Genomic DNA, 55,919 nt, shown 5'->3' with positions numbered 1-55,919 from the left:
ATGAACAAAGTCGGCCTGCAGCAGGACTTTTTGATAACATGTTTTCCAGCTGGATTCCCAGCTGTTGGCCTGCCCATCAAAGGGAATCGCGCACAGAAGCCGAATGGGAAGGTGCTCGCGCTGCTGGAGCACAGCTTGGGCTGCCCAGAGATCAAAGCCGCGGCTCATGCCGGTCACGAACAGGCGGTAGCCATCCTGGAACGCACGAACAATGGCTTTTTCCAGTTTGGTTTGGAGCATAGAAGGGACATTCGGACCGGCTGCGGTCCAAGCGGGGATTTTTTCCGGGCGATAGCCGGAAAAGCAACAAGTCACGCGATGATCCAAAAGAATCCCTCCAAATCGAAAATTTGTTCGCATTTAGTATAGCAACATTTGTTCGAAAAATCAAGAGGAATTGCAATTTTTTTGCCGACGAATTTTGGTTGTCAAGACCTTGCAAAGCTGGTACAATGATAACAACAATTTCGGGAAAGGGGAGGATGATAACGGCAAGCAAAGACCATTTTTGGATTATTCGGCAACTTTTCAGCCGGTATTTTCGGGAAGGCATCCCGCAGGCGGCTGCCGAACTATCCTATTTTCTGCTGTTCTCCTTTTGTCCGATCCTGATGTTTCTCACGTCGGTTCTGGCGCAGATCCACCTGTCTGAGCAGGCAATCTATACGTTTACGCAGTTCCTGCCGCATTCGGTGCAGATCATGATTCAGAACTATATTGCTTATGTATATGCGCAGCCCAGTCTGCGTCCCATGCTTGTCGGTACCATTTTGACTATTTATTTTCTGTCGCGCGCCGTGCGCTCACTCATGCGCGCAGTCAATGAAATCTACCGCGTGCACGGGCGGCGGGGGACCGTCTATCAGATCGTCATGTCTTTGGTGTTTACCTGTGGCTTTTTGCTGGCCATTATTGGAACGCTGTCGCTTGTCGTCTTTGGCCGCACGGCCTTTCGGATGCTCCGTGAGTGGTTCCCGGTACCGGTGATGGTCACCGATGCTATCGAAGGAATCTCAATGCCGGTCGCGGTGTGCATCATCTTTTTCTTTGTGTTGCTCGTCAACAAATTGCTGCCCAATATGCGCCTGAAATGGCGGCAGGTTTTGCCGGGATCGTTGTTGTCCTTTGGGGCATGGTGGGCGATTTCGATGGCCTTTTCGTTTTACGTCGATAATCTGGGGCGATATTCTTTGCTGTATGGCTCGCTAGGCACCATTATTATTTTAATGCTGTGGCTCTATATGACCAGCATCACGCTTTTAATCGGTCCGATGCTCAATCATACGCTTTTGCTGCATCGGATGGATCGGAATCGGAGAAAAAAGACAACGTCTTGATGCGTTGTTCTAAATAAGGGAGGAACAAGATATGAAAATCGTAGCGATCAATGGCAGTCCGCGCAAGGGCGGTAACAATGCGCAATGTCTGGAACGGATGGGCAAAGTCTTTGCTGCCGAAGGCATCGACTTTGAAGTGGTGCAGCCCGGCGCACAGGTCAAGCCCTGTCTGGCATGCTATCATTGCCTCAATACCGGCTCGCTGCACTGCATCCAGAACGATGATATGGTCAATGAGATCATTGATAAGTGCATCGAAGCCGACGGCATCATCCTGGCATCGCCGGTTTATCATGGCGGTATTGCCGGCAATATGAAGTGCGTGATGGACCGTATCCTTTTGGCGGCCTGCTGCGGCCAGAATCAGTTCCATCATAAGGTTGGTGCTGCGCTGTGCACTTTGCGCCGGTCGGGCGGCATGGAAACCTATCAGCAGCTTCTGGGGCTGATGGATGCGATGGAAATGGTGATCGTGACCTCGGACTATTGGAATGCGGTCCACGGCGCCGAAATCGGGGAAGCCATGCAGGACATTGAAGGCGTGGAAGTAATCGAAAAACTGGCGCGCAACATGGCCTGGATGGTCAAGGTGATCGATGCGGCCAAGGGCAAGATCGATCCTCCGGAAACCCATCCGCGCACGATGATGAATTTCATTCGATAAAACAAAATGGACGGAACCCAAAGCGGGATTCCGTCCATTTTTTATGCCTGTTCCAGGACCGTTCGTGCGGCGCGGATAGCTTCGGCATCGGTTTGCCAGATTTGGTCTTCCGGGATGCCGGGAAGCCCCATAAACACATCGGGATTGCGGTAACGCATGCCGCTGTGGAGCACGGTCTTGCCCGACATATGGAAGCTGGAAAGCGGGGTGTCCTGTACCAGGCGGGCAATAGCCTGCGCGTTGATGCCCGCCCCGGCCAGGATTTCGATTTCACCGGCCTGAGCGTGAAGGTCGACTAAAAGCGCTTTGCCCTCCAAGGCACTGGCCTTAGCGCCCGATGTCAGGATGGTGGAAACGCCTAGCTGCTTGGCTTGTTCCAATGCCTTTTGCGGGTCGGAGCAGACATCAAATGCCCGGTGTAAGGTCACTGGAATACCAGCTGCGGCCTCCATCAAGCGGGACATGGCGGGCATGTCCAAATCGCCATCCGCGGTCAGGCAACCGATGACAACGCCATCTGCCCCAGCACTCCGAAACGCGCGCACTTCGTCCTCCAAAATGGTCAGTTCATCCGAGTCATACAGAAAATCGCCAAAGCGGGGGCGCAGCAGCACTCGAATCGGAATATCGACCGCTTCCCGCACCCGGGAAAAGAGCGCAAGGCTGGGCGAAGTGCCGCCAATGATCAGATTGGCGCACAGTTCCAAACGGGTCGCACCGCCGGTCTGGGCAGCCCGGGCGGAAGCGACACTGTCAACACAGCATTCTAAGGTAAAATGTTTCATCACAAATTCCTTTCCAGTCGTTTGGGGATATTATAGCATGAATCGCAAACGGTGCAACATGTGTTTCTCACATTTTGTGAAAAAACGTGCGGCACAGACGGCGGAAAATCCCTGCATTGCCACTTAAAATATAGCGTTCTTTGTGGTATACTTATTCTGTATCATGCTGAAAGAGGCCGATCAGAGCAAAGGCCGACCGGAAAAATACCGGCAGAGGCAAAGCCGTTTGCAAAACACGCGGCTGGCCGATTTCAGCCATTATTCGATGGATGCGCAGACTGCGTGCGCATCGGTCAAAGGAGATTCATTCAATGAGCAAAATTTCGAGTATTTACTGTTCGCGACAGGAGGAATGCAAGCGCCCCTATGGCGCGGTTCCAAGTGGAGAAACGGTAAAATTCTGCATCCATCCGCTGCGTTCTGCCGGAGTCCTGCGCGCCCAGCTGCTGCTTTGCGCGGATGGCGCGCAGCCGGAAAGTATCGATATGCACTGGGGTGGGTACTGCGGTGCGCGCGACTGCTACACCGTGTCGGTGACAGCGGGCGCGCCTGGCCTGTTCTGGTATTATTTTAAAATTCAGACCACAGAGGGTGAGCATTTTATCTGCCGCAGCATGGGCGGCGAAGGCACGGTGCGGGAAGAACTGGGCGACCAGTTCCAGATGACTGTCTTTGATGGTAATTATCAGGTGGCATCCTGGTTTGGCCGGGGCATCACCTATAACATTTTCCCAGACCGGTTCAACCGGACCCAGGTGCCGCCGGCCGATGGCTATCGTTCGGTGCGGCATGTGCATGAAAATTGGTCGGATACACCGGTCTATCTGCCGGATGCCCGCGGGGAAATTCTCAACAACGATTTCTTTGGCGGCAGCTTGCAGGGCGTTTTAGCCAAGCTGGATTATCTGGAAAGCCTGCATGTAAAGACCCTGTACTTTAACCCCATGTTTGAAGCGTTTTCCAATCACCGGTACGATACTGGCGATTATAAGACCATCGACCCCATGATGGGCGCCGAGGAGGACTTCAAACAGCTCTGTGCAGAAGCCGAAAAGCGCGGTATGCGCGTGATTTTGGACGGCGTTTTCAGCCACAACGGCTATGACAGCAAATATTTTAACGCGCGCGGACATTACGACAGTGTGGGCGCCTACCAGTCCAAGGAATCTCCCTATTACGACTGGTATGACTTTTCCCATTGGCCGGACCAGTATTCGTCCTGGTGGGGCATCTATACGCTGCCCCAGGTCAATGAGATGAACCCCAAATATCTGGATTATATCATCGAAGGGGAAGATAGCGTCATCCGGCACTGGCTCAAAGCCGGTGCATCCGGCTGGCGGCTGGATGTGGCCGACGAATTGCCGGACGCCTTTATTGCCAAGCTTAACCAAGCAGCGCGAGAGACCAAAGCCGATGCGCTGGTGGTTGGCGAAGTGTGGGAAGATGCGTCCAATAAGATTAGTTATGACGTGCGCCGCCGGTATTTTCAGGGCGGCGAACTGGACAGCGTGATGAACTATCCGCTGCGGGACGGCATCATGGCCTTTTTGACCGGCTCGTCGGCCGAAGATTTTACCGAAAAAATGGAATGCCTGCGCGAGAATTATCCGCGTGCGGTCTTCTATAACCTCATGAATATTATCGGCACGCACGATACGCCGCGTGCCATTACGGCGCTTGGCGCGGGCCCTGGTGACTGGAATGCCAGCCGGGAATTCCGGGCCGAGCATCGGCTCACAGGGGAGGCGCTGGTGCATGCCAAGCGGCTGCTCCAGATCGCGGCGGTCATCCAGTTCACCATGCCGGGCTCGCCAACCATTTACTATGGCGACGAAGCCGGGCAGCAAGGGTATGAGGACCCGTTTAACCGGCGCACCTATCCCTGGGGGCAGGAAGATACCGAACTGCTGGCCTTTTATCGCGCCCTGTGCGGCGCGCGCGATGGCAGCGCGGCTTTGGTCGATGGCGATTTGGAATTTCTCGAAACCGACGGCGCTGTGCTGCTCTATCAGCGTACGACGCCGGACGAGCGGGTTTTGGTGGCCGTCAACCGCGGCAATGAATCGGTACACTATGCCATCGGCGGCGCCGACCGTCTGCGGGAACTTTTGACAGGCGAAGAATATGAGCGGGAAGACGAGGAACTCATCCTTGCATTGCCGGCAATGAGCGCACAACTCTTCCAGATGGACTGAAAGAAGGGGTCAACATGGAATTCACCGAAAAGACATTGACACAGGAATATAAATTTAAGGGCAAGATCATGAGTGCCCGGGTGGACGATGTGGAACTGCCCAACGGCCGCACAGCATACCGCGAGGTCTGCGAGCATGTCGGCGGCGTGGGCATCCTGCCGATCGATGCGCAGGGCAATGTGGTCTTAGTGCGTCAGTTCCGTTATCCCTATGGCGAGGTCATCTATGAGATCCCGGCGGGCAAGATGGACCACGGCCCGGAAGATGCGGAAGCCTGCGGCGTGCGGGAACTGCGCGAAGAAACCGGCTTTACAGCAGGACGGATGGTCCCGCTCGGGGAAATTTATCCGTCGCCCGGCTTTTTGACCGAGGTAGTATATCTGTATGCAGCGCTCGATTTGGTTCCGGGCCCGTCCCAGCCGGACGAAGATGAGTTCGTTGAGCATGTGACCATGCCGTTTGCTGAACTGGAAAAGCGGATCATGGACAATGAGATCAAGGACGGAAAGACCGTTGTGGCGGCATACCGTGCCCGCCTGAAAGGCTTGATTGGTTAATCATCAACGCTTTTGGATGCCATGGGAGGAACGGAGAACATGGAAAAGACCATTCTTGTGGTAGAAGATGAAAAGGCGATTGCCGATATTTTGATTTTTAACTTGCAGCGCGAAGGGTATCAGACCCTGGAAGCAAATGATGGCCAGGAAGGGCTGCGGCTGGCGCTCGAAGGCGAACCGGACCTGATTTTGCTGGATGTCATGCTGCCGGGTATCGATGGGTTTGAAGTTTGCCGTCAGGTGCGGCAGGCGTCGCAGGTGCCGATTTTGATGCTGACCGCGCGGGAAGAGGAGGCCGATAAAGTCCTGGGCCTGGAACTGGGCGCAGACGATTATATCACCAAGCCGTTTTCCATGCGGGAACTGATGGCGCGGGTCAAAGCCAACATCCGTCGAGTGTCGGTGCAGCAGGCCGCCGAAGAGCCGCCCAAGGAGTCGGGCGGCAAACTGGTCATCGCAGCCGACCGCGGTGCTGTCTACAAAGACGGCAAGGCGCTCGACCTGTCAGTACGGGAATTTGATATTTTGACGTTTCTCGCGTCCGCACCCGGCAAGGTATTCTCCCGGGAGCAGCTGATGGAAAACGTCTGGGGCTATGATTATTATGGCGATTTGCGGGCCGTGGATGTTGCCATCCGCCGGCTGCGGGAAAAGCTGGAGGACGAACCGGCACAACCCAAATACATCATCACCAAACGCGGATTCGGCTATTATTTTTCCGACCTGGAAGCGGTCGAAAGCGCATAAGGCGCCGACAAGCTTGATTTTTATAGACAAAGGGGAACCACGAGTATGTTTCGCAGCCTCCATATGAAGCTCGTCCTGATCCTGATCCTTTTGATCGTGTCGGTCATGGCGGTGATGGGGACCTTCCTCATCAACAGCGTGGGCAATTATTATCTAAAAGACTTTCACGACCAGGTGACCGGACTGTTTACTTCGGAAATGCTGGTATCCCTCAATGAGGCCGCCCAAAACGATGACGATGGGCAGCAGCTTGCCGCCATCATCGCAGCGCGGACCGGCTCGCTGGGAATCGATAGCCACCGTCACTATTACATCCTGGACGCAGAGGGCAATTACCTGAGCGGTTCGCGGGTGCAAGCCAGCGCCGACCTGAGCACCACTCCCAACCTTCTGGCGGCGATGGCGGGCGAAGTGGGCATTGACAATTCGGTCATGGACAGCTATCTGGATGCTGCGTATCCGATTGACGGCGGTGACCGGGATTACATCGTTTACATCAAGGACGACAAGCAGGAGATGCAGGAACTGTCCTGGCGGTTCTTCAGCATCGTGATTGAAGCCATGCTCTTTGGGCTTCTGGTGGCCGTCCTGCTCAGCTTCCTGCTGAGCAAGACAATCACCACCCCGATCGAAAACATCAAAGAGCAAGCGCGTCTGGTCGCCAGCGGCGACTTCAGCCATCGCTTGCCCATCCAGTCGGGCGACGAAATCGGTAACCTCACCGAAACCTTTAACTACATGGCTGAAATGCTGCAAAATACGCTGGGCGAAGTGCAGGAGGAACGCGATAAGCTCAACACCGTGTTCCTGCACATGGCCGACGGCGTGGCCGCGTTCACTTCGGATGGCCACATCATCCATATGAACCCGGCGACCGAACGCCTGATGGGTGTGACCTTTAACGAAAATATGACCTTCAACGAGGTCTTTACCGGTCTGGCCCTTCCGGTGGCGACCGTGAGCAGCGAACGCAAGTTTATCAGCACCGAGATTGAACGCCTGGGCCGTACGCTGAATGTTCTGGTGGCTCCCTATGGCGCGGGCGAAAGCGAGCGCGGCGTTATCGTGATGATTCACGATATCACCGAGCAGCGCAAGCTGGATGATGCCCGTCGTGAATTTGTGGCCAACGTATCCCACGAATTGCGTACCCCGCTGACCAACATCAAGAGCTATACCGAAACCTTGATGGATGCTGCCGGTGAACTGCCGATGGAAACCGAAAAGCGTTTCCTGGGCGTCATTTCGGGCGAGGCCGACCGCATGACCCGCATCGTCAAGGATCTGCTGACCCTGTCCAAGCTCGATTATGGCCGCATGGAGCTGACTTTCCGGCGGTTCTCAATTCCGAAAATGCTGGAAAATGTCTATACGGCCATGAAGCTGGACGCCCAGAACAACGGCCATGTACTGACCCTCGACATGCAGGAGGATCTGCCCGAAATGGTCGGGGACAAGGAACGGCTGGAGCAAGTGGTGGTCAACATCATTTCCAATTCGATCAAATACACCTCTGCGGGCGGCCATATCCAGGTGAAAGCCGCTATGCGCGATCCGCACAGCCTGATGCTGCGCATTGCCGACGATGGGATCGGCATTCCAAAGGAAGATATCCCGCGCCTGTTTGAGCGATTTTACCGCGTGGATAAGGCCCGTTCGCGGGAAAAGGGCGGCACCGGTCTGGGACTGGCGATTGCCAAGGAGATGGTCGAGGCCCATCACGGAACCATCCATCTGGAAAGTGAATTAAACGTCGGCACAACGGTAACGATTATCCTGCCGGTCGATCTGCAAGTTGGGGATGCCTGAACATGGATGAAAAGCAGCAAAAAGTGAAAAATACAATCAAAAATGTGGTGCTGCTTGTTCTGTTTGTGGGCATGCTGGTTTTGACCTCCGTGACCTGGCTGGGCGATCTGAGTTTGGACAGCGTACCATCCGACTCCCTGATTGCCAAGGTCTATCAGCGGTTCACCTATGGGGTCAGCGGCTTTGAGATTCGCACCGGCGCCGACCCGGCCGCCCAGCCAACCCGCATTGCGGTCAGCTTGGACGGGGAACTGGTCGGTGCACAGTATCAATCGGCTTCGGTATCCACCTTGTACGCATCCCTGCGGGAGGATATGGGGCAGGCTCTGGCCGACTGCGGCAATTTTGAAGCCTGCACTGAAGAGGACTTCCGCAAGGCCCTGCAAGGGGAAGTGCTTTATTTCGGGTATGAAGGTTATCTTCCGATTTCGCTCCTGTCCAGCTGGATGGGGACCAAAGCAGAAGGCGAAGAAAAGGCCGATGCCTTGCTTCTGACAGCCGAGGGCAAACTGTATCTGCATCTGGCCGACGGATACCGCGTAGCGCGGACAACCGCCGACCCGGAAGATTGGGAAAAGGCGATGGAGAATTTTTCGGCTGCATCCTGCCAGTTCGCGGCACAGGACAAGTCCTTAACCGGTGTCCGGCCGGACACATTGCTGATCGAGCAGGAGGATATGCGTGCCGAACAGCTGACCGTACAGAATCCGCAGCTCCTGGATGCCCAAAGCGGCAGCAACTGGACTGCGCTGTTTGATGCGTTCCAGTATGATCCGCATGTGAGCACCTATCCAGAGGACCAGGGCAATACGCAGGTGTATGCGGAAAATTACAGCACTCTGCATATTTCGGTCGATGGGACCGTACAGTTCCGTGCGACTGCCATGGAAGGCGGCATGGAGGTTTACAACACGGCGGAAACCGCCCGGGAGGACACCTTGCGCCTGCAGGTCGACTTTGCTTATACCTTGCTAAAAAACGTGCAGGGAAGCATTTCAGACAGCACGCAGGCCATGCTCTACGACATTACGGAAGCGGAAGACAATGTCTGTGTTTTGACGTTTATTCAGTTGGTCAACGGCATCCCGGTGCAGACCGAAAGCACCAAGCCCTTTGCCCGTTTTGAGTTCCGGGAGAATAAACTGATGGCAGCGACCATCCATTTACAGCAATTCCAGACAACTGGCGTACAAACGCCGGTCTTGTCCAGCACACTGGCCGCCGTCGCCGCCCCTGAGGAAGGGGTACGGCTGGCCGTCGTATATCAAATCGAAGAACAGCAAGCGACTGCGCGTCGATGCTATGTCAAATGATGTTGAGAAAGGAAGACAAAAACCATGCAGTGGAGCCGCGTCAAATCGATTTTAATCATCCTGCTGCTGTTGGTGGATGGCTTCCTGGCCTGCATGCTGGGTGTAAAGGCCTTTTCAGCCTATCAGCGCAAACAGGAAAACCGGGAACACCTGAACATCGTGCTGGCCGATTGCGGCATGAAATTGGCAGATGGCGTATCGCTGCCCGACGATGCGCTGATGCCGCAGCTTAACATTGACCGCAACCGGGCCGACGAAGCGGCGGCAGCTGCCGCTCTGCTCGGCGGCTCGGCCGAACGCACCGAAGGAGAAAATGGTTCCCGGTTCACCAGCGAACAAGGTGAAGTGGTCTGGAGTGAAACTGGCGAACTGACCGCCCACTTGCAGCCCGAAGGCTACACCTGCCCGGAACTGACCGAGGTGCGCAATCGCGCCGAGCAGCTGATCGAGGAAGCTGGTATGCATGTGGCAGGCATGGAATGGACGGTCAACGGCCTGTCCGCCCACGTTAGTTTTAAAACAGCTGGCTATGAAGTTTTCAATCGGGGCATAACCATCACGTTTTTGGACGATGCTATGGATATCACCGGATTTTGGACGTTTGACACGCCCTATGCGACCAAGAGTGACCTGTATGCGTCCTACAATCCAATCGATGCGCTGCTGCAATTTGCCGGCACCGGTTTGGCACAGACGATCTATGGACTGGAACCGGGACTCATCTTGACAAATGCAGCAGGAAATCAGTTTCAGCTCAGTCCGGTTTGGCGGATTCGCACAGATACCGGAACGTATTTTATCGATCCGCTGAAAAAAGAGGTGGTATAGGGAGAAAAAATTAGAACAATATCCAATATAGAATTTTGTCATAAAATTGGGAAAAGCCTTTACTTTTGGAGGGGGATTGTGGTAAAATACTTGAAGTATTAGCCTGCGCGCTTGTCACAAGGCTGCGCGGCGTTGTTATAATGATAATATCAGGCGGTTTTGTTTGAATATCCGCTTTTTACCATATTAAGGAGACGGTTGAATTGACCAAATATGTCATCAATGGCGGCAAACGCCTTAACGGAGAGGTAACCATCAGCGGCGCGAAAAATGCGGCAGTCGCAATTATCCCGGCAGCTTTGCTGGTAGACGGCTCGTGCCGGATCGAAAACGTGCCCAAGATCATCGACGTAACATTACAGATGGAGATCCTGCGGGAACTCGGTGTATCGGTGCGTCTACTCAACGCAACGACCGTAGAATTGGATGGGGAATGCGTTCAGGACGCAAAGGTCCCCTATGAACTTATGCGTAAAATCCGCGCGTCCTATTATCTCATCGGGGCGCTGCTGGGCAAATATCATCATGCCGAAGTTGCCATGCCGGGCGGCTGTAATTTTGGCGGCATTCGCCCGATTGATCAGCATATCAAGGGCTTTGAAGCGCTCGGCGCAACGGTATCCATCCGCGAAGGTGGCTTTATCCACGCCGATGCTCCGAACGGCCTGACTGGTGCACACATCTACTTTGATGTGGTTTCGGTTGGTGCGACTATCAACATCATGCTGGCTGCTGTTTTGGCAAAGGGCATGACGATCATCGAAAATGCGGCAAAAGAGCCGCATATCGTCGATTTGGCGAACTTCCTCAATGCCATGGGTGCCGATGTCAAGGGCGCGGGCACCGATGTGATTAAAATTCGCGGGGTAGAGCGCCTGCATGGCGGCACATACTCTATTATTCCAGACCAGATCGAAGCCGGCACCTTTATGGCGGCGGTTGCGGCGTGCGGCGGACAGGCGCTGATTAAAAACGTCATTCCGAAGCATCTGGAATGTATTACCTGCAAGCTGGCAGAAATGGGCGTGGAGATCACCGAATTTGACGACGCCGTTCTGGTTAGCCGGATGGGCAAGCTGCTCAAAACCAACATCAAGACCCTGCCGTATCCGGGTTTCCCGACCGATATGCAGCCTCAGATGACCACGGCTCTTTGCCTGGCCGAGGGTACGAGCATCATCACAGAAGGCGTGTGGGATAACCGCTACCGCTACACCGAAGAGCTGGCTCGCATGGGGGCAAACATCCATGTAGACGGCAAAATTGCGGTGGTAGAAGGCGTTTCCGAGCTGACTGCGGCACCGGTGCGCGCTTATGACCTGCGTGCGGGCGCGGCCATGGTCATTGCCGGTCTGGCGGCCAAGGGTACCACACAGGTGGAACAGGTCACCAACATTGAGCGTGGCTATGAGAATTTGGTCGAAAAGTTTGTCGGTCTGGGGGCTGACATGTTCCGTGCAGAGATTCCGGACAGCGATTCGGCAACGATGCCGGTAGCGAAGTAAGAAATGTTATACATCGGGGCGGCCCAAACCGCCCCCATTCATCATGTGGAGAGATCAGAATTTTGGAGCAAACCTACTATTTCAGCATTGCAAGCGGTTCCAGTGGGAATTGTGGTTTATTGGTAGACGGAAATACCCGCATTTTGATTGATTTGGGCGTTTCGGTCCGGCGATTGACAGCAGCATTGCGGCGGGTCGGCCTGACGATCGACATGCTGGATGCGGTTTTGCTGACCCACGAGCATATTGACCATGTCAAGGGTCTCACAACCTTTGTCAAGCGGCATGATGTGCCGGTTTATGCCAGCAAGGGGACAACCCAAGCGTTGCTGGCCAAGAATCCAGATGCCCGGAAGCTGCTGCGCCCGTACTGGGCAGGGGACACCTTCACCGTAGGAACAATGGATGTGCAGTCCTTTCCCACCCCGCACGACGCCGCAGAAAGCGTAGGGTATCGCTTCCACATGCACGACTTCTCCTTCGGGTTTGCGACCGACTTGGGCTTCATGCCCGGAGAGATCAAAAGCAAACTACGCGGCTGCGATGCCGTTGTGCTGGAGTCCAACCACGATGTGGACATGCTGCGCAATGGCCCATATCCGTGGTCGCTCAAACAGCGCGTGGCAGGGAACCAGGGGCATTTGTCCAATCCGGATTGCGCACTGTGCGCCGTAGAGCTAGCACAAAGCGGGACAAGTACGATCGTGTTGGCCCATTTGAGCGAGCATAACAACACACCGATGCGGGCACTGCGAGAGACCCGGTTAGCACTGGATGCAGCTGGACAAGCCTGCGAATTGTTTGTGGCGCCCAAAGACGAGATGGAACATCCGCTTCATTTGCGTGCGGAGGGTGAACGATGCTTGGTATCCGGTTGATTTGTGTAGGCAAACTGGGAGAGCGTTTTTGGAAAGATGCTGTCCAGGAATATGAGAAACGTTTGGCCGGTTATTGTAAACTGGAAATTATCGAGCTGACCGAACAGCGTTTGCCCGATCGTCCCTCGGCTGGACAAATTGCCGCTGCTTTGCAAAAAGAGGCGGAGGCAATTCGAGCGAAGATTCCGCAGGGGGCTGCTGTGATTGCCATGTGCATCGAAGGGAAGACCATGTCCAGCGAGGCGTTGGCAGACACGTTGGCCGATATGGCCCTTTCGGGTACCAGCCGGATCGCAGTCCTGATTGGTGGGTCCTATGGTTTGGATGCCGCGCTCAAGAAGGAAGCACGGCTGCGGCTTTCCATGTCGCCCATGACGTTCCCGCATCATTTGGCCCGTATTATGGTTTTGGAGCAGATTTATCGCGCTCTGAATATCCAAGCGGGCGGGAAGTATCACAAATAAAAAAGCCTGTCTGTATCACACAGACAGGCTTTTCTGTTTTTTATACCGTATAAACCTGAAGGGTTTCGTATACTTCGAATACACGCTTCAGCGTTGCCATTTCGGTACCTGCCAGACGGGCGCAGGCACGTCCAGTTGCAACCGTATACTTCGCCAGTTCGCAGAAGCTCAGCGCATTTTGCATGGAGTTTGCAATCGCGCCAACCATCGCATCGCCAGTACCGACCGCGCCGCAGTCAAAGATTTTTGGATTGCTGTTGACGTACAGCGCTTCCTTTTCGTCCTTGGAAACAAAGAGTGCACCTTCCTGCGACATGGATACACAGACCGCACGAGCGCCCATATCCAGCAGCTTGCGGGCGCTGTGAACCAGCACTTCCGGATCAGTCGAAGTTTCGTCGCCAGTTGCTTCCGCGAGTTCAAAGATATTGGGCTTTACAAAGTCCGGCTCCAACTTGAGCGCTTCCAAAAGCCGCTCGCCGTTTGCATCGATAATCAGGCGACATCCAGCCTTCTTGATCTTTTTGCAGATTTTTATGTAGCCATCCAGCGAGAACTGCGGCGGTGTGGAACCGGTGATGACAAAAATATTTTCCGGCTGCAAGTAGTGATCCATGCGGTCGAGGAACCGCAGATAATCGGCATCACTGATTTTGGAACCCGGTTCATTGATTTCAGTATGGTCGCCAAAGGTATCGATGAGCTGAATGTTAATACGGGTTTCCCCCGGGACATCAACAAAATCATGATGAATATCCGCCGATGTCAGCGCATCTTTCATCATACGGCCATTGGAACCAGCCGAAAAACCAAGGGCAACACTGGTGCCGCCCAGGGCCTTGATCGCGCGAGATACGTTGATGCCTTTGCCGCCCGGCTCGACCATACTGCCAATGGCACGGTTGAGTTTTCGCGGCGAGAGGGGATGGTCGATCCGTATGGTTCGGTCAAGCGCAGGGTTCAGGGTAATGGTAATAATCATAAGGAAACCTCCTGTTTGCATCTCTCTTCATCTTTTATTTTACTCAATTTGCTTTCTTTTGTAAACCATAATTCTCTTTTCGATGACTGGAATTTGTGTAAAACAGGACGCGATAATACATAAAAAAGCCGAAAAACAGGGAAAATGTCTGTTTTTCGGCAGCAATCAATCTTCGGTTTCCAATTCGGCAAGAATTTTGCGGTCCTGCTTGTCCTGCGGCTCAAAGGCTGCAAACAGGTCGGGCCGATCGCGTTTGGTGCGTTTGAGCGACATCTTACGCCGCCAGCGGGCAATGTTGGCATGATGGCCGGACAGCAGCACCTCGGGCACCGCCTGGCCGCGCCATTCGGCGGGGTGGGTATACTGCGGATATTCCAACAGGCCATTCCAGTGGCTTTCTTCCTGAAAAGCGGTTTCGTCGGGCAGGACACCCGGTACCATCCGGCACACCGCATCGGCAACCGCCATGGCCGGGATCTCACCGCCGGTGAGGACAAAATCCCCGATGGAAATCTCCTCATCGACACAAGTATCGATAAACCGCTGGTCGATGCCTTCATAGTGTCCGCAGACCAGGATGAAATGTTCCCGGGCCAGAAGTTCCCGGGCCTTGGCCTGAGTGAACGGTGCTCCCTGCGCCGAGAGCATCACCGTATGGACATGTTCGCCACCGGTCAAGGCCTGATGACATAGATACAGCGGTTCGGGCAGCATCACCATGCCACGGCCGCCGCCATAGGGGGAATCATCCGCCTTGTGATGCTTGTCCAGCGCGTAGTCCCGGATGTTGGTCGCCCGAATCTCGACCAGACCCTTGGCCTGGGCTCGGCCGATGATGCTTTCCTGCATTACACCCTCGATGATACCCGGAAATAAGGTCATGATATCGATCTTCATTCGATCAGCCCCTCAATGGTTTCCACGGTGATGATGCCTTTTTCCAGATCGATGTTTTTCAGGAACGGCTTGCAGGCCGGGATGAGGGCATCGGGTTTGCCGTCGCGGCGGATGATATACAGGTCATGGCCCGCACCTTGGTTCACATCCCGTAGGGTACCGATGGTTTCTCCGGTACGGGTATCAAAAACCGTTAGTCCCAGAATGTCCTGAATAAAGACCAAGTCTTCGGGCAGTTCGACATCGTCCCGGTTGAGATAGAGGATACGGTTTTTGAGCGCTTCGGCGGCTTCGCAGGTGTCGACACCGGTCAGTCGCATGACCACGCAGTTTTTGTGCACATAGGCTTTTTTGACCTGCACGGGTTCGGTGGGGGAGAGGTAAAGCGTGTCAAAATCGGTCAGCACCTCAGGGCTGTCGCACCAGGGCTGCACTTTGATCTCGCCGGTCACACCATGGGTGTTGACAATCTTACCGGCCTCCAAGAATTGTTTTTGCATGTGTTCCTCCCTGTATGAAAAAGAAAAGACCTGTCCACTGTGACAGGTCTTTGAAGGTTTTAGTCACAGATATCGACAGAAACCTTTTTGTTTTCCCGATTGCCAGCCGCTTTCATCAGCGTGCGGATCTCCTTGGCGATGCGGCCATGACGGCCGATGATCCGGCCCATGTCGTCGGCTGCAACACGCAATTCATAAGTGATCTCGTCGCCGTTTACTTTTTCCTCAATGGAAATCGCGTCCGGGTCGGATACCAGGTTCGCTACAATGTAGGTCAGAAGTTCCTTCATGTCCACAACCTCACACTCCATTACAGCACACCGGCCTTCTTCAGGATGCCGCGAACGGTGTCGGTCGGCTGTGCGCCATTCTTGATCCACTTCTGAGCACGCTCAGCGTCGATCTTCACCTCTGCCTCTGCGGTCATCGGGTTGTACGTGCCGATTTCCTCGATGAAACGACCGTCACGCGGATAACGAGAGTCGGCAACAACAATACGGTAGAACGGAGCCTTCTTAGCGCCCATTCTGCGCAGTCTGATCTTTACCATCTCTTTTTCACCTCCTTGAAATAGCGAGAATCTATTGTAAAATAACTTTACACAAAATTAAAACGGGAGTTTGAAATTGCCCAGGCCAGGGAAGCCGCCGCGCTTTTTCTTTTTGCTGCGCTTTTGCATTCCCACAAGCTGCTTGGTCATTTTCTGCATCATCTCAAACTGTTTAAGCAGTTTGTTGATCTCCTCGATTTTCAAACCGCAGCCAGCGGCGATTCGCTTTTTGCGGCTGTAATTGATGATCGACGGATTGTCGCGTTCCTTGGGCGTCATCGACTGGATGATCGCTTCGGTATGCGCCAGCGCCTTTTCATCGACCTGTGCGCCCGCCAAAGCCTTGGCGTCCACACCGGGAAGCATGCCCAGCATATCCTGCATGGAACCCATGTTTTTCATCTGCTGGAGCTGTTCGTAGAAATCGGTCAGTGTCAGCTTGCCGACCGCCATCTTCTTGGCGGTTTCGGCTGCCTGCTTGGCGTCAAACGACTGCTGCGCCTTTTCGATAAGGGTCAGCACATCGCCCATGCCTAAAATACGGGAAGCCATACGGTCGGGGTGGAAGGGCTCGATGTTGTCGAGCTTTTCGCCCGTGCCGATGTACTTGATCGGCTTGCCAGTAACGGCCTTGACCGAAAGGGCCGCGCCGCCGCGGGCGTCGCCGTCCATCTTACTCATCAGCACACCGTCCACGCCCAGCGCTTCGTCAAAGGTCTGCGCCACGTTGACAGCATCCTGACCGGTCATCGCATCGACGACCAGCATAATTTCATGCGGCTTGATGGCCGCTTTGATATTTTTCAGTTCATCCATCAGGGCTTCATCGATGTGCAGACGACCTGCGGTATCGATGAACACCAAATCATGCCCGTTCTTGCGGGCAAAGTCTACGCCAGCCTTGGCAATCTCGATCGGATCACCCTGTCCCATGTCAAAAACCGGGATGCCGAGCTGCGAACCAACCACTTTCAGCTGATCGATCGCGGCCGGACGGTATACGTCACATGCGACGAGCAGGGGACGCCGCTGCTGCTGTTTTTTGAACAGACCAGCGAGCTTGGCGCAGTTGGTCGTTTTACCGGCGCCCTGCAAACCAACCATCATGACAATGGTCGGCGGGTTGGGGGCAATGGTAATGCGGGCGTTCTGGCCGCCGAGCAGGGCGGTCAGTTCCTCGTTAACGATCTTGATGACCTGCTGGGCCGGGGACAGGCTTTCCAGGATGTCCGAGCCGGTCGCCTTTTCGGTGACGGTCTTGATAAAATCCTTGGTGACCTTGAAGTTGACGTCGGCTTCCAAAAGCGCAAGACGGATCTCACGCATGGCCTCCTTGACGTCGCTTTCGGTCAATCGACCGCGGCTGCGCAGCTTTTTAAACGTATTGGAAATTTTTTCGGTTAAGCCTTCAAATGCCATGGTATCCTCCGGTTATAAGGTACGGCCGCTTGCGATCGCCTTTAGGTTTTCATCCAGCCGGGCGAGCGTGCGGGAAATTTCCGGATTGTGCAGTTGGTTGGAGTTGATGATGCGCAGGCGGTGTACGTCGCCCAGCATGGAATCGATCAGCGGATCGATCTTGCCGTAGCGGGCCACCAGCCCCAGGCGCTGCTCCATATCGCGCAGGGTATGTTCGGCGCGGACGATGCTGTCGCGCACGCCCTGGCGGGTGATGCCGATGTGTTCAGAGATCTCCGCAAGGGAGAGGTCCTCATTATAATATAGGTCGAACACCTCTTTTTGCTTATCGGTGAGCATCTCGCCGTAAAAGTCAAAAAGCAAGCACATTTCGAGTGGTTTGTTTTTCATGGTCTTGCCTCCAGTGTAAAGGAGAATGGCTTTACAACTGCAACGCTATTATATTACAGCAAGCGACCTAAGTTGTCAAGGGGTATTTTTGAAAATTTCGGGAAAATTGTGGCGCTGTGCTGGACTTTACCTATAAATACGGGTATACTGGATTCATCGCGTGGCGAAAGTCGCCACGTTGTGCCTTTTAGAGACATCCAATTTTAGAAATGAGGCTACACGATGCAGCAAATTACCAGAAAGCAGCTGGCCGAAGGCGTGTTCCTGACCTGTCTTTCGACCACGCGCTTTAAAACATCGGTGCTGAGTGCGGCTGCGGTTCTGCCCGTCACGCAGGAAAATGCGCTGGCGGCGCTCTTGCCGCAGGTGCTGGCGCGCGGCACAGCGCGCTGCCCGGACATGGAAAGCCTGGGGGTCGAACTGGACCGCCTGTACGGCGCGCGCATTTTGCCCTTTGTACGCAAGGTTGGCGAAAATCTCTCGGTCGGATTCCTGTCCGATGTGATCGACGGGACCTATGCCGCAGCAGGGGAAGACCTGACCGGACACACGATCGAATTGCTTGCCGAGCTGTGGAATGCGCCGTACCGCACCGAAGATGGCACCTTGCGCCCGGAGTATACAGCGGCCGAAGGCAAAAACCTGATGAACAAGATCTTAGGCCTGAAAAATGATACGCGCAGCTATGCGGTGCGCCGGATGCAGGAGATCATGTGCGAGGGCGAGCCGTTCGGCTGGTGCGAATACGGTTCGGCCGAGGCCGCGCGCACCGCTTCGGCATCCGACCTGACGGCATTCTGGCAGGATACTTTACAGCATGCGTCGCTGGAACTGTTCTACTGCGGCAGTGCACCGGCGGAACAGATCGAAGCGGCGTTCCGTGCCGCGTTTGCGGCGCGGACGGGCGGCCGACAGGCAGTGCAGGCCGTACTGCGGCCCGCACCGGCCCAGCCGCGCACGGTCATCGAAGAAATGGACGTGCAGCAGGGCAAATTGTCGCTCGGCTTCCGCACCGGCATTACGGGCGGCGATGCGGCGTATCCGGCGATGATGCTGTTTGTGACCGCCTTTGGCGGGTATACCGGTTCGCGCCTGTTCCGCCAAGTGCGGGAGAAGATGAGTTTGTGCTACTATGCAAGCGCGACCATGAACAAGCACAAGGGCATCATTTCGGTATCCTCGGGCATTGAAAACAGCAATTTTGAAACCGCGCGGGATGAGATCTTGCGGCAGCTGGCGCAGATGCAGGACGGGCTGACCGAAGACGAGCTGGAAGGCGCCCGGCGGACGCTGCTCGGCTCGCTGCGGGCCATGAACGATGCGCCGGCATCCCTGGAGTGGTATTTCCAAAGCCAGGCGATTGGTGGCTGGAAGGATGGCCTGGATGAATTGTGTGATGCGCTGACCCGTGCCACCCGGGACGAAGTGCTCGCCGCAGGCCGTACCATGCAGCTGGACACCATATACTTTTTAAAGGGGGTGGCACAGGCATGAAAAAGAGTTTTGACCGCGTGCATGAAACCATGCTAACCCATACGCTGCCCAACGGCTTACCGATTTATTATATCCCGAAAGAGGGATTTTCCAAGACGTTTGCCATGCTGGCCACCAACTTCGGTTCGGTCGATGCCGATTTTACGATGGAGGACGGCACCCATATCGTCACACCGGCTGGGGTGGCTCATTTCCTGGAACATAAAATGTTCGAGGATGAGGACGGCAATGCGCTGCAAAAATTCGCCGCCACGGGCGCGATGCCCAATGCCTTCACCAGCCACAACATGACGGCTTATCATTTTTCGTGCACCGATTCTTTTGAAAAAAACCTGGAGATCCTGCTGAAATTTGTCTTTACCCCGTATTTTACCGACGAAAATGTGGAAAAGGAAAAAGGCATCATCGGCCAGGAAATCGGTATGATGGACGATCAGCCGTTCTGGCAGACCTATGTGGGGATGTATCAGGCGCTGTATCACGAGCATCCGGTACGCATCTCGATTGCGGGCAGCGTGGACAGCATCGCGGGCATTACGCCCGAACTGCTGTACCAGTGCCACAAGGCGTTTTACAGTCCGGCTAATATGGCGCTGGTCGTGTGCGGACAGGCGGATTTTGACACCATCGTATCCATGGCGCAGAAGTTCTCGCCCGAAAAGGCGGCGCATATCGCTGCGCGCGGCTATGGCACACGTCGTCCGACGATCTGTCAGTCCGAAGTGGTCAAGCGCATGGCGGTATCCCGGCCATACTTTATGATTGGGTTTAAGGATGACCCGGTGCAGGCCGGGGAGAGCCGCCTGCAGCGGCAGCTTGTCGGCGAACTGTGCAGCCGCATCCTTGCCGGCGAAACCTCAACCTTATATACCGAACTGTATCGGGATGGTCTGATCGATCGGCAGTTCCAAAACGGATACAGTCTGCATCCCGAAGCGGCCTGCGCCTATTTTGTGGGCAACAGTCATGCGGCGCGCGATGTACGGGCGCGGCTGGAAGCACGGGTGCAAGAGCTGGCCCGCGATGGGGTGGACCCAGCGGTCTTCGAGCGCATCTGGCGGGCGGCCTATGGCATGACGCTGCGTACCCTCGACCAACCGGACGAAATCTGCCGGGCGCAGTGTGAAGCCGTATTTGGCGGGGAGGACTTTTTTGACTTTGCCGAATTGCAAGCCGCCATCACACGCGAACAGGTACAAGCGCGCTTTGCGGTTTGGGCGCAGCCCGAACGGTCGGTGCTGTCGCTGATCGAACCGCTGAGCGGACCGGAGAAAGGATGAGGACATGGAACATGTGATTGGTTTCCCGGGGCTTGGTCTGGAATTTACCATCAACCGCGTAGCCTTCAGCATTTTGGGAAAAGATATTTACTGGTATGGCATCATTATTTGTATCGGATTTCTGGTCGCGGCGGCGTATGCGTCGCGCAGGACCGTGCAGTTTGGATACTCACTGGACAACCTGTATGATCTGCTGATCTTGTGCGTTCCCATTGCGATCGTGTGCGCCCGGCTCTATTATGTATTTTTTGAATGGGGTGCCTATAAGGATAACCCGGTGGAGATTTTTGCAATTTGGCATGGCGGACTGGCCATCTATGGCGGCATCATCGGGGCTGTGCTCACCATTTACTTTTATGGCAAGCATAAGCATCTCAACATTCCGGGCATGTTGGACATTGCCGCGACCGGTCTGATTATCGGTCAGATCTTTGGGCGTTGGGGGAATTTCTTCAATGCCGAAGCCTTTGGCGGGTCGACCAGTCTGCCGTGGGGCATGACCATCGACGGCGGCGACCCGGTGCATCCGACCTTCCTGTATGAATCGGTCTGGAACCTGATTGGCCTGGCGCTTCTGCATGTGTGCTGCAAAAAGCGTCATTTCAAAGGCGAGATCTTTTTGATCTATGCCGCCTGGTATGGATTTGGTCGGTTCTGGATTGAAGGGCTGCGGACCGATAGTCTATATATTCCAGGCACTCCGCTGCGCGTATCGCAGGTGCTGGCTGGAGTCAGCTGTCTGGTCGCCCTGGTGCTGTTGGTGCTTGGACGGAAAAATAAGATAGAAACGCTGGGGCAAATCTGGATGCCCACAGCGATGGAAAAACCGATTGAAGTGGATAAAAAGGAGAGTCATGAATGAGTGCAATTCGCATGGACGGAAAAGCATTGTCGGCCAAGGTACGCGGCCAGATTTTAGAACAGACCGAAACGCTCAAGGCGCAGGGAGTTGTCCCTGGCCTGGCGGTTATTTTGGTCGGGGATGACCCGGCCAGCCAGATCTATGTGCGCAACAAAGAGCGCGCTTGCCTGGAATGCGGGTTTTATAGCGAAAAGCATGTGCTGCCCGCAACCGCTTCGGAAAGTGAACTGCTGGACCTGATCTATCGGCTCAATACCAATCCCAAGATCAGCGGCATTTTGTGCCAGCTTCCGCTGCCGGCACAGATTCGGGAAGATGCGGTCATTGCGGCGATCGACCCGAAAAAGGATGTGGATGCATTTCATCCGACTAATGTGGGCAAGATCATGATCGGGGACTTTGATTTCCTGCCTTGCACCCCGGCGGGCGTGATGGAACTGTTGGACGAGTATGACATCGATCCCAAGGGTAAGCAGTGCGTGGTGATCGGCCGCTCCAACATCGTCGGCAAGCCCATGGCGATGCTTCTGCTGCACAAGCATGGCACGGTCACCATCTGTCACAGCCGCACGGCCAATCTGCAAGAGATCTGCGCGGGTGCGGATATCCTGGTAGCCGCGGTCGGCAAGGCCAACTTTGTGACCCCGGATATGGTCAAGCCCGGAGCCGTCGTCATCGATGTGGGCATGAACCGCAACGAAGACGGCAAGGTTTGCGGCGATGTAGGCCCTGCGGTCATGGAAAAGGCATCTTACATGACGCCGGTGCCCGGCGGCGTAGGCCCCATGACCATCACCATGCTGATGAAAAACACCATCAAAGCAGCGCGTCTGCAAAACGGTATGTAAGAAACTGCCCCTTTCCTGGTTTTTGGGAAAGGGGCTTTGTTTAGAGTTTGAGTTTGCACAGCGCAATGATGAGCAGCAGAACGCCACTGACGAGGGATGCCGACTGTCCAGCGGCGTGTCCCAGACGTTTGCCGATCTTTTCCCCGGCCCAAGTGGCCAGCAAGCCGCAGAGTAGGGAAAACAGCAGCAGCCCGGCGGCAGTTTGGGGTGTAACAGAAATCGAAAGCCCGGTCAGCAGCGAATCGAGTGAGAGCGGCACCGCTAGCCAAAAGGCCTCGGTGGGTGACAGGGAACCCGACCGGTCGGCGTCGGCGCGTGCGGTCTCTGCGTAGATTTGCAGTACTACCCGCAAACCGTGCAGGTGAAAGGTCAAGGGCGTCGCAGCGGCTGCAAGCCGGTCGGATAACCGTTTACAGCCAGCCTCGAATAAGCAGCACAGCGCAATGGCCAATAATGCACCGCAGCTTATGTAATGGAACAGCGGATCGGGCAGCAGCAGGAGTAGCGCCTGCGAGGCCAAGAAAGAAAACGCCAGACAGCCGGTGCCGACACCCGCCAGCACTAGCCGGGCGCGGGGTTCGACTGTAATGCGCTGCGCCCCCAGCGCGAGACAGGCAAAAAGTGCGTCACAAGACATTAAAAAAACAAGCAGACAATCCATAAGACAAAGCCTCCTGGCTCAGCCTATGAATTCTCTGCTTGTTTGGTGTTTAGCGTTCGGTCTTCCAGAAGGCTACCGAGTAGGGCGGGAGCTCGCTGCCGCCGCCAAAATCATGCGGCTTGCCGGTGATGAGATCGACCGCCATGCCCGACTGGGCATCAAAGTGCGCGGTGTACGGTTCGCTATCCGCGTTGATGGCAATCAGGACGCGTTCGCCTTCGGCTTTTCGCTCCCAAATGGCCTGCTTGTTGGTGAGCACCAAGTGCTTGAAATCGCCATAGCACAACGCCCGGCTTTCGCGGTGGACTTGCGCCATTGCGGCAATGGTGTCGGTCAGTTCAGTCCATACCGGCTGCTCAAAGCACGGCCGCAGGACATCGTCGCTGCCTGGGGTCTTGTGCCCTTCGGCGCCCCACTCCGAGCCGTAGTAAAGGCAGGGAATGCCCGGCATACCAAACAGCATACCATAAAGTAGCGGCAGATGCGCCGGATTGTTCAGAATCGACGCCGCACGGGTTACGTCGTGGTTATCGACAAAGCTCATCAGATGCTTGCCCTTATACAGCGTCCAGTTTTCCGGACCGAACTGGCGCATGAGCGAATGGGTGATTTCAAATAGATTCATCGAATTGAGGGAAGAATACAATCCCTTGTAGCATTCATAGTTGGTGCACGAATGCAGCATTTCATCGTTGACAATCTGGTTGTAATCGCCGTGCAGCACTTCGCCAATGAGCACGAACTCGGGCTTGAGGCTGTCGGTAAAACGGCGCAACGCCTTGAGGAAATCCCGGTCAAGTAGGTACGCCACATCCAGCCGCAGACCGTCAATATCGAATTCCTCCACCCAGGCGCGGATGCAGGAGAAGATATGATCGACGACTGCCGGGTTTTTCAGGTTGAGCTTGACCAGTTCATAGTGGCCTTCCCAGCCTTCGTACCAAAAGCCGTCGTTGTAGTTGGAATTGCCATCAAAAGAAATATGGAACCAATCCTTATAAGGAGAGTCCCATTTTTTCTCCTGCACATCGCGGAAGGCCCAGAAGCCGCGGCCGACATGATTGAACACCCCGTCGAGCACGACCCGGATGCCGCTGTCGTGCAGCGTACGGCACATGGCGGCAAAGTCGTCATTGGTACCCAGGCGGCAATCGATCTTGCGGAAATAGCGGGTGTCGTAGCCATGGCTGTCCGACTCGAAAACGGGCGAAAAATAAACGGCGTTGACGCCGAGTTTTACCAGATGGTCGGTCCAATCGGCGACCTTTTGGATGCGGTTGACCGTTTGGCCGTCGTTGACACGCGGCGCGCCGCAAAAGCCGATGGGACAGATTTGATAGAATACGCTTTCATAAGCCCACATGGGGATCACTCCTTCAATGCGATCCATAGGATCGGGGGATAGGTCAGCCGGAAACTGCCATACATTAGTATAATCGTTTTTGTAAGAAATAACAACAACAGAAGGGAAACAAAACGGGGAGATTTGGCAACCTGCCGATTTCGGCGAAAAACGCAGAATACGGGAAATAATGCTTGCGTCTATGTGCGGAATATGATACAATTAAAAACCGATAACGGGCATTCCTCTGCTTACCGGCCCAAGACTGGCCTTAATGAGAATGATACGGCACGAATGTCTAGGATGAAAGGAAGACTGAAAAATGGATTTAGTCAAGATTCTGTCTGAGCAGCAGCTCAAGAACGACCTGCCTGAACTCAAGATCGGTGATACCGTAAAGGTACACAACAAGATCAAGGAGGGCAACCGCGAGCGTATCCAGGTGTTTGAAGGCACCATCATTGCGATGAAGCACGCGGGCATCAACAAGACCGTCACCGTTCGCCGCATTTCTTACGGCGTAGGCGTGGAAAAGACCTTCCCGGTACACTCTCCGAACGTTGCAAAGTTCGAAGTCATCCGTAACGGTAAGGTACGCCGCGCGAAGCTGTACTACCTGCGCGGTCGCGTAGGCAAGGCTGCCAAGGTCGTCGAAAAGGTCTAAAAAGGGACAAAAAGAGGGGAGCTTCGGTTTCCCTCTTTCTCTTTTTTTGTAGAAAAAATATGTGGTCTGCCGGGAAGAAAAGCCGTGTGGCGGGCGAAGATTTGGTTGCTTAAACTTTCTGGAGAAGGTATAATAAAAAGGTCTATTAAATTTCAAGATGGAGGATGCAGAACATGGAAGAACGCCAACCCTTTGAAGAGGAACAAGAGCAAAAAAAGGGGCGTTTTCAGAGCAGCTTTTACGATTGGGGCGAAGCGCTCATCATCTCCCTGATCTTCATTGTATTGCTTTTTACATTTGTCGTGCGCCTGATCGGGGTGGACGGCAGTTCGATGTACCCGACGCTCCACGATAAAGATGTGATGGTGGTCAGCAATCTGGGATATACCCCGGCCAAGGGCGATATCGTCGTGCTCAACAAGGAGAGCTTCATGCACGGCCCGATCGTCAAGCGTATTATTGCGACCGAAGGTGATGAAATCAACATCGATTTTGCACTCGGCAAGGTCTATGTCAATGGCGAAGAACTGCAGGAGGACTACATCAACGATTTTGAACTGCCCATGGACTTTGAGGGCATGGAGTTCCCGCAGACCGTCCCCGAAGGCTGTGTGTTTGTCATGGGTGATAACCGCAACGCATCGACCGACAGCCGTTCGCCCGACCTGGGCATGGTAGATGAACGCTATATCATCGGCCATGTACTGGCTGTGGTTTGGCCGCCCGAAAACTTCGGAGGAAAAACAGAATGAACATTCAATGGTATCCTGGGCATATGGCCAAAACCCGGCGCCAGATGCTCGAAAACCTGAAAAATATCGATTTGGTTTGTGAAGTGGTGGATGCCCGCATCCCGCAGGTGTCCCGCAACCCGGATATGGATGAGATCGCTGGCTCCAAGCCGCGGATGATGATTTTGAACCGCACCGACCTGGCCGACCCGGAACAGACCCGCCGCTGGGCGGCTTTCTTCCGGCAAAAGGGCTGGGCGGTGCTCGAAACCGACAGCCAGCACGGCAAGGGGACCGATCGGTTTGCAGCTGCGGTGCGCGAAGTGCTGGCCGATAAGATCGCCCAGTGGAACGAAAAAGGGCAGACCGGCCGCGCGGTGCGTGTAATGATCGTCGGCATTCCGAACGTGGGCAAATCGACCTTTATCAATCGCATTTTAGGACGCAAATCGGCCAAGGCAGCCGATAAGCCGGGCGTGACCCGCGGGAGCCAGTGGTTCCGGGTCGGGGATGGCATCGATTTGCTCGATACGCCGGGCATCCTGTGGCCCAAGTTTGACGATGAGCGCACCGGCCTGCTGCTCGCATCCACGGGCGCGGTTAAAGACGACATTTTGGATGTAGAAACTCTGGCGTGCAAGCTCATGGAAATTTTAGCAGCCCGTGCGCCTGAGGCGATCACGACCCGCTATAAGCTGACTCTGCCGGACGAGATGGAAGAAGTCGATTTTCTCGGCTTTTCGCTGCTTGAGCAGGCAGGAAAGAACCGCGGCTTCTTGCTGCGCGGCGGCGAGATCGACACCGAGCGCATGGCGCGTATCCTATTAGATGAATACCGTGGCGGTGTGCTTGGCCGCATCACGCTGGAAACCCCGGAGGACTATGCCGATGCTGGACTGGACGATTGAGGCCGCAGTCGCCGAGCAGGGCTTTCAGGCCATTTGCGGCATCGATGAGGCCGGCCGTGGGCCGCTGGCCGGGCCGGTGTGTGCAGCGGCGGTGATTCTGCCATTCGGCTGCACGATCGACGGCTTAAACGACTCCAAAAAGCTGACCGAAAAAAAGCGGGAGCAGCTTTTTGATACCATTCAGGAGCAGGCGCTGGCTTATGCCATTGCACTGGTCGATCATGAAACCATCGACCGCATCAATATATTAGAAGCGACCTATGTCGCGATGCAGCAGGCAGTCGAAAGACTGCACCCCGCAGCCGATTATGCCCTCGTGGATGGCAACCGCTCCAAAGGGCTGGTCATTCCGCACCAGTGTGTGGTCGGCGGGGACGCGAAAAGCCCGTCCATCGCTGCGGCATCCATTTTGGCCAAGGTTACCCGTGACCGGTTGATGCTCGAGCAGGATGCTCTCTATCCTGCTTACGGGTTTGCCAAGCACAAGGGCTATGGCACCAAGGCGCACTATCAAGCGATTTTGGAGCACGGACCGAGCCCCATTCACCGAATGACCTTTTTGAAGAAATTTTACGACAAACATCCCGAGGCGAGGCCATGAACCGGGGACAACTCGGGGAAGACCTTGCGGCAAGTTACTTAGCAGCACATGGGTATACGATTGTGGCGCGCAATTTCCGCACGCGGTATGGCGAAATCGACATCATTGCCTGCAAGGATGGGTTTGTGGCCTTTGTGGAGGTCAAACTGCGCAAAAATGCGCGGTTCGGTCTGCCGCGTGAGGCGGTGACCCATGCCAAGCAACAAAAGCTGATTTTAGCGGCCGAAGCATGGCTGGCCGTGCATCCGGATGCCGGACAGCCGCGGTTTGACGTGGTGGAGATTTTGCTGGCCGGGCGGGAAGCGCCGTCCAGCATACGTCATCTGGAAAATGCGTTCGACGCATAAGGGAGGGAACCGTTTGCGGTATTTTGATTTGCATTGCGATACCCTGTACGAATGCTATGAAACCGGAAAAAATTTGCGCGAAAACGATTTGATGATTGACCGCGCGAAAGTATCCGGGTACAATCATTATGCACAGTTTTTTGCACTGTTCTGCGGCGCCCGTGCGCCGGACGGCGTAAAACGAGCGCGTTCTCTGTTTGATTTGCCCGAAGAAGACCGGCTGGATGCGCTCCTGAGCGAAGCCAAACGGCAGTTTCGCGACAACGCCGACTGGTTGACCCTTTGCTTTGACAGCGAAGAATTTGACCTTGCCCGTAACAAAGGCAAGGCAGCGGCCTTTCTGTCCATTGAGGGAGCTGAACTGATGCCCACCGAAGCACATGTCCAGCGGGCTTACGATGCCGGGGTGCGGCTGGTAACGCTGAGCTGGAACTATCGCAACGTCTACGCCTGCGGCGCCGCAACCGACAACGATGCCGGGCTGACCGAACGCGGTCGGGCGCTGGTGCAGGACCTCGTGCGGCGGGGCGTGATTTTGGATGTATCGCATTTGTCCGAGCGTGGATTCTGGGATCTGTGCGTGGAGACCGAAGCGCCGTTTGTGGCAAGCCATTCCAACAGCCGGGCGGTATGCCATCATTTGCGCAACCTGACCGACTTGCAATTTTCCGAGATCGTTCGACGGGGCGGCCTGTGCGGCATCAATCTGTACAGCGCCTTTTTGCGGGAGGACGGCACGCGTGGTACCCTGTCTGATGCGCTGCGGCACATCGAGCATTTCATGGAGCAGGGCGGCGAAAGCTGTCTGGCGCTTGGTTGCGACTTTGATGGCTGCGACAGTCTGCCCGCCGAAATTGCAACAGCCGGACACATGGAAGCCTTAGCTGAGCAAATGCTGCGGCACAATTACTTAGAAAGCACCGTTCGCGCGTTGTTTTATGACAATGCGGACGCTTATATTCATCGAATGTTATAAATATTGGAGGATAAATATGGACTACGTAAGCACTCGCAACGCAGGCCTGCGCGTGAGCGCGGCCAAAGCCATCGCGACCGGCATTGCGCCCGACGGCGGCCTGTTTTGCCCGACCGAGATTCCCAGCCTGACCAAGGCCGATCTCGATGCCCTGCTGGGCATGGACTACAAGGCGCGCGCAGCGTTTATCCTGGGCAAGTACCTGACCGATTTTACGGCCGAGGAATTGCAGGATTTCACGCAGAAGGCCTATGCCGACGAAAAGTTCGGCGGACCGAACACCGCGCCGGTCGTAGACCTGAAGGATGGCAAGCACATTCTGGAACTGTGGCACGGCCCGACCTGCGCCTTCAAGGACATGGCGCTGCAAATGCTGCCCCATCTGCTGACCGCATCGCTCAAAAAGACCGGGGAGACCCGTACAGCCTGCATCCTGGTCGCCACTTCGGGCGACACCGGCAAGGCAGCGCTCGAAGGCTTTGCCGATGTGCCGGGCACCAAGATCATGGTCTACTATCCGGTGGACGGCGTTTCGCCCATGCAGAAGCTGCAAATGACCACCCAGAAGGGTGATAACGTCGAAGTCGTTGCCATTCACGGTAACTTTGACGACGCGCAGAGCGCAGTCAAGCGTATCTTTACCGACAAGGCGACCGCCGAAAAGATGGATGCGCAAGGCCTGATGTTCTCGTCGGCCAACTCGATCAACTGGGGCCGTCTGGCGCCGCAGATCGCATACTACGTATCGGCGTACTGCGATATGGTCAACGCAGGCACCATCCAGATGGGCGACAAAATCAACATCTGTGTGCCGACCGGCAACTTCGGCAACATCCTGGCCGGTTACTTTGCCAAGCAGATGGGCTTGCCGGTGCATAAGTTCATCTGTGCGTCCAACCGCAACAATGTCCTGACCGACTTCTTCAAGAATCAGGGTACCTATGACCGCAACCGTCCGTTCTATACGACCGATTCGCCGTCCATGGATATTCTGATTTCTTCCAATCTGGAACGTTTGCTGTTCTACATTTCCGGGCAGAATGACAAGGTAGTATCTGACCTGATGGGTCAGCTGAGCCGTGACGGCCGGTATTCGCTGGCAAAAGAGCTGTTCGAAAAGATCGCGGAAGATTTTGACGCCGGTTACTGTGACGATGTGCAGACGGCTGAAACCATCCGCAAGCTGTGGGACGAAGAGCATTATCTGGCCGATACCCATACGGCGGTTGCTGTCCGGGTATATGAAAACTACCGCCGCACGACGCTGGACAAAACGCCGACCGTGATTGCTTCTACGGCCAGCCCGTTTAAGTTCTGCCGCGCGGTCGTCGAAGCTCTGGGCGGTAAGCTCGAGCGCGACGACGTGACCCAGCTGGACGTGCTCAGCCAGATGACCGGCATGGAAGCTCCGGCGCCGCTGGCGGCTTTGGCTGGCAAGCAGCCGCGCTTTGACCGGGTTGTGCCCAAGGAAGGGATTTTGGACACCATTGACCTGTTGGTAAAACTGTAAGATCGGAGGCGGGTATGGCGCTTTATACCCTGGCTGATCTGCACCTTGCGTGTGCGGTCGACAAACCCATGGACATTTTTGGCGGCCGCTGGCAGGATTATATGGACAAGATTCAGGCGCATTGGTCGGCTGTTGTGACACCCGAAGATACGGTCGTCATCGGCGGGGATGTGTCCTGGGGCATTGATTTTAAAGAGTCCAAGGCAGACTTTGCTTATTTGGACCGGCTGCCCGGACGTAAGATCATCCTCAAAGGCAATCATGACCTGTGGTGGAACACCATGACCAAGATGCGCCGGTTTGTCGAAGAAAACGGCTTCCAGAACATTGAGTTTCTGCACAACAACTGCTATGTTTATGAAGACATCGGCCTGTGCGGCACAAGAGGCTGGTTCTATGAAGAAGAATTTCAGCAGCAGCAGGACGAAAAGATCTTCCGGCGGGAACTGATGCGCCTGGAAACCTCGCTCAAAGCCGCCGACGCGCTGGGGGTGCGGGAGAAATATTGTTTCCTGCATTACCCGCCGCTCTATGCCAATTTCCGCTGCGGGGAGATCATCGAACTCTTGCAGCGCTATGGTGTGACCCGCTGCATTTATGGCCATCTGCATTCGGCCAGCCTGAAATGGGCGGTTGAAGGGGTGCACGAAGGCATTGAATTCAAGCTGGTTTCGGGCGACCACGTGGATTTCACCCCGGTTTTGCTAAAAAAATAAGAAAAAATCCGAAAAATGGGCTAGAAATCCCGCGCATAATCTGATAGAATAGGTTGGATACATTTTTAGGAGGAATAAACTAAAATGGAACTGAAGAATATTGAAAAGCAGGAGAAGAGCATTGTTGCTCTGACCGTTGAAATTTCCGCCGAGGAGATCGAAGCCGCGAAGGAAAAAGCATACAAGAAAAACGGCAAGAAGATCACCGTTCCGGGCTTCCGTAAGGGCAAGGCGCCCCGCAAGCTGATCGAAAGCCTGTACGGCGACGGCGTGTTCTTTGAAGACGCTCTCAACATCTGCTATCCGGAAGTTTACGAAAAGGCAATCGCAGAAGCAAAGATCGAGCCCATCGCACAGGCGGATGTCGAGATTCAGGACATGACCGATGCTGGTTCGGTTGTTCTGCTGTGCAAGGTTCCGGTAGAGCCGGAAGTAACCCTGGGCGAGTACAAGGGCATCGAGGCTGAGCGCGCAGAAGTAAAGGTTATGGCTGCGGACGTGAAGGCAGAACTCGAGCGCATGGCACAGCGTTTTGCACGCACCGAGACCGTTGAGCGTGCAGCGAAGAAAAACGATACCGTACACATTGATTTCGAAGGCTTCCTGGACGGCGTTGCTTTTGAAGGCGGCAAGGGCGAAAATCATCCGCTCAAGCTGGGCTCTGGCACCTTTATCCCGGGCTTTGAAGATCAGCTGATCGGCTGCAAGGCTGGCGACGAGAAGGACGTTGTTGTAACCTTCCCGGAAGACTACACCGCAGAAGATCTGGCTGGCAAGGAAGCTGTCTTTAAGTGCAAGGTTCTGTCGGTACAGGAGACCATCACCCCGGCAATCGACGACGAGTTTGCCAAGGACGTTTCCGAAACCGCCGAGACCCTGGCTGACCTGAAGAAGGAAGTCAAGGAGCGCCTGACCAATGCCAAGAATGCGGAAGCTGACCGCGAGTTCGAGCAGAACATCATCGACAAGGTTGTCGAAGGCATGCAGGCTGACATCCCGGATGCAATGATCGAGCAGCAGATCGACACCATCATCCGCGATTTTGAATACCGTCTGCAGATGCAGCGCATGAACCTCGAGGGCTACCTCAAGGCAACCGGCACCGACATGGCTACCTTCCGCGGCATGTTCCGTGAGCAGGCTGAGAAGCAGGTCAAGGGCCGTCTGGCACTGAAGAAGGTTGCAGAGCTGGAGAACATCGAGATCACCGACGAGATGCTGGAAGACGAGTTCAAGAAGCTGGCAGAGCGTTACGGCATGGAAATCGACCAGGTCAAGAAGGCAATGCCGGCAGAAGCTCTGATGGCAGACCTCAAGATCGACCGTGCAATCGAGGTTCTGAGAACCAACGCAAAGGCAGTCAAGAAGGCAGAGAAGGAAGAAGCTTCCGATAAGGAATAATCCTCCTACCTTACATATCTTTCGGGGAAAAGGGCGGAAGGTGCATCCATGGAAACGAAGGATATTGAAAGGAGAACCAAGTTATGAGTTTGGTACCTATGGTCATTGAGCCGACCAACCGTGGCGGCGAACGATCCTATGACATTTATTCGCGGCTTTTGAATGACCGCATCATCTTCCTGTCGGAAGAGGTCAATGATGTGACGGCTTCTCTGGTCGTGGCACAGCTTCTGTATCTGGAAGCACAGGACCCGGATAAGGACATTTCGTTCTATATCAACAGCCCGGGTGGTTCGGTCACCGCTGGTATGGCCATCTATGACACCATGAACTATATCAAGTGCGATGTTTCCACCATCTGCATTGGTATGGCGGCTTCGATGGGCGCATTCCTGCTCGCAGCAGGCGCCAAGGGCAAGCGGTATGCGCTGCCCAATGCCGAGATCATGATCCATCAGCCGTCGGCTGGCACCCAGGGTCAGATCACCGATATGGCAATCCACCTCAAGCGACTGGAAACCATCAAAAAGCGCATGAACCACATTTTAGCCGAAAACACCGGTAAGCCGGTCGATATCGTGACCGCGGACACCGAGCGTGACAATTTCATGAGCGCACAGGAAGCGCTCGAATACGGCCTGATCGATAAGGTATTTGAAAAACGGTAATCGATCTTCCGTTTTTACGACCGCTGCACCGCCGGGTACGTCTTTGCTGCGTGCCCGGGCGGGGGAGCGGTTTTCTGGAATCCACCGGACAGAGCATGGCAAAGGCGCTCTGGGTCGGAAATGAGAGGTAAATGATGGCAAACAAAGATGAAAATAGAACGCTGAAATGTTCTTTTTGCGGCAAGCCGCAGAACAAGGTCCGCAAGCTGATCGCCGGACCGGGCGTTTATATCTGCGACGAGTGCATCGGGATCTGCTCCAGCATTCTGGAGGAAGAACTGGGCATGCACACAGCGCTGGACGAAGCGCCGCTGGAAGCGCCAGAAACACTTCCGACGCCAAAGCAGCTCAAAGCCGTGCTGGATGAATATGTCATCGGGCAGGATCGTGCCAAGGTTGCGCTTTCGGTCGCGGTATACAACCATTACAAACGTATTTTCCGCGGCGGCGACGACGTAGAATTGCAGAAAAGCAATATCCTGATGCTGGGGCCGTCGGGCTCGGGTAAGACGCTGCTCGCGCAGACGCTGGCCAAGACGTTGCAGGTGCCGTTTGCGATTGCAGATGCGACTACGTTGACCGAAGCCGGTTATGTCGGTGAAGATGTGGAAAATATTTTGCTGCGACTCATTCAGGCGGCCGATTTCGATGTCGAACTGGCGCAGCGCGGCATCATCTATGTCGATGAGATCGATAAGATTGCCCGCAAGAGCGAAAACCCGTCGATCACCCGTGATGTATCGGGCGAAGGCGTGCAGCAGGCGCTGCTCAAGATGCTGGAAGGCACAACGGCGAACGTCCCCCCGCAGGGTGGCCGCAAGCATCCGCATCAGGACTTTATCCAGATCGATACCACCAACATTCTGTTCATCTGCGGCGGCGCGTTCGATGGCATCGAGAAGATCATCCAGAACCGCACCGGCAAGCAGGGTCTGGGCTTCGGCGCAACGGTCACCAGCCGTAAGGAAGCTGATATTTCCGAACTGCTGGATAAGATCGAGCCGCATGACCTGATGAAGTTCGGTTTGATTCCCGAACTGATTGGTCGTCTGCCGGCAATCGTCAGCCTGGACAGTCTGGATCAGGACGCCCTGGTGCGCATTCTGACCGAACCCAAGAATGCTCTGGTCAAGCAGTATAAGAAGCTGTTCGAACTGGACAATGTCGAGCTGTCCTTTGATGAGGAAGCATTGGTCGAAGTCGCCAAGATTGCGGTAGAACGCAAGACGGGCGCGCGCGGCCTGCGTGGCGTACTGGAAGAAGTGATGACCAACATCATGTTCGAGATCCCGTCGGATGAAGAGATCGAGAGCGTGACCATCACCAAGGAGGTCATCCGGCAGGAGGGCGAACCAATCATTGTGCGCAAACCGAGCAAACCGGGCAAGACCGCTTAAACAACAAAGCAGAATAAGGCCGTACCATGCGGCCTTATTTTCGTATCTGACACAGGATACCGTTTACCCCCATCGGGCTTTTCCTCAAATCGGCGATTTTCAAACATTTTAAGGAAACACATGCCCGAAAAAATCACGGCAAGAGCCCAATTTGTATATTTCGCCAGATGTTGTCGCTTGCATTCCCAAGCGCTTTCGACTATACTGAATAGAGTAAGGAAAACCCCATTTAGGAGTTGAAGATATGACCATGAATGAAGAACAGACCATTCGGGTGTTGCCCGTTTTGCCACTGCGTGGGCTTACGGCCTTCCCCCAGATGCTGATTCATTTTGATGTTGGCCGTATCATGTCCATCAAGGCCTTGGAGGCTGCGATGAAGGACGGCCAAAACATTTTTTTGACCGCGCAGAAAGAACTGAAGACCGATACACCCCATGCAGAAGACCTGTTTGAGGTCGGCACCATCTGTGTCATCAAGCAGATCTTGCGCATGCCGGGGGATAACATCCGGGTATTGGTCGAAGGGCAGCGGCGCGCGCGAGCGTTGGAATTTGAAGCCATGGAGCAGGGCGGATGCCTGTATGCCAAGGTCGAACTGTTAGAGGAATATTTGCCGCATCCGTCGTATCGCCGGGAGCAGGCACTGGTTCGCACCGTGCAGGACCGCTTTGCGGAATATGCCGATTATGCGCCCCGTCTGTCCAGCGATGTGGTGTTGTGCGTGGCCGAGGGCGGCGAGCCTGGTTACCTGGCTGACTATATCGCCCAGAATATTGCGGTTGATTTTGAGATCAAGCAGGAGATTTTGGAAGAACTCAACGTGACCAAGCGGTTAACGCGCGTCATCCGTCTGCTGACTGATGAAACCGAGATTCTTAAAATCGAAAGCGACATTCAGGATGAACTGAAAGACCAGATTGATAAAAACCAGCGGGAATATTATCTGCGGGAACAGATCAAGGTGATCCAGTCCGAACTGGGCGAGCAGGATGTGAGCGCCGAAGTCGATGAATATCGGGAAAAGATCGAGGCCTTGGGGCTGCCGCAGGAGCACACCGAAAAGCTGCTCAAAGAAGCCGACCGGCTGTCCAAGATGAGCAGCACATCGGCAGAAAGCGGCGTGATTCGTACATACCTGGATACCGTGCTTGACCTGCCGTGGAACCAAACCACCAAGGAGCAGCATGATCTGGCGCGGGCACAGCGCATCTTGAACCGGGACCACTATGGACTGGAAAAGGTCAAAGAACGCATTTTGGAATTTTTGGCCGTTAAAAAGCTGGCGCCCGAGCTGAAAGGACAGGTGCTCTGTCTGGCAGGCCCTCCGGGTGTGGGCAAGACTTCGATCGCCCGTTCGGTTGCCGAAGCGATGGGACGCAATTATGTCCGTCTGTCGCTGGGCGGCGTGCGGGATGAAGCCGATATTCGCGGTCATCGCAAGACCTACATCGGTGCGATGCCCGGTCGCATCATGAATGCCATGGCGCAGGCGGGAAGCTGCAATCCGCTGATGCTGCTCGATGAAATCGATAAGATGGGCAATGATTTCCGGGGCGACCCGGCGTCGGCCATGCTCGAAGTTTTGGACATTGAGCAGAACAGCACTTTCCGTGACCATTATATCGAATTGCCCTTTGACTTGTCCGATGTATTGTTCGTGACAACGGCCAACGATTTGGGCAACGTCCCGCGTCCGCTGCTCGACCGTATGGAAGTCATCGAACTGTCCAGCTACACCAGTGAGGAAAAGGTACAGATCGCCAAGCATCATTTGCTGCAAAAGCAGATGGAAAAGCACGGTCTGACACGAGGCACGCTGTCGATTTCGGAGGAAACGCTCCATGCGGTGATTTCCGGGTATACCCGGGAGGCCGGCGTGCGCCGGTTGGAGCAGCTGCTGGCAAAGCTGTGCCGGAAGGCTGCCAAGCGCATTGCGGACGGCGAGGGCAAAAAACTTACGGTTACAACAAAAAATCTGGAAGAACTGCTGGGACCGGCCAAATTCAAGGACGATGCTATCTCCAAGCGCGATGAAGTGGGCGTGGTCAACGGTCTGGCTTGGACCAGTGTAGGCGGCGAGATGCTGCAAGCCGAAGCCGCGGTGGTACCGGGCACCGGTAAGATCGAAGTGACCGGCAATCTGGGCACTGTCATGCAGGAAAGCGCCAAGGCGGCCGTGACCTTTGTACGGTCCCGGGCGGAAATGCTGCAGATCAATCCCAATTTCTATAAGGAAATGGATATGCACATCCACTTCCCGGAAGCAGCCATTCCGAAGGATGGTCCTTCGGCCGGCGTGACCATCACAACCGCGTTGGTATCGGCCCTGACCGGTGCGCCGGTGCGGCACGACGTCGCAATGACCGGCGAAGTCACCCTGCGTGGCCGAGTCCTGCCGATCGGCGGCCTGCGGGAAAAGACCATGGCAGCGTATCGTGCGGGTATCCAGACGGTCATCATCCCCAAGGACAATGCCCCCGATCTGGAGGAAGTTGTTCCTGTGGTACGGGAGCACGTGAAGTTTGTCACCGCCGAGCACATGGACACGGTTTTGGAAACAGCGCTCGATTTTTCGCGCCGCATTCCCTATAAACGAGAAGAAAAGAAGGAGCAGTCCGCGCTACCGGTCCCGCAGATGGGCGAACCGGTGACCGCACTGCGCCAGTAAATTTGGAAAGGACAGCTATGCTCAACCTGCATCGGGCGGAATTTATTCGTTCCGCCGTCAAACCAGCCGATTTCCCACACGATGGCCTGCCGCAGATCGTTTTTGCCGGAAAGTCCAATGTCGGGAAATCCTCCACCATCAATAAGCTGCTTGGCCGCAAAAATTTTGCCCGGGTGGGCAATCAACCGGGTAAAACGATTCACATCAACTTTTTCCAGATCGATGAGAAGGCCTATTTTGTGGACCTGCCCGGCTATGGTTATGCAAAGGTTTCCAAAGCCGAACGCGACCGCTGGGGCAAGCTGATGGATCTGTATTTTGCGTCCGATTTGATTACTTTGGGCATTCAGATCGTGGACATGCGGCACAAGCCGACGCAGGATGATCAGACCATGGCACATTGGTTCCTCAGTACGGGGATGCCATTTTTGGTGATTGCCAACAAGCTCGACAAGGTGAAAAAGAGCGAGCGAGAGGGCAATTTGGCCGTGATTCGGGAAACATTACGCCTGCCCGAAGATGTGCCGGTGATCGCCTTTTCTGCGGAAAAGGGGGACGGCCGGGAGACTGTTCTGGAGATTATCCAGGCAGCCGCATGCCCCGCAGAGCCGGAAGAATAACCGAAAAGCCCCGTATGCCGGGGCTTTTCTCACAGGGGATTGGGGAAGGGAAATACTAACAGAACGGAGAATGCTTCTATGTTTGATTTTATGCGGCGGCTGATGTATGGCCGCTATGGCAACGACAGTTTGAACCAATTCCTGATGATTGCCGGTCTGTTTTTGGCGGCACTGTGGAGCTTTGTGCGCATAGATGGTTTGGCGATTGGGATTGTAGTCCTTTTGTTTCTGTGCTATTTCCGCATGTTTTCCCGCAATATTGCGCAGCGGCAAAAGGAAAATCAGAAGTTTTTATCCCTGTGGCTGCCAGCGAAGAAACAGATCGAAGGGGCTTGGCTGCGGTTCAAAGACCGCAAAACCCATCGGTATTTCAAATGCAAATGCTGCAAAACCTACCTGCGCGTACCGCGGGGAAAGGGGAAAATTAACATTAAATGTCCTAAATGTGGAAATCAATTTGTGAAAAAGACCTGATTTAGTATCGTTTCGTGCTTTTTCTACCAAATGTGCTTGCAATTCTTACCTTTTTATTAGATAATAGTTAAAGCTAAGACATTTTGGATAGAGGAGCGAAGAAAGCAATGACTGTTGAGCAATTGATTGGCAAAGTGTACAACCGGTTAAAGGACCGCGACTTTTCGGGAACACAGGACAAGCTGGCCATTCAGGTCAATTTGACGGGCAAAATCACCGGTGTGTTCTACATCGAAGTGCTGGGCGGCGTCCTTTCGGTAATGCCCTATGAATATCTGGATCGTGATGCAGCAATCTCTTTGACCATGACCAATTTTGACCGGATCTTGTCGGGAAAACTCAATCCGCAAGTTGCGTTTGCCGAAGGCAAACTCAAAGTGGAAGGCAACATTGATAAGGTCCTGCTGCTGGCAGAACTGCTGAAGAATTAAAAAATGCTCCATCCCAAACGCAGGATGGAGCATTTTTTTATAGGCCGATTTCGTCGAGCAAGGCGCGCATTTTTTGCGCCGAGGATTGTAGCTGTGCCGTTTCATCCGGGCTGAGCGGAACGTCCAACACGTTTTGGACACCGTCCCGTCCGACGACGCAGGGGAGCCCCAGGCAAAGGTCGGAAATGCCGTAGTGCCCGGACACCATGCTGGATACCGGCAACACCGAGTGTTCGTTTCGCACGATGGCTTCGGCAATGCGACGCACAGCAAGGCCGATGCCGTAGTAGGTGGCGCCTTTGCCGTCAATGATGGAGTAAGCCGCGTCGCGCACTGAAATATAGATTTTGTGCAGCGCTTCGTGCGAGGGGTCCTTGCCGCAGATGCGGCAGTAGTCATCCAGATCGACGCCGGAAATGTTGGCCGAGGACCAGACCGCCAGCTCGCTGTCGCCATGTTCGCCAATGATGAACGCATGCACATTACGGCTGTCGACTTGCAGGTATTGTCCCAGCAGGTGTTTGAGGCGGGCGGTGTCCAAAACGGTACCCGAGCCGATGACACGGCCAGCCGGCAGACCGGATAATTTTTGGGCCATATAGGTCAGCAGATCGACCGGGTTGGAAACGATCAGCAAGATGGCTTCCTGGTTGACGGGCATAATCTGCTCGATGATGGTCTGCATGATGACACGGTTTCGGCCCAGTAGTTCGATGCGGGTTTCGCCCGGCTTCTGGTTGGCACCGGCTGCGATAACAATGAGACCACATTCAGCCAGGTCTTTGTAATCGCCGGCACGAACGATACACGGCTGGGTAAACGCAATGCCGTGGCTGATGTCGGCTGCTTCTCCTTCGGCTTTTTTCTGGTTTGCATCCAGCAGCACGATCTCGGAAAACAGGCCGCTGGTGGCCAGGGTGAAGGCAGAAGTTGCCCCTACAAAACCAACGCCGATCACGGCGCACTTACGAAGATTGGTCATAAAATTTCGTCCTTTCTGAAAATACGATTGTAAAATTTGCAACAAAATAAGAGGGAAAAGGTTAGCAATTTGGAGATTTGCGCAAAAAATCATACGTTTGTAAGCAGACTGTTTATAGTTTGTGAAGAATAAAAAATTTTATGAATTTTTGATACAAAAATCAAAAGGTATGATATAATGTGTACAAACCTAAAGGAGGAATTGACGATGAAAAAAACATGCAAGCTGTTGCTTCTGGGCACAGCTCTGGCAACGACCATGACCATTTCGGCCGCTGCTGCAAACTTCACCCATTGTGCAGATTCGCTGCATGCAATGGATCTTTTCAGCGGCACGGAAAATGGATATGAGCTCGACCGGGCTCCGACCCGTGCAGAAGCAGCGGTTATGCTGGTTCGTCTGCTGGGCGGGGAAAAGGATGCAACGGCAAATACTTATGAAACTCCGTTTACCGATGTGCCCACTTGGGCAGCTCCGTATGTCGGCTGGCTGTATCACAACAACCTGACGGCTGGTGCAACCGAAACCACCTATGACACCGAAGGCGCTTGCACCGCACAGATGTATGCGACCTTCCTGATGCGCTCCCTCGGCTACACCGATACGGGCGACAATGCAGATTTCTCGTACAGCAATTCGTTGACCTTCGCAAAGGAAAAGGGCGTTGTCGATGATTTCAACTGCGATCCGGAAAACTTCCTGCGCGATGATGTGGTAGCGATGAGCTACACGGCGCTGGCAACTCAGCCCAAGGATGGCAAGAACGATACCCTGCTCGATCAGCTCGTTGCCAGCGGTGCGGTTGACGCAACCAAGGCAAAGTCCACCCAGGATACCTTCAAGGCATACAATGAGTATACCGAACTGTCCAAGAAGATGGCAGACGTGACCGACATGGCTATGAACATGAAGATGAGCATGGACATGAAGCTCAACGATGCAAACCTGGCCAAGGCCGACATGGATATGAACGTGCAGGCTAACATGGACATGGAAAACCTGGACAACAGCAAGCTGGCCATGAAGGGCAAGATTACCATGAATCTGGATGAATCTCTGGTAGAAGAAGGCCAGCAGGCACAGCAGACCATGGATATGGAAGCTTACTTCACCAATGGCGCTTACTACGTCAAGTCGGGTGATCAGAAGATCAAGACCGAAATGAGCGTACAGGACATGATGGACGGCATGGGTCTGTCGGAAATGGTGAATACCGTAGAGCCGATCTCGCTGTTTAAGAGCATTGCTAAGAATTCGGATGGCAGCTACAAGATCGAATATGCTGCATCCAGCATGAACGACATGATTGCAAACATTCTGACTTCGGCAGGCATGACGGCGGATATGGGTTCGATGACCTTTGATAACGTTGCCATCACCGTAACTCCGGAGAATGGTCAGCTCAAGTCCATGGCTGCGGATATGGATTGCTCGGTCAATGTTATGGATCAGAAGATCGATATGGCGATTACTCTGAATTATGACATCACTGCAACCGGCAGCTCGGTAAAGGTAACGCTCCCCAGCGATCTGGATACCTATACGGATATGATCGGTGGCACAAACACCCCGGCATAATGTAGGATGAAAATAGGGTATGCCCTGTGGCATGCCCTATTTTTTTGTCTAAAACAGCAGCAGACTGATTGCCATGACGGCCATACCGGCGATAAATCCATAGATCGATAAATGGTGCTCTCCATATTCGCGCGCGGCGGGAAGCAATTCATCAATCGAAATAAAGACCATGATGCCAGCCACTCCGGCAAACAGCAAGCCAAAGACCGTGTCACTCATCAACGGCCGCAGCACCAGCCAGCCGATCAGAGCACCGGCAGGCTCGGCAAAGCCCGAGCAAAAGGAATAGAGAAATGCTTTTTTCTTGGAACCGGTCGCCTGATAGATGGGGACCGATACGGCAATGCCTTCCGGGATGTTATGAATGGCGATGGCAACGACAATCGGAATGGCGATCTCGGGCTCCTGCAAGGCCGAAACAAAGGTCGCCAGACCTTCGGGGAAATTGTGCAGGGCAATGGCCAGCGCTGTAAAGACACCCATCCGCATCAATTTTTGTGGCTGTGGTTCGGATTCGATGAGTTTTACTTCATGCGGGTTTTCATAGGAAGGGATGCAGCGGTCGACAATGGCGATCAGAGCAATTCCTCCAAAAAACGCAAGAACAGTAGCCCAGCTGCCAGGACGGGCGCCCAAAGCGGTGGAAAGCGTTGTCTGTGCCTGCGCGAAAATCTCGACCATGGATACATAGACCATGACACCAGCCGAAAAACCCAGACTGACTGATAAAAACCTCTTATTGGTCTGCCGGGCCAGAAAGGCAATGGCGCTGCCGATGCCGGTGCTGAGGCCCGCAATCAAAGTCAATGTAAATGCAAAAAGGGTATGTTGCATAGGAACCTCCTTTGATGTTAACTATTGCTAACTAACATGAGTATAACATGCTCTTGTGTATCTGTCAAATAAAAATACACAAGAAAATGTGGGGCGGACTTCACGCAGTCCAAGTGCGGATTGACGAAATTCCAGGAAGTTTGTATAATAGATTTTAATTATGGACAGGGGGGAACGCGATGAAAACCGGCCACCGGCACGCGGGCGTGCGATCGATCGATTATTTTGCATATGCATCCCGTTTAAACGGTTGGAATGCCGGTTTTAAAGTGCTGTTTTCCTGTGTGACGCTGGTTTTTTGCATTGCAGCCAATGATCCATGGCTGGCGGTGTTCCTGTTCGCGGCCATGGGCTTCCTGACCGTTGGTATGGGAGGATTGCCGCTGCGTGATTATGGAGCACTATTGAGCATTCCCGCAGCTTTTTTGCTGCTCAGCGGTTTGACGCTGGCCTGCAATGTGTCCTGGACCCCGCAAGGGGACTTTTGTCTGTCGCTGCACTGGTTTTATCTATACATCAATCGAGCAGATGCCTGGGAGGCGCTGCGGTTGCTGGTCAAGGCCTTTGGTGCGGTCAGCGCGATGTATTTTATGACCTTGACCACGCCAGCCTGTGAGATCGTCGGAGTGTTGCGAAAAATCCATACGCCGAAACTGGTGATCGAGCTGATGTATCTCATCTACCGCTTCATTTTCATTTTGCTGGATGTACAGGGGCGCATGCGGGCAGCTGCCGAATCCCGGCTGGGTTATCGGGATTTGCGGACATCTCTGCGTTCGTTTGGCGGAATCGCAGGCAATCTACTCGTTTTGTCTATGCGCAAGGCAAATACCTATTACGATGCCATGGTATCCCGGTGTTATACGGGGGAGATGCGGTTTTTGGAGCCGGAAAAGCCGGTCACAACTCGGCAGTGGCTGTGTGCTGGTCTGGTATGGATGATAGGGCTTGCGATTTGGTGGTTGCTGTAAAAGGAGAAAAACATGGAACAACCAATTTTATCCGTCCAGGGCTTGGAATACGCCTATGAAGAAGGCAAGCATGCTCTGGAGCATATTTCTTTGGATGTGTATGCCGGGGAGAAGATCGCGGTGCTTGGTACCAACGGTGCCGGGAAATCGACCTTCTTTTTGTGCCTGAATGGGGTGCTCGAGCCCCATGCGGGCGAAATCCGTCTGCACGGAACAGCGATCGATGCGCGCTCGCGCAATGCGCTGCGGGAGCATGTGGGCGTGGTGTTTCAAAATGCAGACGACCAGATCATCGCTTCCACGGTGCTGGCCGAGATTTCCTTTGGGCCAATGAATTTGCGGCTGCCCAAGCAGGAGGTCGAGCGTCGGGTAGAGCATGCGATTGCTACCATGGATTTGGAGGCCTTCCGTAACCGGCCGCCACATTACATGAGCGGCGGCGAAAAAAAGCGGGTGAGCATTGCCGACATTATCGCCATGGAATCCGAAGTGATTTTATTTGACGAACCGGCTGCCTCGCTCGACCCTGCCGGGGCAGAGATGCTGGAACAGGTGCTTGAAAGCCTGTCGCGGGCCGGAAAAACGCTGCTCATTTCCACGCACGATATGGATTTTGCTTTCCGCTGGGCTTCCCGCATTGTGGTATTTTGCAACGGAAAGATTATTGCTGACGGCAGCCCGCTGGCGGTGTTTGAAAATCAAGAGATCATCGAACGAGCCAATTTGCGGCAGCCAACCATGCTGGAGGTTTTTTCCCGGCTGCGGGCGCATGGGCTGGTGCCTGCGCAGGCCGATTGTCCGCGCATCCCACAGGATCTGGATGTGCTTTTGGACTCGTAAGCAGAATTTTGGACGATTGTATCAATTTTAGCACAAGAATGCGAAATGCCTTGTAGCATATTGACAAGTTTTCGCATTTCGATTACAATAAAGATGTTTCTTCCAGGTGCAAGCAATCGATGCTTGCCGGATCTTGAAGGTACTTGCGCACATGCCGCAGGTGAAAAGGGAAAGGAGTGCAAATCTCCTACGGTCCCGCCGCTGTAATGGAAGAGTTTGGCGCATTGTGTGTCACTGGGTTTCTCTGGGAAGGCCGCGCCGGACGATGAAGCCTGAGTCAGAAAACCTGCCTTTAAGAGTAGAAATGCATACGGTTACGAGCGATGACCGGTGTGCAAAGGCAGTTTCTGACGGTGGAGGGCCGAAAAACCAGCAGGAACATGCCTAGGTGCCGGTTTTGGGTGAGTGGGAATCATCCAGAAACGGCATTTTTTATTGGGAAAGGACAGAAACAATGAAAAAGAAAATGATCGGTTTTGCTGCTGCGGCCGCGCTTACTGCCGGCCTGATTCCAGCGGCGGGTGCCATGCACATCATGGAAGGATACCTTCCAGTGAAAATGTGTATTCTGTGGGGGGCGATTTCCCTACCGTTCCTCATCGCCGGATTCTTCTCGATTCAAAAATCATTGCATCGGGATCATCGGGCGATTACACTCCTTGCGATGTCGGGCGCCTTTATCTTTGTCATCTCCTCGCTGAAGATCCCGTCGGTCACCGCGTCGTGCTCACACATGACCGGTACCGGTCTGGGCGCTATTCTATTTGGCCCGGCGGCCGTATCCATCCTGGGTATTATCGTCCTGCTGTTCCAGGCCATCCTGCTCGCGCATGGTGGACTGACCAGCCTGGGGGCGAATACCTTCTCGATGGCGATTGCCGGCCCGCTGGTCGCGTTCGGCATTTATAAACTGTGCCAGAAGCTGCGTATCAACCGTATGGTGGGCATCTTCCTGGCTGCCGCTGTCGGCGACCTGTTTACCTATTGTGTGACCAGTTTGCAGCTGGCGCTCGCTCATCCGTCGCCCGAAGGCGGCATTGGACTGGCGGCAATCAAATTCCTCGGTGTTTTTGCACCGACGCAGGTGCCGCTGGCCATTTTGGAGGGCATCTTAACGGTCGTCATCATGATCGCTTTGGAATCCTACGCACGCCCCGAACTGCGTGCGGTCGGTTATGCGGAGGAGGTCAAGTAAGCGATGACAAAATCGAATAAGAAAAAAGTGATTGTGCTGCTCATCATTGCGGTGCTGCTCATCGTCGTTCCGGTAATCGCTCTGCCGGGCGCGACCTTTGGTGGTTCGGATGATGCAGGCAGTGTGATGGTCGAAGAAGTGACCGGCCAGGCCTATGAGCCTTGGTATACACCGGTTTTGGAACAATTTTTGGGTGGAGAACTTCCCGGTGAGCTGGAAAGCCTGCTGTTTTGCGTGCAGACCGGCATCGGTGTTGGGATCATCGCGTTTTTCCTGGGCCGCTGGGTGGAACGCAAAAAACACGACCGGGACAACGACCACAAAGATCAATGATACGGAAAGCAGAGCGGTCCCTCCTCGCTCTGCTTTTTTGTTGGGATAGGAGCGAAACGATATGGAGTTGGCTTATAAGAACGGCAAACAATTGCGCCGGGGCTATACGACCGGTTCGTGTGCCGCAGCTGCTGCACAGGCCGCCGCGATGCTGCTGCTAACAGGGGAAGCGCCGGCAAAGGTACTGTTGCGTACCCCGAGCGGGACCGATTTACATCTGACCCCGGAGCAAGTGCATTGGGAGGGAGCGAGCGCTGTCTGTGCCATTCGCAAGGACAGCGGCGATGACCCGGATGTGACCAACGGCATTCGTATTTTTGCCGCGGTGGCGCAGATGGAAAGCGGCATTGCGATTGAAGGCGGCAAAGGAGTCGGCCGGGTGACCCGGCCAGGGCTGGCCTGTCCGGTGGGGGAAGCAGCCATCAATCCCGGACCGCGGGAGCAGATTACCGCAGCCGTCCGGCAGGCGGCGCTGGGCTGTGGCTACCGCGGTGGACTGCGGATTGTCATTTCTGCCGAAAATGGGGAAGAGATTGCCAAACAGACCTACAACAGCCATTTGGGCGTGCAGGGTGGCATCTCCATTCTTGGAACCAGCGGCATTGTAGAGCCGATGAGCGAACAGGCGCTGATGGATACCACCCATTTGGAACTCGACAGCGTGTTCACCACCGGTCAGCGCATTGCATTTTTGTGTCCCGGCAATTACGGCGCCGATTTTGCGCGCGACCATCTGGGACTGGATTTGGAACGGGCGGTCAAGTGCTCCAATTTCATCGGGAATGCGCTTGACTATGCGGTGTTCAAGGGATTTCCCGACATTCTGCTGGTCGGTCACGCTGGAAAACTGGTCAAGCTGGCAGCCGGTGTGATGAATACTCATTCGTCGGTGGCCGACGGACGGCAGGAGGTCTTTACCGCGCATGCGGCCTTGTGCGGCGCGCCGGTCGATACGCTTGAGGCGCTGATGGATTCGGTCACGGTAGATGCCTGCATTGACCTGCTGGATGCAGTTGGCCTGCGGGAAGCCGTGCTGGCTCGTATCGGGCAGGCGATCGAAACGCGGCTGGCTGTCCGGCTGCGTGGGCGTGCCCGAATCGAATATTTGATGTTTACCAACCAATACGGCGTACTGGCTCAATCGGCTGGTGCGGCGGCATTCTGTCAAAGATTACAGGAGTACACATGAAACAGGGAATTTTATACGGTGTCGGCGTTGGGCCGGGCGACCCGGAATTGATGACGCGCAAGGCGGTCCGCATTTTGGAGACCTGCGATGTGATCGCAGCGCCCCAGTCGGAGGGCAACGACAAAACCGCTATGGCCATTGCGGCCGAATTTGTACAGGACAAACCGGTGGTCTACTTCGATATGCCCATGACGCGCGACAAGGTCAAAATGGCGCAAAGCCACGACCACGCGGCGGACGAAATTTGCCGTCTGCTGGACGAAGGCAAGATGGTAGCCTTTCTGACGCTGGGCGACCCGACCATCTATTCGACCTATTGGTATGTTCACAAACGGGTGCTCGCGCGCGGATATGATGCGCGGCTGGTACCCGGTGTGCCGTCGTTCTGCGCGGCGGCCGCTGCGGTGGGCACAGCCTTGGTCGAGGGCAGCGAAATGCTGCATATCGTGCCCGCTTCCCACCAAAGCACCGATGAAGGACTGGCCCTGCCGGGTACTAAAGTGTTGATGAAGGCCGGCCGGTCGATTTTGGATGTGCGCGAAAAACTGCGCGCAGACGGCAAGCTGCAACAGGCCGCGCTGGTCGAGCGCGCCACCATGGAAGGCGAGCGGGTCGTACGCGACTTGGACGAGCTGACCGACCCGACCGGATATTTTTCCATCATCATCGTCAAGGAGGGGCAGGCATGATTTATTTTGTGGGCGCCGGTTCAGGCGCACCCGATCTCATCACGGTACGCGGCGCCAAGCTGCTGGAACAGGCGGATGTGATCGTTTATGCCGGTTCGCTGGTCAATCCGGCCCTGCTGGAATACAAAAAAGAGGGCTGCACGGTCTACAACAGTGCGACCATGACGCTGGAAGAGGTCATGGACGTCATGATTCCGGCAGCCCGCGCGGGAAAGCTGATCGTGCGGCTGCATACGGGTGACCCCTGCGTCTATGGCGCGCACCGCGAGCAGATGGACGTGCTTGACCGCGAAGGGCTGGACTACGAAGTCGTGCCCGGAGTTTCTTCCTTCTGTGGCGCCGCGGCAGCGCTCAAAGCCGAATATACGCTGCCGGACGTTTCCCAGACGGTCATTTTGACCCGTATGGAAGGGCGCACCCCCGTGCCGCCCAAGGAAAAGATCGAACTGTTGGCCGCTCACGGCGCGACGATGGTGATTTTCCTGTCCGCCGGACAGTTGGAAAAGCTTTCGGAACGGCTGATTGAAGGCGGCTATACCGCCGATACCCCGGCAGCAATTGTCTATAAAGCCACCTGGCCGGAGGAAAAGGTCGTGCGCACGACGGTTGGCGGACTCGCGCAGGCTGCCCGCGCAGAGGGCATCACCAAAACGGCTCTCATCACGGTCGGCGGCTTCCTGGGCGACGTGTATGAGCGTTCCAAGCTGTATGATCCGACCTTTACGACCGAATTCCGCGAGGCGTCCCGATGATCTGGGGCAAGGTGGTGTCGTTTACCGACCGGGGCGCTGCTGTCGGGCAGCGCATCGCGGTGCTGTTGCCGGATGACAAAATCGAGTGCTATGCCCGCGGGGTAGATGTGTCGCTCAAAGGCACCAAACTTTCCCGTATGGTGCAACAAGCCATGGTTGATTGCAGCCTGCTGATTTTCGTGGGGGCAACCGGCATCGCCGTGCGCTCGATTGCGCCGTATTTGCAGGGCAAGGCCTATGACCCGGCGGTATTGGTCGTGGATGAAAATGCGCGGTTTGTAATTTCGCTGGTGTCCGGCCACTTAGGCGGCGCCAACGCCTTGGCCGAGCGGCTGGCGGACGGACTGGGCGCGCAGGCGGTCGTCACAACGGCGACCGATGGCCGCGGCATCTTCGCGGTCGATACTTGGGCGAGGGAGCACGGCTGCGCGGTGCTCGACCCAAAGAACATTCAGTATGTTTCGGCGGCGCTGCTGCGAGGCGACACGGTCGGCTGCAAGACTGCTTTTGCCGTGCGCGGTTCTGTGCCGCGATACATTGCGCTCAACCGCGACCGCTGCGAGAGCGGCTTTACGGTCGATTTCAGCGGAGAAGAACACCCATTTGCACATACGCTGCATCTGGTGCCCCGCATCGTGCATGTCGGCATCGGCTGCCGGCGCGGCACACCAGCGGACGCGATCGAAGCCGCCGTGCAGCAGGCGCTGGACAAGGCGAAAGTACATCCGGCGGCGCTGTGTGCCGTGGCGTCCATTGACCTGAAGAAGAACGAAGCCGGGCTGCTCGAATTTTGCAAGGCGCATAATCTGTCGCTTGCAACCTATCCAGCCGAAGTGCTTCAAAAGGTCGACGGTTCGTTTACGGCGTCTGCGTTTGTGCAACAGACCGTGGGGGTGGACAATGTCTGCGAACGTGCGGCCGTGCAAAGCGCAGGTGGCGGCGCACTTTTGTGTGCGAAGACCGCACAAAACGGCGTAACCGTGGCGCTGGCCGCCGAAAATTGGGGGATAGAGTTTTGAACATACAAATGATCGGCATCGATTTTCAAGGCGCGGACATCGCGCAGCGGGAACCGTTGTCGTTTACCAAAAATCAGGTGCTCGGGCTGCTGCCCAAACTGAAAGACGGCGAACATGTCCTGGCCTGCGCGCTGCTGGCTACCTGCAACCGTACCGAATTATACCTGCATGCTGCGCAGGAGATCGATGCGTTGGCATTGCTGGCGCGGGCGGCGGGTTTTCAGACGGAGACTTACCGTCCGCTCGCCGTAACGCGCAAGGGTCCGGAGGCGGCACGGCACATCATGAAGGTTGCCGCCGGGCTGCAATCGCAGATTTTCGGGGACGACCAGATCGTCACCCAGGTGCGCACCGCGCTCGACCTGGCCTATGAAGCAGGCACGGCGGACAGCGTGCTGGGCACATTGCTGCGCCGGGCGGTGGCAGCTGGAAAACGGGTCAAGACCGAAACACGACTGACCGGCGTGCCGGTTTCGGCGGCGTCGCGGGGTGTCGAGCGAGCAGCGGCCTTTTGTGGTAGTTTGGACGGCAAGCGAGCGGTCGTGATTGGCAACGGTGAGATGGGGCGTTTGGCCGCGTCGCTTTTGCGGCAGGCCGGTTGCGCGGTCACCATTACCCTGCGCTCGTACCGACACGGGGAAACCATCGTCCCCGCCGGGTGCGATACCCATGCGTATGACGACCGTTTGGCGTGCATCGAAGGCGCGGATTTGGTGTTCAGTGCGACCACCAGCCCGCATTTTACCTTGACCGCCGAACAAATCGCCAGTCTGCAAAACCCACCGCGATTGTTCGTCGATTTGGCCATGCCGCGCGACATTGAGCGTGCTGCGGCAGACGATGGCCGGGTGATGATTTGGAATCTGGACGACCTCGGGCAGCTGGGCGACGAAAATGCCGCCGAGCGCGCGCTGGCGGTCGATATTCTGGACAAGGAATATGCCGAGTTCAAAGCTTGGTATGATTACCGGCAGGCGCTCCCGGTGATGGCGCTGCTCAAGGACGCGGCCGTCGAGCGGGTGCATTTTGACCATCAATATGAGGAACTCGCGCGCAGCGGCGATTTGGATGGGCTCATCCAGATGGCGGTCGGCAAAACGATCGACATGCTGCTGGGCGGAATGAAGGATATTGTCAGTGAGGAGCGGCTGGTCGGCTGCCTCCAGCATATAAAGAAAGGAAGCGGCAGATGAAGCTGTATGTCATTGGAATTGGCCCAGGCGGGGAAGAGCAGATGACCCTGCGCGCGGTGCGTGCACTTGAAGCGTGCGACTGTGTGGCCGGATATGGTCTGTATTTGGACTTGATTGAAAATTTACTGGTCGGGAAGGAGCGTATCCAGACCGGCATGATGCGGGAAGTGGACCGCTGCATGGCAGCGCGGGACGCGGCGCTCAGCGGCAAGACTGTGGCCGTGGTTTCCTCGGGCGATGCGGGAATGTATGGCATGGCCGGACTGATGTTCGAACTGTGTGAGGATTTCCCGGAGATTGAAATTGAAGTCATTCCGGGCATTACGGCTGCTTGTTCGGGCGGGGCGGTGCTTGGTTCGCCGCTGACCTGCGATTTTGCCGCCATTTCGCTTTCCGACTTGCTGACCCCTTGGGAGGTCATCGAAAAGCGGGTACGGCATGCGGCAGCAGCCGATTTGTGCATCGCACTTTACAATCCTGCGAGCAAAAAACGCACCGACCACTTGAAAAAAGTGTGCGATCTGATTTTGGAAACCCAGCCGCCCGAAATTGTTTGCGGTCTGGTGCGCAACATCGGTCGGGAGGGCGAAGATTTCCGCCTGCTGACACTGGGCGAACTGCGGGATACCCAGGTTGATATGCTCACCACAGTATTCATTGGCAACAGCCGCACGAAAAACATCGGTGGCCGTATGGTCACACCGCGCGGGTATAAGGGCGTATGAGACTGCTGATTTTTTCCGGGACAAGTGAAGGACATGAAATCTGCCGTTTTTTGTCCCGGCATAGCGCGACGGCGGATGTCTTTGTCGCCACCGAGTATGGCGAAGCAGTTATGGAACCGATGCCTGGTATCACCGTCCATCAGGGACGGCTGGACATTGATCAAATGGCGGACTATATGGGGCCGGACGCTTTGGTCGTGGATGCGACCCATCCTTACGCCCATGCCGTGACCGAGAATATTCGTGCAGCCTGCGCGCAGGCGGGCGCAGAATACCAGCGGCTACTGCGGCCACGCACCGAAGCGCAGGACGTTGTGACTGTGCCGGATACGGCATATGCGGTGGAATGGCTGGCGGCGCATCCTGGAAAAGTATTGCTCACGACGGGCAGCAAGGAATTGGATGCCTATACTGCGGTGCCGGATTTCAAGGAACGGCTGTATCCGCGGGTGTTGCCGACACCGGATGTGCTGCAAAAATGCGAAGCGCTCGGTTTCCCGGGCTCCCACATCATCGCTATGCAGGGGCCGTTTTCCAAGGAACTGAACATGGCCTTGCTGCGGCAGACCGGTGCGTCTATTCTGGTCACCAAAGATACCGGAAAATCGGGTGGATTTGCCGAAAAGCTGGCTGCCGCGCAGGAAACGGGTACGACCGTTTTGATGATTGCGCGTCCCAGCGAGGAGGAAGGCAAAAGCCTGGAGCAGATGCAAGACGAACTGCTTGCGCGGCTTTCTTTGAAACGGACAACATCCTACCCCATGTTCCCATTGTTTGTACCTTTGGAAGGGCGAACCGTGTTGGTTGTCGGAGCCGGAAAGATCGCTGCGCGGCGCATTGGTATTTTGCAGCGGTTTGGTGTGATCATACAGGTGATTGCAACCGAAAAGCGGGTGGATATTGACCTGCCGATTGAACAGCGTGCCTTCTTAGAAGGGGACGTCGATGGCGCCTCTCTGGTGATTGCCGCCACAGACGACCGGATGGTCAATCATCGGGTTTTTGTGGCCTGTCAGGCGCGGGGGATCCCGGTCAGTGTGGCTGACTGTGCGGATGAAAGCACCTTCTTTTTCCCTGCCATCTGCGAGGGGAAAGGGCTGATTGCGGGTCTGGTGTCGGGCGGCAGCGATCATCATGCTGTGTCTGCCATGGCAAAGCGCATCCGTGCGCTGATGGAGGAATAACAATGAACATACGAATCGGAAGTCGGGACAGCAAGTTGGCTGTGGTACAGGCCGAGCAGGTCATTGCCCAACTGGACATGCCTTGCACACTCGTCACCATGAAGACCACCGGCGATATGATTTTAGATAAAACACTCGATCAGGTGGGTGGCAAGGGCCTGTTCGTGAAGGAACTGGACCGTGCGCTCGCTGCAGGAGAGGTCGATTTGACCGTTCACAGTTTGAAGGATGTACCGATGGAACAGCCCGAAGGGCTGCCGCTTGTGGCTTATACCGTGCGGGAGGACGCACGGGATGTGCTCGTTTTGCCGCAGGGAGCAAGCGAACTCGACCGCACGAAACCCATCGGCTGCGCGAGTGCGCGACGACGGGTACAGCTGAAACGCCTGTTCCCGGACATGGAGGTCAAGCCGGTGCGCGGCAATGTGCAGACCCGTCTGCGCAAGCTGGACAGCGGCGAATATGGTGCACTGGTGCTGGCCGCGGCTGGTCTGCACCGTCTGGGACTGCAAGACCGTATTTCGCGGTATTTTTCGCCCGAAGAGCTGATTCCCGCCGCCGGACAGGCGATTTTGGCCGTGCAGGGACGGGAAGGACAATGCCCGGAAGCGGTCGCACGACTGGATGACTCGGATGCACGGGTATGTGCGCTGACCGAGCGTGCCTATGTCCGTACGCTCGGCGGCGGTTGCTTTGCGCCCGTGGCTGCCTATGCGTGCGTGATGGACGATACCGTCACATTGCGTGCGATGTATGCAACCGCAGACGAACAAACCGTTGTATACGGCGTGGATACTGCGCCGCGCGACCAGGCCGAAGCCTTGGGCGCAAGACTTGCGCAAAAGCTGCAAAAGGAGGCCGAGCATCCATGACGATTGGAAAAGTGACCTTGGTTGGCGCGGGGCCGGGAGGGCGCGACCTGCTCACCCTCAAAGGAGCGCAGGCAATCGCGCAGGCCGATGCAGTCGTGTACGACCGTCTGGTCAGCGAAGATATTTTAAATCTCATCCCGCGCACGGCGGAGCGGGTCAATGTGGGCAAGGAGAACAACCATCATCCGGTGCCGCAGCCTGAGATCAACGCTATTTTGGTGCGTCTGGCGAGTGAGGGGAAAAATACTGTCCGGCTCAAGGGCGGTGATTGCTATCTGTTTGGCCGGGGCGGCGAGGAATGCGAGTATTTGCTCGAGCATGGCGTGCCGTTCGAGGTCGTGCCCGGTGTCACCAGCGCACTGGCTGCGCCCGCCTATGCGGGCATCCCGGTGACGCACCGGGATTACTGTTCGTCGGTGCATATCGTTACCGCGCACGCGCGAGCGGGCAAGCAACTCGACATCGATTTTGAAAGCTTGGTACGGCTCAAAGGAACGCTCGTTTTTCTGATGGGATTGACCGCGCTCCAGCAGGTCATGGATGGCCTGTTGGCCGCTGGTCTGTCGCCCGACACCGCGGCGGCTGTAATCGAAAATGGGACACGCGGCAACCAGCGAAAGGTGATCAGCGACGTAGAACATCTGCCGCAGAAAGTTGCTGCCGCCGGATTGCACAGCCCGGCGCTTATCGTGGTTGGGCAGGTATGCACGCTGTCCGAAAAACTGGATTGGTTTACACCGTTGCCGCTGCACGGCAAAACGGTTGTGGTGACCCGGTCGCGCGAGCGGGCAGGTACCCTGTCGGATAAGCTGTGGCGGCTGGGCGCAAACGTCATCGAAGCACCGTGCATTGAAACCGTAGAGCGCGAAGATATAACCACACTCGAGCAGGCGCTGAGCGAACATTGGGACTGGGTCGCACTGACCAGCCCAGCCGGTGTTCCCGCCATGTTGCATGCGCTCGAGCGCATGGGACGCGACCTGCGCGCGCTGTATGGCTGCAAGTTTGCAGCCATCGGCGCCGGGACAGCGGCAGAACTCAAGCGCTGCGGCATCACTGCCGATCTGGTGCCCGAAACGTATGACAGCACCCATCTGGCTCAGGCGCTGGCGCAGGCTGCACCAGGTGCAAAGGTACTCATCCTTCGAGCGGAACAGGGTTCAAAGGAATTGACTGAACAGCTGGAGCAAGCAGGTATTGCCTATGCTGATGTGCCGACTTATCGAACAGAATACCGCTCGGATAAGGTGGAGTTGCTGCAAAATTTGCTAAATCTTAGAGAAGTAAATGCGATTACCTTTACAAGTGCATCTACGGTGGAAGGGTTCGCTCACGCTGTGAAGGATGTCGACTTTACAGGTTTTGTGGCGCTGTGCATTGGTCAACAAACAGCTGCGGCAGCCCGCCGGTATGGCATGCACGTTCAAATTGCAAAGCAGGCGACGATCGATTCGATGATCGATGCCTTAAGGGAGGAATAAATCATGTTTAACGATATCATCCGACCGCGTCGTTTGCGCACGTCGGACAATCTGCGCCGTCTAGTGCGGGAGACTCGCATCTCGCCGGAGAGCCTCATCTGGCCGATTTTTGTGGTCGAAGGAGAAAACATTTATCAGGAAATCGAGTCCCTGCCTGGACAGTATCATTACAGCCCCGATCAGCTCTACCGCATGGTCGAGCGCGCGCAGGAACACGGTGTGTCGCGCGTCATTCTGTTTGGTCTGCCCAAAGACAAGGACGAGTGCGGTTCGGGCGCTTGGGCAGAGGACGGCATCGTCCAGCAGGGTATCCGCAAGATTAAGGAGCTCGCGCCTGAGATGTATGTCGTGACCGATGTGTGCATGTGCGAATACACCAGCCACGGGCATTGCGGTATTCTGTGCGGCCGTGATGTAGACAACGACAAGACGCTCGAAGTGCTGGCCAAGACCGCGCTCAGCCATGCGCGTGCGGGGGCCGATATGGTCGCGCCCAGCGATATGATGGATGGCCGCGTAGCAGCGATTCGCTCCATTCTGGATGAGAACGGATTTCAGAACATTCCGATCATGGCGTACTCGGCCAAGTTCGCGTCGTATTTCTATGGCCCGTTCCGCGAAGCGGCCGGGTCGGCGCCGTCTTTCGGTGACCGTCGGTCGTATCAGATGGACCCGCACAACGGCCGGGAAGCCATGCGTGAATGCGAATTGGATGTGACCGAAGGGGCGGATATCCTGATGGTCAAGCCTGCGCTGGCCTATCTTGATCTGGTGCATGAAGCGCGGCAGCGTTTTGATCTGCCGATTGCCTGCTATGCGGTATCGGGCGAGTATGCGATGGTCAAGGCAGCCGCCAAAGCAGGACTGATCGACGAGTATGGCGTGATGTGTGAAAGCGCAGTTTGTATGTACCGCGCCGGGGCGGATATTCTCATTACTTATTACGCCTGTGAACTGGCGGATGCCATCCGAAAGGGGGATATTGGCTGATGAATTTTCGAGCATCGGAAGCGATTTTTACACGCGCGCAGCGGGTACTGCCGGGTGGCGTTAATTCGCCGGTTCGTGCATTCCGCGCAGTCGGTGGCATACCTCCGTTTATCGTAAAAGGCAAGGGCAGTCGTATCTGGGATTTGGACGGCAATGAATTTATCGATTTCGTCGGTTCCTGGGGGCCGCTAATTTTGGGGCATAGCTATCCGCCGGTTCTGGAAGCCGTACAAAAGGCGATGCAGAATGGTCTGTCCTTCGGCGCACCGACGGCGATGGAAGTCGATGTGGCCGAACTGCTCGTGGACATGGTGCCCAATATCGAAATGGTGCGTATGGTCAACTCGGGCACCGAGGCGGTCATGAGTGCGCTGCGCGTGGCGCGCGGTGTGACCGGGCGCGATAAGGTGATTAAATTTGAAGGCTGCTATCACGGTCATTCGGATGCCATGCTGGTCGCGGCTGGATCGGGCGCCCTCACGCAGGGCGAGCCCAATTCGGCAGGCGTTACTCGTGGCGCGGCGGGCGATACGCTGACCGCCCAGTTCAACGACCTTGCTTCGGTCGAAGCTCTGCTGGACGCCAACCGGGAACAAGTCGCGGCGGTTATCGTGGAACCGGTCGCAGCGAACATGGGCGTGGTACCGCCCGAGAAGGGCTTTCTGGA

General features: G+C 55.3%; 59 protein-coding genes and 1 riboswitch (2 of these 60 running past the window's edge). Of the genes, 46 read left to right on the top strand and 13 right to left on the bottom strand.

Annotated features, from left to right (window positions below):
• Positions 1–327: the 5' portion of an SLOG family protein gene (locus EFB11_RS01415; protein ID WP_164706542.1), read on the bottom strand. The gene continues 204 nt to the left of window position 1, outside the view; 327 of the gene's 531 nt are visible here — the first part of the coding sequence; its start codon is at positions 325–327; its stop codon lies off the left edge, out of view.
• A gap of 155 nt (positions 328–482) precedes the next feature.
• On the opposite strand from EFB11_RS01415, the gene EFB11_RS01410 reads away from it, so the two are divergent.
• Together EFB11_RS01410 and EFB11_RS01405 are read left to right on the top strand one after the other, a co-directional pair.
• A complete protein-coding gene (locus EFB11_RS01410; protein ID WP_164706541.1) occupies positions 483–1,337 on the top strand; it encodes a YihY/virulence factor BrkB family protein in 855 nt (284 codons plus the stop codon).
• A gap of 31 nt (positions 1,338–1,368) precedes the next feature.
• Positions 1,369–2,001, top strand: coding sequence for a flavodoxin family protein (locus tag EFB11_RS01405; protein ID WP_122788613.1), 633 nt, complete (start codon positions 1,369–1,371; stop codon positions 1,999–2,001).
• Positions 2,002–2,042: 41 nt separating this feature from the next.
• Here EFB11_RS01405 and EFB11_RS01400 read toward each other — a convergent pair whose 3' ends face one another.
• Positions 2,043–2,786 (bottom strand): copper homeostasis protein CutC, encoded by a 744-nt coding sequence (locus tag EFB11_RS01400; RefSeq protein WP_122788612.1) that lies wholly within the window; start codon positions 2,784–2,786, stop codon positions 2,043–2,045.
• Positions 2,787–3,097: 311 nt separating this feature from the next.
• On the opposite strand from EFB11_RS01400, the gene EFB11_RS01395 reads away from it, so the two are divergent.
• From EFB11_RS01395 to rlmH, 9 genes are all read left to right on the top strand, one after another.
• Positions 3,098–4,984, top strand: coding sequence for a glycoside hydrolase family 13 protein (locus EFB11_RS01395; protein ID WP_164706540.1), 1,887 nt, complete (start codon positions 3,098–3,100; stop codon positions 4,982–4,984).
• A 14-nt stretch (positions 4,985–4,998) separates the two neighbouring features.
• Positions 4,999–5,541, top strand: a complete 543-nt coding sequence (locus tag EFB11_RS01390) for an NUDIX hydrolase (RefSeq protein WP_122788610.1) — start codon at positions 4,999–5,001, stop codon at positions 5,539–5,541.
• A gap of 39 nt (positions 5,542–5,580) precedes the next feature.
• On the top strand, positions 5,581–6,288 hold the full coding sequence (locus tag EFB11_RS01385) for a response regulator (protein ID WP_122788609.1): 708 nt from the start codon (positions 5,581–5,583) through the stop codon (positions 6,286–6,288).
• A 45-nt stretch (positions 6,289–6,333) separates the two neighbouring features.
• Positions 6,334–8,097, top strand: a complete 1,764-nt coding sequence (locus tag EFB11_RS01380) for an ATP-binding protein (protein ID WP_122788608.1) — start codon at positions 6,334–6,336, stop codon at positions 8,095–8,097.
• 2 nt (positions 8,098–8,099) lie between these two features.
• Complete coding sequence (locus EFB11_RS01375) at positions 8,100–9,410, top strand: hypothetical protein (RefSeq protein WP_122788607.1); 1,311 nt, start codon at positions 8,100–8,102, stop codon at positions 9,408–9,410.
• Between the two features lie 24 nt (positions 9,411–9,434).
• Positions 9,435–10,238 carry a hypothetical protein gene (locus tag EFB11_RS01370; protein ID WP_122788606.1) on the top strand — a complete coding sequence of 268 codons (804 nt, stop codon included), beginning with the start codon at positions 9,435–9,437 and terminating at the stop codon, positions 10,236–10,238.
• Between the two features lie 203 nt (positions 10,239–10,441).
• Positions 10,442–11,743: a UDP-N-acetylglucosamine 1-carboxyvinyltransferase gene (locus EFB11_RS01365; RefSeq protein WP_122788605.1), complete on the top strand. Its 1,302-nt coding sequence runs from the start codon at positions 10,442–10,444 to the stop codon at positions 11,741–11,743.
• A gap of 62 nt (positions 11,744–11,805) precedes the next feature.
• Positions 11,806–12,621: an MBL fold metallo-hydrolase gene (locus EFB11_RS01360; RefSeq protein ID WP_164706539.1), complete on the top strand. Its 816-nt coding sequence runs from the start codon at positions 11,806–11,808 to the stop codon at positions 12,619–12,621.
• Positions 12,603–13,085 (top strand): 23S rRNA (pseudouridine(1915)-N(3))-methyltransferase RlmH, encoded by a 483-nt coding sequence (gene rlmH, locus EFB11_RS01355; protein ID WP_122788603.1) that lies wholly within the window; start codon positions 12,603–12,605, stop codon positions 13,083–13,085. Before EFB11_RS01360 ends, rlmH begins: the two co-directional genes overlap by 19 nt.
• A 40-nt stretch (positions 13,086–13,125) precedes the next feature.
• Here rlmH and EFB11_RS01350 read toward each other — a convergent pair whose 3' ends face one another.
• The 7 genes from EFB11_RS01350 to ylxM all read right to left on the bottom strand — a co-directional run bounded on the left by EFB11_RS01350 (position 13,126) and on the right by ylxM (position 17,823).
• The gene (locus tag EFB11_RS01350) at positions 13,126–14,067 is read right to left on the bottom strand and encodes a 1-phosphofructokinase family hexose kinase (RefSeq protein WP_164706538.1); all 942 of its coding nucleotides are present in this window, start codon (positions 14,065–14,067) and stop codon (positions 13,126–13,128) included.
• Positions 14,068–14,232: 165 nt separating this feature from the next.
• Positions 14,233–14,964 (bottom strand): tRNA (guanosine(37)-N1)-methyltransferase TrmD, encoded by a 732-nt coding sequence (gene trmD / locus EFB11_RS01345; RefSeq protein WP_122788601.1) that lies wholly within the window; start codon positions 14,962–14,964, stop codon positions 14,233–14,235.
• Positions 14,961–15,464: a ribosome maturation factor RimM gene (gene rimM / locus EFB11_RS01340; RefSeq protein ID WP_122788600.1), complete on the bottom strand. Its 504-nt coding sequence runs from the start codon at positions 15,462–15,464 to the stop codon at positions 14,961–14,963. Before rimM ends, trmD begins: the two co-directional genes overlap by 4 nt.
• A gap of 59 nt (positions 15,465–15,523) precedes the next feature.
• Positions 15,524–15,754 carry a KH domain-containing protein gene (locus EFB11_RS01335; RefSeq protein ID WP_122789697.1) on the bottom strand — a complete coding sequence of 77 codons (231 nt, stop codon included), beginning with the start codon at positions 15,752–15,754 and terminating at the stop codon, positions 15,524–15,526.
• Positions 15,755–15,774: 20 nt separating this feature from the next.
• The gene (gene rpsP / locus EFB11_RS01330) at positions 15,775–16,014 is read right to left on the bottom strand and encodes a 30S ribosomal protein S16 (RefSeq protein WP_122788599.1); all 240 of its coding nucleotides are present in this window, start codon (positions 16,012–16,014) and stop codon (positions 15,775–15,777) included.
• A 57-nt stretch (positions 16,015–16,071) separates the two neighbouring features.
• Entirely contained in the window at positions 16,072–17,433 is a 1,362-nt protein-coding gene (gene ffh / locus EFB11_RS01325; RefSeq protein WP_122788598.1) for a signal recognition particle protein, read from the bottom strand.
• Between the two features lie 12 nt (positions 17,434–17,445).
• Positions 17,446–17,823, bottom strand: coding sequence for a YlxM family DNA-binding protein (gene ylxM / locus EFB11_RS01320; RefSeq protein ID WP_122788597.1), 378 nt, complete (start codon positions 17,821–17,823; stop codon positions 17,446–17,448).
• Positions 17,824–18,045: 222 nt separating this feature from the next.
• Here ylxM and yfmF point away from each other — a divergent pair, with 222 nt between their 5' ends.
• Genes yfmF through folD form a run of 4 tightly spaced genes read left to right on the top strand, consistent with a single transcriptional unit; the run spans position 18,046 to position 22,307 of the window.
• On the top strand, positions 18,046–19,317 hold the full coding sequence (gene yfmF, locus EFB11_RS01315; protein WP_122788596.1) for an EF-P 5-aminopentanol modification-associated protein YfmF: 1,272 nt from the start codon (positions 18,046–18,048) through the stop codon (positions 19,315–19,317).
• Entirely contained in the window at positions 19,314–20,597 is a 1,284-nt protein-coding gene (gene yfmH / locus EFB11_RS01310; protein WP_122788595.1) for an EF-P 5-aminopentanol modification-associated protein YfmH, read from the top strand. The genes yfmF and yfmH overlap by 4 nt, the downstream gene beginning before the upstream one ends.
• 4 nt (positions 20,598–20,601) lie before the next feature.
• On the top strand, positions 20,602–21,459 hold the full coding sequence (lgt, locus tag EFB11_RS01305; protein WP_122788594.1) for a prolipoprotein diacylglyceryl transferase: 858 nt from the start codon (positions 20,602–20,604) through the stop codon (positions 21,457–21,459).
• The gene (gene folD, locus EFB11_RS01300; RefSeq protein WP_122788593.1) at positions 21,456–22,307 is read left to right on the top strand and encodes a bifunctional methylenetetrahydrofolate dehydrogenase/methenyltetrahydrofolate cyclohydrolase FolD; all 852 of its coding nucleotides are present in this window, start codon (positions 21,456–21,458) and stop codon (positions 22,305–22,307) included. Before lgt ends, folD begins: the two co-directional genes overlap by 4 nt.
• Positions 22,308–22,347: 40 nt before the next feature.
• Here the strand turns inward: folD and EFB11_RS01295 are convergent, their stop codons facing one another.
• Together EFB11_RS01295 and EFB11_RS01290 are read right to left on the bottom strand one after the other, a co-directional pair.
• Entirely contained in the window at positions 22,348–22,968 is a 621-nt protein-coding gene (locus EFB11_RS01295; RefSeq protein ID WP_122788592.1) for a manganese efflux pump, read from the bottom strand.
• A gap of 49 nt (positions 22,969–23,017) precedes the next feature.
• Complete coding sequence (locus EFB11_RS01290; RefSeq protein WP_122788591.1) at positions 23,018–24,331, bottom strand: alpha-amylase family glycosyl hydrolase; 1,314 nt, start codon at positions 24,329–24,331, stop codon at positions 23,018–23,020.
• 301 nt (positions 24,332–24,632) lie between these two features.
• On the opposite strand from EFB11_RS01290, the gene rplS reads away from it, so the two are divergent.
• From rplS to EFB11_RS01215, 15 genes are all read left to right on the top strand, one after another.
• Positions 24,633–24,974, top strand: coding sequence for a 50S ribosomal protein L19 (gene rplS, locus EFB11_RS01285; RefSeq protein ID WP_122788590.1), 342 nt, complete (start codon positions 24,633–24,635; stop codon positions 24,972–24,974).
• Between the two features lie 173 nt (positions 24,975–25,147).
• Entirely contained in the window at positions 25,148–25,726 is a 579-nt protein-coding gene (gene lepB, locus EFB11_RS01280) for a signal peptidase I (protein WP_122788589.1), read from the top strand.
• Positions 25,723–26,613, top strand: coding sequence for a ribosome biogenesis GTPase YlqF (gene ylqF / locus EFB11_RS01275; protein ID WP_122788588.1), 891 nt, complete (start codon positions 25,723–25,725; stop codon positions 26,611–26,613). Before lepB ends, ylqF begins: the two co-directional genes overlap by 4 nt.
• Positions 26,594–27,214: a ribonuclease HII gene (locus EFB11_RS01270; protein ID WP_122788587.1), complete on the top strand. Its 621-nt coding sequence runs from the start codon at positions 26,594–26,596 to the stop codon at positions 27,212–27,214. The genes ylqF and EFB11_RS01270 overlap by 20 nt, the downstream gene beginning before the upstream one ends.
• Positions 27,211–27,561, top strand: coding sequence for a YraN family protein (locus EFB11_RS01265; RefSeq protein ID WP_122788586.1), 351 nt, complete (start codon positions 27,211–27,213; stop codon positions 27,559–27,561). The genes EFB11_RS01270 and EFB11_RS01265 overlap by 4 nt, the downstream gene beginning before the upstream one ends.
• 13 nt (positions 27,562–27,574) lie before the next feature.
• Positions 27,575–28,537, top strand: coding sequence for a dipeptidase (locus tag EFB11_RS01260; RefSeq protein ID WP_164706537.1), 963 nt, complete (start codon positions 27,575–27,577; stop codon positions 28,535–28,537).
• A 16-nt stretch (positions 28,538–28,553) separates the two neighbouring features.
• A complete protein-coding gene (thrC, locus tag EFB11_RS01255; RefSeq protein ID WP_122788584.1) occupies positions 28,554–30,047 on the top strand; it encodes a threonine synthase in 1,494 nt (497 codons plus the stop codon).
• A gap of 14 nt (positions 30,048–30,061) precedes the next feature.
• Positions 30,062–30,763, top strand: coding sequence for a metallophosphoesterase (locus EFB11_RS01250; protein WP_122788583.1), 702 nt, complete (start codon positions 30,062–30,064; stop codon positions 30,761–30,763).
• 84 nt (positions 30,764–30,847) lie between these two features.
• Positions 30,848–32,164, top strand: a complete 1,317-nt coding sequence (gene tig, locus EFB11_RS01245; RefSeq protein WP_122788582.1) for a trigger factor — start codon at positions 30,848–30,850, stop codon at positions 32,162–32,164.
• An 83-nt stretch (positions 32,165–32,247) separates the two neighbouring features.
• Positions 32,248–32,832, top strand: coding sequence for an ATP-dependent Clp endopeptidase proteolytic subunit ClpP (clpP, locus tag EFB11_RS01240; protein WP_122788581.1), 585 nt, complete (start codon positions 32,248–32,250; stop codon positions 32,830–32,832).
• A 134-nt stretch (positions 32,833–32,966) separates the two neighbouring features.
• Entirely contained in the window at positions 32,967–34,229 is a 1,263-nt protein-coding gene (clpX, locus tag EFB11_RS01235; RefSeq protein WP_122788580.1) for an ATP-dependent Clp protease ATP-binding subunit ClpX, read from the top strand.
• A gap of 250 nt (positions 34,230–34,479) precedes the next feature.
• Positions 34,480–36,900, top strand: a complete 2,421-nt coding sequence (gene lon / locus EFB11_RS01230; RefSeq protein ID WP_442906844.1) for an endopeptidase La — start codon at positions 34,480–34,482, stop codon at positions 36,898–36,900.
• 17 nt (positions 36,901–36,917) lie between these two features.
• A complete protein-coding gene (gene yihA / locus EFB11_RS01225) occupies positions 36,918–37,520 on the top strand; it encodes a ribosome biogenesis GTP-binding protein YihA/YsxC (protein WP_122788578.1) in 603 nt (200 codons plus the stop codon).
• Between the two features lie 78 nt (positions 37,521–37,598).
• Positions 37,599–37,994: a hypothetical protein gene (locus EFB11_RS01220; protein WP_122788577.1), complete on the top strand. Its 396-nt coding sequence runs from the start codon at positions 37,599–37,601 to the stop codon at positions 37,992–37,994.
• 107 nt (positions 37,995–38,101) lie between these two features.
• Positions 38,102–38,425, top strand: a complete 324-nt coding sequence (locus EFB11_RS01215; RefSeq protein ID WP_122788576.1) for an SCP2 sterol-binding domain-containing protein — start codon at positions 38,102–38,104, stop codon at positions 38,423–38,425.
• Between the two features lie 37 nt (positions 38,426–38,462).
• Here the strand turns inward: EFB11_RS01215 and EFB11_RS01210 are convergent, their stop codons facing one another.
• Positions 38,463–39,407: an L-lactate dehydrogenase gene (locus EFB11_RS01210; RefSeq protein ID WP_122788575.1), complete on the bottom strand. Its 945-nt coding sequence runs from the start codon at positions 39,405–39,407 to the stop codon at positions 38,463–38,465.
• Between the two features lie 207 nt (positions 39,408–39,614).
• Here EFB11_RS01210 and EFB11_RS01205 point away from each other — a divergent pair, with 207 nt between their 5' ends.
• Positions 39,615–40,985, top strand: a complete 1,371-nt coding sequence (locus EFB11_RS01205; RefSeq protein ID WP_122788574.1) for an S-layer homology domain-containing protein — start codon at positions 39,615–39,617, stop codon at positions 40,983–40,985.
• A gap of 48 nt (positions 40,986–41,033) precedes the next feature.
• Here the strand turns inward: EFB11_RS01205 and zupT are convergent, their stop codons facing one another.
• A complete protein-coding gene (zupT, locus tag EFB11_RS01200) occupies positions 41,034–41,819 on the bottom strand; it encodes a zinc transporter ZupT (RefSeq protein WP_122788573.1) in 786 nt (261 codons plus the stop codon).
• Between the two features lie 179 nt (positions 41,820–41,998).
• On the opposite strand from zupT, the gene cbiQ reads away from it, so the two are divergent.
• The 15 genes from cbiQ to hemL form a co-directional block, all read left to right on the top strand.
• Positions 41,999–42,790 (top strand): cobalt ECF transporter T component CbiQ, encoded by a 792-nt coding sequence (gene cbiQ / locus EFB11_RS01195; protein WP_122788572.1) that lies wholly within the window; start codon positions 41,999–42,001, stop codon positions 42,788–42,790.
• A 12-nt stretch (positions 42,791–42,802) separates the two neighbouring features.
• The gene (locus EFB11_RS01190) at positions 42,803–43,630 is read left to right on the top strand and encodes an energy-coupling factor ABC transporter ATP-binding protein (protein ID WP_122788570.1); all 828 of its coding nucleotides are present in this window, start codon (positions 42,803–42,805) and stop codon (positions 43,628–43,630) included.
• A gap of 120 nt (positions 43,631–43,750) precedes the next feature.
• Positions 43,751–43,938: riboswitch (cobalamin riboswitch) on the top strand.
• Positions 43,939–44,084: 146 nt separating this feature from the next.
• Positions 44,085–44,825 (top strand): energy-coupling factor ABC transporter permease, encoded by a 741-nt coding sequence (locus EFB11_RS01185; RefSeq protein WP_122788569.1) that lies wholly within the window; start codon positions 44,085–44,087, stop codon positions 44,823–44,825.
• A gap of 3 nt (positions 44,826–44,828) precedes the next feature.
• Positions 44,829–45,158: an energy-coupling factor ABC transporter substrate-binding protein gene (locus EFB11_RS01180; protein WP_122788566.1), complete on the top strand. Its 330-nt coding sequence runs from the start codon at positions 44,829–44,831 to the stop codon at positions 45,156–45,158.
• Between the two features lie 61 nt (positions 45,159–45,219).
• Positions 45,220–46,347 (top strand): cobalt-precorrin-5B (C(1))-methyltransferase CbiD, encoded by a 1,128-nt coding sequence (gene cbiD / locus EFB11_RS01175; protein ID WP_122788565.1) that lies wholly within the window; start codon positions 45,220–45,222, stop codon positions 46,345–46,347.
• Positions 46,344–47,036: a precorrin-2 C(20)-methyltransferase gene (gene cobI / locus EFB11_RS01170; protein ID WP_122788564.1), complete on the top strand. Its 693-nt coding sequence runs from the start codon at positions 46,344–46,346 to the stop codon at positions 47,034–47,036. The genes cbiD and cobI overlap by 4 nt, the downstream gene beginning before the upstream one ends.
• A complete protein-coding gene (gene cobM, locus EFB11_RS01165) occupies positions 47,033–47,788 on the top strand; it encodes a precorrin-4 C(11)-methyltransferase (protein WP_122788562.1) in 756 nt (251 codons plus the stop codon). The genes cobI and cobM overlap by 4 nt, the downstream gene beginning before the upstream one ends.
• Positions 47,785–48,807 (top strand): cobalt-precorrin 5A hydrolase, encoded by a 1,023-nt coding sequence (locus EFB11_RS01160; RefSeq protein ID WP_243115139.1) that lies wholly within the window; start codon positions 47,785–47,787, stop codon positions 48,805–48,807. The genes cobM and EFB11_RS01160 overlap by 4 nt, the downstream gene beginning before the upstream one ends.
• Positions 48,804–50,000, top strand: a complete 1,197-nt coding sequence (gene hemA, locus EFB11_RS01155; RefSeq protein WP_122788560.1) for a glutamyl-tRNA reductase — start codon at positions 48,804–48,806, stop codon at positions 49,998–50,000. The genes EFB11_RS01160 and hemA overlap by 4 nt, the downstream gene beginning before the upstream one ends.
• A complete protein-coding gene (cobJ, locus tag EFB11_RS01150) occupies positions 49,997–50,725 on the top strand; it encodes a precorrin-3B C(17)-methyltransferase (protein ID WP_122788558.1) in 729 nt (242 codons plus the stop codon). The genes hemA and cobJ overlap by 4 nt, the downstream gene beginning before the upstream one ends.
• The gene (cobK, locus tag EFB11_RS01145) at positions 50,722–51,909 is read left to right on the top strand and encodes a precorrin-6A reductase (RefSeq protein WP_122788557.1); all 1,188 of its coding nucleotides are present in this window, start codon (positions 50,722–50,724) and stop codon (positions 51,907–51,909) included. Before cobJ ends, cobK begins: the two co-directional genes overlap by 4 nt.
• A 2-nt stretch (positions 51,910–51,911) precedes the next feature.
• Positions 51,912–52,781 (top strand): hydroxymethylbilane synthase, encoded by an 870-nt coding sequence (gene hemC / locus EFB11_RS01140; RefSeq protein WP_122788556.1) that lies wholly within the window; start codon positions 51,912–51,914, stop codon positions 52,779–52,781.
• Positions 52,778–54,262, top strand: coding sequence for a uroporphyrinogen-III C-methyltransferase (gene cobA, locus EFB11_RS01135; RefSeq protein WP_122788554.1), 1,485 nt, complete (start codon positions 52,778–52,780; stop codon positions 54,260–54,262). The genes hemC and cobA overlap by 4 nt, the downstream gene beginning before the upstream one ends.
• A 3-nt stretch (positions 54,263–54,265) precedes the next feature.
• Complete coding sequence (gene hemB, locus EFB11_RS01130; RefSeq protein ID WP_122788553.1) at positions 54,266–55,252, top strand: porphobilinogen synthase; 987 nt, start codon at positions 54,266–54,268, stop codon at positions 55,250–55,252.
• On the top strand, positions 55,252–55,919 hold the 5' portion of the coding sequence (hemL, locus tag EFB11_RS01125; RefSeq protein ID WP_122788551.1) for a glutamate-1-semialdehyde 2,1-aminomutase. Its footprint extends 619 nt past the window's final position; only the first 668 of its 1,287 coding nucleotides appear in the window; its start codon is at positions 55,252–55,254; the stop codon falls past the right edge of the window. Before hemB ends, hemL begins: the two co-directional genes overlap by 1 nt.

It is taken from the genome of Intestinibacillus sp. Marseille-P6563 (assembly GCF_900604335.1).
Classification (GTDB): domain Bacteria; phylum Bacillota; class Clostridia; order Oscillospirales; family Butyricicoccaceae; genus Butyricicoccus_B.
This window is presented reverse-complemented; position numbering and strand designations above follow the sequence as displayed.

What these genes read in the sequence shown, in the direction of transcription:
- EFB11_RS01185 (WP_122788569.1), top strand. Translation starts at nt 44,085, where the DNA reads ATGAAAAAGAAAATGATCGGTTTTGCTGCTGCGGCCGCGCTTACTGCC.
- EFB11_RS01220 (WP_122788577.1), top strand. Translation starts at nt 37,599, where the DNA reads ATGTTTGATTTTATGCGGCGGCTGATGTATGGCCGCTATGGCAACGAC.
- EFB11_RS01385 (WP_122788609.1), top strand. Translation starts at nt 5,581, where the DNA reads ATGGAAAAGACCATTCTTGTGGTAGAAGATGAAAAGGCGATTGCCGAT.
- yihA (WP_122788578.1), top strand. Translation starts at nt 36,918, where the DNA reads ATGCTCAACCTGCATCGGGCGGAATTTATTCGTTCCGCCGTCAAACCA.
- EFB11_RS01270 (WP_122788587.1), top strand. Translation starts at nt 26,594, where the DNA reads ATGCTGGACTGGACGATTGAGGCCGCAGTCGCCGAGCAGGGCTTTCAG.
- clpP (WP_122788581.1), top strand. Translation starts at nt 32,248, where the DNA reads ATGAGTTTGGTACCTATGGTCATTGAGCCGACCAACCGTGGCGGCGAA.
- cobA (WP_122788554.1), top strand. Translation starts at nt 52,778, where the DNA reads ATGACGATTGGAAAAGTGACCTTGGTTGGCGCGGGGCCGGGAGGGCGC.
- EFB11_RS01190 (WP_122788570.1), top strand. Translation starts at nt 42,803, where the DNA reads ATGGAACAACCAATTTTATCCGTCCAGGGCTTGGAATACGCCTATGAA.
- rlmH (WP_122788603.1), top strand. Translation starts at nt 12,603, where the DNA reads ATGCTTGGTATCCGGTTGATTTGTGTAGGCAAACTGGGAGAGCGTTTT.
- hemC (WP_122788556.1), top strand. Translation starts at nt 51,912, where the DNA reads ATGAACATACGAATCGGAAGTCGGGACAGCAAGTTGGCTGTGGTACAG.
- EFB11_RS01370 (WP_122788606.1), top strand. Translation starts at nt 9,435, where the DNA reads ATGCAGTGGAGCCGCGTCAAATCGATTTTAATCATCCTGCTGCTGTTG.
- EFB11_RS01390 (WP_122788610.1), top strand. Translation starts at nt 4,999, where the DNA reads ATGGAATTCACCGAAAAGACATTGACACAGGAATATAAATTTAAGGGC.
- clpX (WP_122788580.1), top strand. Translation starts at nt 32,967, where the DNA reads ATGGCAAACAAAGATGAAAATAGAACGCTGAAATGTTCTTTTTGCGGC.
- lgt (WP_122788594.1), top strand. Translation starts at nt 20,602, where the DNA reads ATGGAACATGTGATTGGTTTCCCGGGGCTTGGTCTGGAATTTACCATC.
- EFB11_RS01210 (WP_122788575.1), bottom strand. Translation starts at nt 39,407, where the DNA reads ATGACCAATCTTCGTAAGTGCGCCGTGATCGGCGTTGGTTTTGTAGGG.
- cobJ (WP_122788558.1), top strand. Translation starts at nt 49,997, where the DNA reads ATGAAGCTGTATGTCATTGGAATTGGCCCAGGCGGGGAAGAGCAGATG.
- EFB11_RS01290 (WP_122788591.1), bottom strand. Translation starts at nt 24,331, where the DNA reads ATGTGGGCTTATGAAAGCGTATTCTATCAAATCTGTCCCATCGGCTTT.
- EFB11_RS01335 (WP_122789697.1), bottom strand. Translation starts at nt 15,754, where the DNA reads ATGAAGGAACTTCTGACCTACATTGTAGCGAACCTGGTATCCGACCCG.
- cobI (WP_122788564.1), top strand. Translation starts at nt 46,344, where the DNA reads ATGAAACAGGGAATTTTATACGGTGTCGGCGTTGGGCCGGGCGACCCG.
- EFB11_RS01395 (WP_164706540.1), top strand. Translation starts at nt 3,098, where the DNA reads ATGAGCAAAATTTCGAGTATTTACTGTTCGCGACAGGAGGAATGCAAG.
- cobK (WP_122788557.1), top strand. Translation starts at nt 50,722, where the DNA reads ATGAGACTGCTGATTTTTTCCGGGACAAGTGAAGGACATGAAATCTGC.
- zupT (WP_122788573.1), bottom strand. Translation starts at nt 41,819, where the DNA reads ATGCAACATACCCTTTTTGCATTTACATTGACTTTGATTGCGGGCCTC.
- rpsP (WP_122788599.1), bottom strand. Translation starts at nt 16,014, where the DNA reads ATGGTAAAGATCAGACTGCGCAGAATGGGCGCTAAGAAGGCTCCGTTC.
- rimM (WP_122788600.1), bottom strand. Translation starts at nt 15,464, where the DNA reads ATGCAAAAACAATTCTTGGAGGCCGGTAAGATTGTCAACACCCATGGT.
- cbiD (WP_122788565.1), top strand. Translation starts at nt 45,220, where the DNA reads ATGGAGTTGGCTTATAAGAACGGCAAACAATTGCGCCGGGGCTATACG.
- EFB11_RS01215 (WP_122788576.1), top strand. Translation starts at nt 38,102, where the DNA reads ATGACTGTTGAGCAATTGATTGGCAAAGTGTACAACCGGTTAAAGGAC.
- rplS (WP_122788590.1), top strand. Translation starts at nt 24,633, where the DNA reads ATGGATTTAGTCAAGATTCTGTCTGAGCAGCAGCTCAAGAACGACCTG.
- EFB11_RS01265 (WP_122788586.1), top strand. Translation starts at nt 27,211, where the DNA reads ATGAACCGGGGACAACTCGGGGAAGACCTTGCGGCAAGTTACTTAGCA.
- tig (WP_122788582.1), top strand. Translation starts at nt 30,848, where the DNA reads ATGGAACTGAAGAATATTGAAAAGCAGGAGAAGAGCATTGTTGCTCTG.
- lon (WP_442906844.1), top strand. Translation starts at nt 34,480, where the DNA reads ATGAATGAAGAACAGACCATTCGGGTGTTGCCCGTTTTGCCACTGCGT.
- EFB11_RS01250 (WP_122788583.1), top strand. Translation starts at nt 30,062, where the DNA reads ATGGCGCTTTATACCCTGGCTGATCTGCACCTTGCGTGTGCGGTCGAC.
- EFB11_RS01405 (WP_122788613.1), top strand. Translation starts at nt 1,369, where the DNA reads ATGAAAATCGTAGCGATCAATGGCAGTCCGCGCAAGGGCGGTAACAAT.
- ylxM (WP_122788597.1), bottom strand. Translation starts at nt 17,823, where the DNA reads ATGAAAAACAAACCACTCGAAATGTGCTTGCTTTTTGACTTTTACGGC.
- folD (WP_122788593.1), top strand. Translation starts at nt 21,456, where the DNA reads ATGAGTGCAATTCGCATGGACGGAAAAGCATTGTCGGCCAAGGTACGC.
- EFB11_RS01410 (WP_164706541.1), top strand. Translation starts at nt 483, where the DNA reads ATGATAACGGCAAGCAAAGACCATTTTTGGATTATTCGGCAACTTTTC.
- EFB11_RS01295 (WP_122788592.1), bottom strand. Translation starts at nt 22,968, where the DNA reads ATGGATTGTCTGCTTGTTTTTTTAATGTCTTGTGACGCACTTTTTGCC.
- lepB (WP_122788589.1), top strand. Translation starts at nt 25,148, where the DNA reads ATGGAAGAACGCCAACCCTTTGAAGAGGAACAAGAGCAAAAAAAGGGG.
- EFB11_RS01160 (WP_243115139.1), top strand. Translation starts at nt 47,785, where the DNA reads ATGATCTGGGGCAAGGTGGTGTCGTTTACCGACCGGGGCGCTGCTGTC.
- thrC (WP_122788584.1), top strand. Translation starts at nt 28,554, where the DNA reads ATGGACTACGTAAGCACTCGCAACGCAGGCCTGCGCGTGAGCGCGGCC.
- EFB11_RS01400 (WP_122788612.1), bottom strand. Translation starts at nt 2,786, where the DNA reads ATGAAACATTTTACCTTAGAATGCTGTGTTGACAGTGTCGCTTCCGCC.
- hemB (WP_122788553.1), top strand. Translation starts at nt 54,266, where the DNA reads ATGTTTAACGATATCATCCGACCGCGTCGTTTGCGCACGTCGGACAAT.
- EFB11_RS01180 (WP_122788566.1), top strand. Translation starts at nt 44,829, where the DNA reads ATGACAAAATCGAATAAGAAAAAAGTGATTGTGCTGCTCATCATTGCG.
- EFB11_RS01375 (WP_122788607.1), top strand. Translation starts at nt 8,100, where the DNA reads ATGGATGAAAAGCAGCAAAAAGTGAAAAATACAATCAAAAATGTGGTG.
- yfmH (WP_122788595.1), top strand. Translation starts at nt 19,314, where the DNA reads ATGAAAAAGAGTTTTGACCGCGTGCATGAAACCATGCTAACCCATACG.
- trmD (WP_122788601.1), bottom strand. Translation starts at nt 14,964, where the DNA reads ATGAAGATCGATATCATGACCTTATTTCCGGGTATCATCGAGGGTGTA.
- cbiQ (WP_122788572.1), top strand. Translation starts at nt 41,999, where the DNA reads ATGAAAACCGGCCACCGGCACGCGGGCGTGCGATCGATCGATTATTTT.
- EFB11_RS01350 (WP_164706538.1), bottom strand. Translation starts at nt 14,067, where the DNA reads ATGATTATTACCATTACCCTGAACCCTGCGCTTGACCGAACCATACGG.
- yfmF (WP_122788596.1), top strand. Translation starts at nt 18,046, where the DNA reads ATGCAGCAAATTACCAGAAAGCAGCTGGCCGAAGGCGTGTTCCTGACC.
- ffh (WP_122788598.1), bottom strand. Translation starts at nt 17,433, where the DNA reads ATGGCATTTGAAGGCTTAACCGAAAAAATTTCCAATACGTTTAAAAAG.
- EFB11_RS01380 (WP_122788608.1), top strand. Translation starts at nt 6,334, where the DNA reads ATGTTTCGCAGCCTCCATATGAAGCTCGTCCTGATCCTGATCCTTTTG.
- cobM (WP_122788562.1), top strand. Translation starts at nt 47,033, where the DNA reads ATGATTTATTTTGTGGGCGCCGGTTCAGGCGCACCCGATCTCATCACG.
- ylqF (WP_122788588.1), top strand. Translation starts at nt 25,723, where the DNA reads ATGAACATTCAATGGTATCCTGGGCATATGGCCAAAACCCGGCGCCAG.
- EFB11_RS01205 (WP_122788574.1), top strand. Translation starts at nt 39,615, where the DNA reads ATGAAAAAAACATGCAAGCTGTTGCTTCTGGGCACAGCTCTGGCAACG.